50 protein-coding genes (2 of these 50 cut by a window edge) are annotated in these 56,684 nt (G+C 67.6%); 25 read left to right on the top strand and 25 right to left on the bottom strand.

What is annotated here, in order from left to right:
• Together ACTJJX_RS06475 and ACTJJX_RS06470 are read left to right on the top strand one after the other, a co-directional pair.
• On the top strand, window positions 1-548 hold the 3' portion of the coding sequence (locus tag ACTJJX_RS06475) for a UPF0149 family protein (protein WP_016851832.1). The gene continues 40 nt to the left of window position 1, outside the view; only the last 548 of its 588 coding nucleotides appear in the window; its start codon lies beyond the left edge, outside the window; its stop codon occupies window positions 546-548.
• Window positions 549-559: 11 nt separating this feature from the next.
• Window positions 560-967, top strand: coding sequence for a YbaN family protein (locus tag ACTJJX_RS06470; protein WP_003083036.1), 408 nt, complete (start codon window positions 560-562; stop codon window positions 965-967).
• Window positions 968-975: 8 nt separating this feature from the next.
• Here the strand turns inward: ACTJJX_RS06470 and ACTJJX_RS06465 are convergent, their stop codons facing one another.
• The 4 genes from ACTJJX_RS06465 to mexM form a co-directional block, all read right to left on the bottom strand.
• Complete coding sequence (locus ACTJJX_RS06465; RefSeq protein ID WP_003083034.1) at window positions 976-2,421, bottom strand: sensor histidine kinase; 1,446 nt, start codon at window positions 2,419-2,421, stop codon at window positions 976-978.
• Window positions 2,399-3,088 carry a heavy metal response regulator transcription factor gene (locus ACTJJX_RS06460; RefSeq protein WP_003083028.1) on the bottom strand — a complete coding sequence of 230 codons (690 nt, stop codon included), beginning with the start codon at window positions 3,086-3,088 and terminating at the stop codon, window positions 2,399-2,401. Before ACTJJX_RS06460 ends, ACTJJX_RS06465 begins: the two co-directional genes overlap by 23 nt.
• A gap of 103 nt (window positions 3,089-3,191) precedes the next feature.
• Entirely contained in the window at window positions 3,192-6,302 is a 3,111-nt protein-coding gene (gene mexN / locus ACTJJX_RS06455) for a multidrug efflux RND transporter permease subunit MexN (RefSeq protein ID WP_016851833.1), read from the bottom strand.
• On the bottom strand, window positions 6,299-7,456 hold the full coding sequence (gene mexM, locus ACTJJX_RS06450) for a multidrug efflux RND transporter periplasmic adaptor subunit MexM (protein WP_003083025.1): 1,158 nt from the start codon (window positions 7,454-7,456) through the stop codon (window positions 6,299-6,301). Before mexM ends, mexN begins: the two co-directional genes overlap by 4 nt.
• A gap of 180 nt (window positions 7,457-7,636) precedes the next feature.
• Here mexM and lapG point away from each other — a divergent pair, with 180 nt between their 5' ends.
• On the top strand, window positions 7,637-8,350 hold the full coding sequence (gene lapG / locus ACTJJX_RS06445; protein ID WP_003083022.1) for a cysteine protease LapG: 714 nt from the start codon (window positions 7,637-7,639) through the stop codon (window positions 8,348-8,350).
• Complete coding sequence (gene lapD / locus ACTJJX_RS06440; protein WP_003122949.1) at window positions 8,351-10,303, top strand: cyclic di-GMP receptor LapD; 1,953 nt, start codon at window positions 8,351-8,353, stop codon at window positions 10,301-10,303.
• A 106-nt stretch (window positions 10,304-10,409) separates the two neighbouring features.
• On the opposite strand, the gene lasI is transcribed toward lapD, so the two are convergent.
• The gene (lasI, locus tag ACTJJX_RS06435) at window positions 10,410-11,015 is read right to left on the bottom strand and encodes an acyl-homoserine-lactone synthase LasI (RefSeq protein ID WP_003083017.1); all 606 of its coding nucleotides are present in this window, start codon (window positions 11,013-11,015) and stop codon (window positions 10,410-10,412) included.
• A 131-nt stretch (window positions 11,016-11,146) separates the two neighbouring features.
• Between lasI and rsaL the strand changes: the two genes are divergently transcribed.
• The gene (gene rsaL / locus ACTJJX_RS06430) at window positions 11,147-11,389 is read left to right on the top strand and encodes a quorum-sensing transcriptional regulator RsaL (RefSeq protein ID WP_003083010.1); all 243 of its coding nucleotides are present in this window, start codon (window positions 11,147-11,149) and stop codon (window positions 11,387-11,389) included.
• On the opposite strand, the gene lasR is transcribed toward rsaL, so the two are convergent.
• From lasR to ACTJJX_RS06415, 3 genes are all read right to left on the bottom strand, one after another.
• A complete protein-coding gene (gene lasR / locus ACTJJX_RS06425) occupies window positions 11,379-12,098 on the bottom strand; it encodes a transcriptional regulator LasR (protein ID WP_003082999.1) in 720 nt (239 codons plus the stop codon). The two genes, rsaL and lasR, sit on opposite strands and share 11 nt — an antisense overlap.
• A gap of 450 nt (window positions 12,099-12,548) precedes the next feature.
• The gene (locus ACTJJX_RS06420; RefSeq protein ID WP_003116553.1) at window positions 12,549-15,257 is read right to left on the bottom strand and encodes a cation-transporting P-type ATPase; all 2,709 of its coding nucleotides are present in this window, start codon (window positions 15,255-15,257) and stop codon (window positions 12,549-12,551) included.
• Window positions 15,258-15,401: 144 nt separating this feature from the next.
• Window positions 15,402-15,833 carry an acetyltransferase gene (locus ACTJJX_RS06415; protein WP_003082981.1) on the bottom strand — a complete coding sequence of 144 codons (432 nt, stop codon included), beginning with the start codon at window positions 15,831-15,833 and terminating at the stop codon, window positions 15,402-15,404.
• Between the two features lie 259 nt (window positions 15,834-16,092).
• Here ACTJJX_RS06415 and ACTJJX_RS06410 point away from each other — a divergent pair, with 259 nt between their 5' ends.
• Window positions 16,093-17,682 carry a hypothetical protein gene (locus ACTJJX_RS06410; RefSeq protein ID WP_016851835.1) on the top strand — a complete coding sequence of 530 codons (1,590 nt, stop codon included), beginning with the start codon at window positions 16,093-16,095 and terminating at the stop codon, window positions 17,680-17,682.
• On the opposite strand, the gene ACTJJX_RS06405 is transcribed toward ACTJJX_RS06410, so the two are convergent.
• Window positions 17,648-19,264, bottom strand: coding sequence for an ATP-binding cassette domain-containing protein (locus ACTJJX_RS06405; RefSeq protein WP_073662566.1), 1,617 nt, complete (start codon window positions 19,262-19,264; stop codon window positions 17,648-17,650). The genes ACTJJX_RS06410 and ACTJJX_RS06405 overlap by 35 nt on opposite strands.
• A gap of 196 nt (window positions 19,265-19,460) precedes the next feature.
• On the opposite strand from ACTJJX_RS06405, the gene ACTJJX_RS06400 reads away from it, so the two are divergent.
• Entirely contained in the window at window positions 19,461-19,796 is a 336-nt protein-coding gene (locus ACTJJX_RS06400; RefSeq protein WP_016253637.1) for a hypothetical protein, read from the top strand.
• Here ACTJJX_RS06400 and ACTJJX_RS06395 read toward each other — a convergent pair.
• A complete protein-coding gene (locus ACTJJX_RS06395; RefSeq protein WP_003082973.1) occupies window positions 19,754-20,365 on the bottom strand; it encodes a tRNA-uridine aminocarboxypropyltransferase in 612 nt (203 codons plus the stop codon). The genes ACTJJX_RS06400 and ACTJJX_RS06395 overlap by 43 nt on opposite strands.
• 295 nt (window positions 20,366-20,660) lie before the next feature.
• Here ACTJJX_RS06395 and bdlA point away from each other — a divergent pair, with 295 nt between their 5' ends.
• A complete protein-coding gene (bdlA, locus tag ACTJJX_RS06390) occupies window positions 20,661-21,914 on the top strand; it encodes a biofilm dispersion protein BdlA (RefSeq protein WP_003082971.1) in 1,254 nt (417 codons plus the stop codon).
• Window positions 21,915-21,917: 3 nt separating this feature from the next.
• Here the strand turns inward: bdlA and ACTJJX_RS06385 are convergent, their stop codons facing one another.
• Entirely contained in the window at window positions 21,918-22,811 is an 894-nt protein-coding gene (locus tag ACTJJX_RS06385; protein WP_003082969.1) for a LysR family transcriptional regulator, read from the bottom strand.
• 206 nt (window positions 22,812-23,017) lie between these two features.
• On the opposite strand from ACTJJX_RS06385, the gene speB reads away from it, so the two are divergent.
• From speB to ACTJJX_RS06350, 7 genes are all read left to right on the top strand, one after another.
• On the top strand, window positions 23,018-23,977 hold the full coding sequence (gene speB, locus ACTJJX_RS06380; RefSeq protein ID WP_003082966.1) for an agmatinase: 960 nt from the start codon (window positions 23,018-23,020) through the stop codon (window positions 23,975-23,977).
• A 14-nt stretch (window positions 23,978-23,991) separates the two neighbouring features.
• Window positions 23,992-24,411, top strand: a complete 420-nt coding sequence (locus ACTJJX_RS06375) for a YybH family protein (protein WP_003112430.1) — start codon at window positions 23,992-23,994, stop codon at window positions 24,409-24,411.
• 18 nt (window positions 24,412-24,429) lie between these two features.
• Window positions 24,430-25,941 (top strand): purine-cytosine permease family protein, encoded by a 1,512-nt coding sequence (locus ACTJJX_RS06370; RefSeq protein WP_016851837.1) that lies wholly within the window; start codon window positions 24,430-24,432, stop codon window positions 25,939-25,941.
• Window positions 25,942-26,034: 93 nt separating this feature from the next.
• A complete protein-coding gene (locus ACTJJX_RS06365; protein ID WP_003100479.1) occupies window positions 26,035-27,426 on the top strand; it encodes a sodium:solute symporter in 1,392 nt (463 codons plus the stop codon).
• Between the two features lie 75 nt (window positions 27,427-27,501).
• Entirely contained in the window at window positions 27,502-29,103 is a 1,602-nt protein-coding gene (locus ACTJJX_RS06360; RefSeq protein ID WP_003122953.1) for a 5-guanidino-2-oxopentanoate decarboxylase, read from the top strand.
• Window positions 29,104-29,116: 13 nt separating this feature from the next.
• Window positions 29,117-30,499, top strand: coding sequence for an FAD-binding oxidoreductase (locus ACTJJX_RS06355; RefSeq protein ID WP_016851838.1), 1,383 nt, complete (start codon window positions 29,117-29,119; stop codon window positions 30,497-30,499).
• Window positions 30,500-30,543: 44 nt separating this feature from the next.
• The gene (locus ACTJJX_RS06350; RefSeq protein WP_003118669.1) at window positions 30,544-31,272 is read left to right on the top strand and encodes an MBL fold metallo-hydrolase; all 729 of its coding nucleotides are present in this window, start codon (window positions 30,544-30,546) and stop codon (window positions 31,270-31,272) included.
• 59 nt (window positions 31,273-31,331) lie between these two features.
• Here the strand turns inward: ACTJJX_RS06350 and ACTJJX_RS06345 are convergent, their stop codons facing one another.
• Window positions 31,332-31,466 carry a PA1414 family protein gene (locus ACTJJX_RS06345; RefSeq protein ID WP_003087006.1) on the bottom strand — a complete coding sequence of 45 codons (135 nt, stop codon included), beginning with the start codon at window positions 31,464-31,466 and terminating at the stop codon, window positions 31,332-31,334.
• Window positions 31,467-31,620: 154 nt separating this feature from the next.
• Window positions 31,621-32,493 (bottom strand): putrescine utilization regulator PtrR, encoded by an 873-nt coding sequence (gene ptrR / locus ACTJJX_RS06340; RefSeq protein WP_003082949.1) that lies wholly within the window; start codon window positions 32,491-32,493, stop codon window positions 31,621-31,623.
• Window positions 32,494-32,597: 104 nt separating this feature from the next.
• On the opposite strand from ptrR, the gene ACTJJX_RS06335 reads away from it, so the two are divergent.
• A complete protein-coding gene (locus ACTJJX_RS06335; protein ID WP_003105421.1) occupies window positions 32,598-33,791 on the top strand; it encodes an MFS transporter in 1,194 nt (397 codons plus the stop codon).
• On the opposite strand, the gene ACTJJX_RS06330 is transcribed toward ACTJJX_RS06335, so the two are convergent.
• The 3 genes from ACTJJX_RS06330 to aphA form a co-directional block, all read right to left on the bottom strand.
• A complete protein-coding gene (locus tag ACTJJX_RS06330) occupies window positions 33,751-34,662 on the bottom strand; it encodes a DMT family transporter (RefSeq protein WP_003105419.1) in 912 nt (303 codons plus the stop codon). The two genes, ACTJJX_RS06335 and ACTJJX_RS06330, sit on opposite strands and share 41 nt — an antisense overlap.
• A 216-nt stretch (window positions 34,663-34,878) precedes the next feature.
• Window positions 34,879-35,970 (bottom strand): extracellular solute-binding protein, encoded by a 1,092-nt coding sequence (locus tag ACTJJX_RS06325; RefSeq protein ID WP_003082943.1) that lies wholly within the window; start codon window positions 35,968-35,970, stop codon window positions 34,879-34,881.
• 10 nt (window positions 35,971-35,980) lie between these two features.
• Window positions 35,981-37,021 (bottom strand): acetylpolyamine amidohydrolase AphA, encoded by a 1,041-nt coding sequence (gene aphA, locus ACTJJX_RS06320; protein ID WP_003082940.1) that lies wholly within the window; start codon window positions 37,019-37,021, stop codon window positions 35,981-35,983.
• A gap of 209 nt (window positions 37,022-37,230) precedes the next feature.
• Here aphA and ACTJJX_RS06315 point away from each other — a divergent pair, with 209 nt between their 5' ends.
• The 3 genes from ACTJJX_RS06315 to ACTJJX_RS06305 all read left to right on the top strand — a co-directional run bounded on the left by ACTJJX_RS06315 (window position 37,231) and on the right by ACTJJX_RS06305 (window position 41,456).
• The gene (locus ACTJJX_RS06315) at window positions 37,231-39,654 is read left to right on the top strand and encodes a DUF3772 domain-containing protein (RefSeq protein ID WP_320535529.1); all 2,424 of its coding nucleotides are present in this window, start codon (window positions 37,231-37,233) and stop codon (window positions 39,652-39,654) included.
• A 66-nt stretch (window positions 39,655-39,720) separates the two neighbouring features.
• A complete protein-coding gene (locus tag ACTJJX_RS06310) occupies window positions 39,721-40,662 on the top strand; it encodes a class I SAM-dependent methyltransferase (protein WP_003082935.1) in 942 nt (313 codons plus the stop codon).
• Between the two features lie 35 nt (window positions 40,663-40,697).
• Window positions 40,698-41,456 carry a nucleotidyltransferase domain-containing protein gene (locus tag ACTJJX_RS06305; protein ID WP_016851839.1) on the top strand — a complete coding sequence of 253 codons (759 nt, stop codon included), beginning with the start codon at window positions 40,698-40,700 and terminating at the stop codon, window positions 41,454-41,456.
• Window positions 41,457-41,475: 19 nt separating this feature from the next.
• Here ACTJJX_RS06305 and ACTJJX_RS06300 read toward each other — a convergent pair whose 3' ends face one another.
• Entirely contained in the window at window positions 41,476-43,431 is a 1,956-nt protein-coding gene (locus ACTJJX_RS06300; protein WP_016851840.1) for a UvrD-helicase domain-containing protein, read from the bottom strand.
• A gap of 170 nt (window positions 43,432-43,601) precedes the next feature.
• Between ACTJJX_RS06300 and ACTJJX_RS06295 the strand changes: the two genes are divergently transcribed.
• A complete protein-coding gene (locus ACTJJX_RS06295; protein WP_003082927.1) occupies window positions 43,602-43,829 on the top strand; it encodes a hypothetical protein in 228 nt (75 codons plus the stop codon).
• Between the two features lie 130 nt (window positions 43,830-43,959).
• Here ACTJJX_RS06295 and ACTJJX_RS06290 read toward each other — a convergent pair whose 3' ends face one another.
• Window positions 43,960-44,592, bottom strand: a complete 633-nt coding sequence (locus ACTJJX_RS06290; protein ID WP_003112419.1) for a TetR family transcriptional regulator — start codon at window positions 44,590-44,592, stop codon at window positions 43,960-43,962.
• Window positions 44,593-44,684: 92 nt separating this feature from the next.
• Between ACTJJX_RS06290 and ACTJJX_RS06285 the strand changes: the two genes are divergently transcribed.
• Window positions 44,685-45,350 (top strand): O-methyltransferase, encoded by a 666-nt coding sequence (locus ACTJJX_RS06285; protein WP_003082920.1) that lies wholly within the window; start codon window positions 44,685-44,687, stop codon window positions 45,348-45,350.
• 77 nt (window positions 45,351-45,427) lie between these two features.
• The gene (locus ACTJJX_RS06280) at window positions 45,428-45,835 is read left to right on the top strand and encodes an ester cyclase (RefSeq protein WP_003118664.1); all 408 of its coding nucleotides are present in this window, start codon (window positions 45,428-45,430) and stop codon (window positions 45,833-45,835) included.
• 27 nt (window positions 45,836-45,862) lie between these two features.
• Here the strand turns inward: ACTJJX_RS06280 and ACTJJX_RS06275 are convergent, their stop codons facing one another.
• Window positions 45,863-49,153 carry an acetyl-CoA carboxylase family protein gene (locus tag ACTJJX_RS06275; protein ID WP_003162342.1) on the bottom strand — a complete coding sequence of 1,097 codons (3,291 nt, stop codon included), beginning with the start codon at window positions 49,151-49,153 and terminating at the stop codon, window positions 45,863-45,865.
• A 204-nt stretch (window positions 49,154-49,357) separates the two neighbouring features.
• On the opposite strand from ACTJJX_RS06275, the gene ACTJJX_RS06270 reads away from it, so the two are divergent.
• Window positions 49,358-50,278 (top strand): LysR family transcriptional regulator, encoded by a 921-nt coding sequence (locus tag ACTJJX_RS06270; protein WP_016851841.1) that lies wholly within the window; start codon window positions 49,358-49,360, stop codon window positions 50,276-50,278.
• Window positions 50,279-50,293: 15 nt separating this feature from the next.
• Here ACTJJX_RS06270 and ACTJJX_RS06265 read toward each other — a convergent pair whose 3' ends face one another.
• Window positions 50,294-50,635 (bottom strand): hypothetical protein, encoded by a 342-nt coding sequence (locus tag ACTJJX_RS06265; protein ID WP_003082903.1) that lies wholly within the window; start codon window positions 50,633-50,635, stop codon window positions 50,294-50,296.
• A gap of 80 nt (window positions 50,636-50,715) precedes the next feature.
• Complete coding sequence (locus ACTJJX_RS06260) at window positions 50,716-51,348, bottom strand: response regulator (RefSeq protein ID WP_003086978.1); 633 nt, start codon at window positions 51,346-51,348, stop codon at window positions 50,716-50,718.
• A gap of 145 nt (window positions 51,349-51,493) precedes the next feature.
• Here ACTJJX_RS06260 and ACTJJX_RS06255 point away from each other — a divergent pair, with 145 nt between their 5' ends.
• A complete protein-coding gene (locus ACTJJX_RS06255; protein WP_003122964.1) occupies window positions 51,494-53,116 on the top strand; it encodes a two-component system sensor histidine kinase in 1,623 nt (540 codons plus the stop codon).
• Between the two features lie 26 nt (window positions 53,117-53,142).
• Here the strand turns inward: ACTJJX_RS06255 and ACTJJX_RS06250 are convergent, their stop codons facing one another.
• On the bottom strand, window positions 53,143-53,559 hold the full coding sequence (locus ACTJJX_RS06250; protein WP_003082897.1) for a hypothetical protein: 417 nt from the start codon (window positions 53,557-53,559) through the stop codon (window positions 53,143-53,145).
• Window positions 53,560-53,574: 15 nt separating this feature from the next.
• Window positions 53,575-53,829 (bottom strand): hypothetical protein, encoded by a 255-nt coding sequence (locus ACTJJX_RS06245; protein WP_010792040.1) that lies wholly within the window; start codon window positions 53,827-53,829, stop codon window positions 53,575-53,577.
• A 504-nt stretch (window positions 53,830-54,333) separates the two neighbouring features.
• Between ACTJJX_RS06245 and cysC the strand changes: the two genes are divergently transcribed.
• Window positions 54,334-54,924, top strand: a complete 591-nt coding sequence (gene cysC, locus ACTJJX_RS06240; RefSeq protein WP_016851842.1) for an adenylyl-sulfate kinase — start codon at window positions 54,334-54,336, stop codon at window positions 54,922-54,924.
• 56 nt (window positions 54,925-54,980) lie between these two features.
• On the opposite strand, the gene ACTJJX_RS06235 is transcribed toward cysC, so the two are convergent.
• On the bottom strand, window positions 54,981-56,225 hold the full coding sequence (locus ACTJJX_RS06235) for a sulfotransferase family protein (protein ID WP_016851843.1): 1,245 nt from the start codon (window positions 56,223-56,225) through the stop codon (window positions 54,981-54,983).
• Window positions 56,226-56,684, bottom strand: partial view of a glycosyltransferase family 4 protein gene (locus tag ACTJJX_RS06230; protein WP_016851844.1) — the 3' end only. It continues 1,314 nt past the right edge of the window; only the last 459 of its 1,773 coding nucleotides appear in the window; the start codon falls outside the window, past its right edge; its stop codon occupies window positions 56,226-56,228.

Genomic DNA, 56,684 nt, shown 5'->3' with positions numbered 1-56,684 from the left:
TCGATGCCGATGACCTGCACGAAGAAGCGCTGGACTACGTGGCGACCCACGGCTACCTGACCGCCCTCTCCATCTGCCCGGAGCAGGTGCCGGAGCGGGAGTGGATCGACGCCCTGTTCGCCGAACCGCCGCACTACCGCAGCGATGAGGAGCGCCAGGAGATCGAGACTTCCCTCGAGCAGCTCAAGGCGCACATCACCCGCGTGCTGGCCAGCGACGAAGACCTCGAGCTGCCCTGCGACCTCGACCTCGGCGACGCGCCGGACGACTCCGACCTGCGCGGCTGGTGCATCGGCTTCATGGAAGGCGTGTTCCTTCGCGAGGAAGTCTGGTTCGAGCAGGCCGAGGAGGAAGTCAGCGAGCTGCTGCTGCCGATCATGGTCGGCTCCGGCCTGTTCGACGAGCAGCCCGAGTTCGACGAGATCGCCCGCGACCGCCACCTGGTGGACGACATGGTCGCGCAGATTCCCGACCTGCTGACCAACCTGTTCCTGCTCTGCCAGGCGCCGGAAGAAAAGCCCGCCCTGCTCAAGCCGCGCACGCACTAAGGAGCGCCGCGGTGGCGCAGCGGGAAATTCGCCCGAGCGCTCGCGTCTGGGTGCGCTATAGCCTCCAGGCCGTGGGTTTCCTAAGCGTAGCCCTGGGCGTGATCGGCATCTTCCTGCCGGTGCTGCCGACCACGCCTTTCCTGCTCCTCGCGGCGGCCTGCTTCATGCGTAGCTCGCCGCGCTTCTACCACTGGCTGGTCGGCCATCCACGGCTCGGCCCGTGGATCCGCGACTATCTCGACGGCGAAGGCATCCCGCTCAAGGGCAAGGTCTACGCCATCGGCCTGATGTGGGCCAGCATCGCCCTTTCCTGCTACCTGGTCCGACGCCCCTGGGCCCAGGGCTTCATGCTGACCAGCGCGGTACTGGTCAGCATCTATATCCTCCGCCAGAAGACCCGCCCGCCGCACGACGCCTGAGGGCCCGCTCAGGACAGCGCCGGATCGCCCTCGCCCAGCGGCAAGCGGTCGCCGGGCCCGCGCCGCTCGGGGCTCAGCACGGTGAAGCCGAAGGTGTTCCAGCCGTCCGCGCTGTCGACGAACACCGAACCGCCGTGCATGCTCGCCACCGCCTTGACGATGGACAGGCCGAGGCCGTGGTTGGCCTCGCTGTTGCTGCGCGCCGCGTCGACCCGATAGAAGCGCTCGAACAGGTGCCTGCGGTGCTCGTCGGCGATCGGCACGCCGGGGTTGCTCACCGCCACCCGCACTTCGTCGCCACGCCGCTCGACGCCGACCCGCAGCGTGCCGCCGGCGGCGGTGTGCTGAGCGGCGTTGTACAGCAGGTTGGTCACCGCCCGCTGGAACAGGGCGCGCTCGACCAGCGCGCGGGCCTCGCCGCGCACCTCGATGCCAACCCCAGCCTCGTCGAAGATCACCTCGAGGAAATCCACCGTAGTCGCGATCTCGCCGGCCAGCGAGGTTTCCTCGCGCTCGCAGGCCAGGCGTCCCTGGTCGGCGCGGGCGAGGAACAGCATGTCGTTGACGATCGCCCGCAGCCGCTCCAGCTCCTCCAGGTTGGATTGCAGGACCTCTTCGTAATGTTCGCCGCTGCGTTCGCGGGACAACGCCACCTGGGTCTGGCCGATCAGGTTGGTCAATGGCGTGCGCAGCTCGTGGGCGACGTCGGCATTGAACGACTCCAGGCGCACGTAGGCCTGCTCCAGGCGGTCCAGGGCGCCGTTGAACGCTCCCACCAGTTCGCGCAGCTCGGCCGGCAGCGGCGAGAGCTGCAAGCGCTGCGACAACTGCCGCGGGCTGATCCGCCGGGCCTCCTCGGAGAGCCGATGCACTGGCCACAGGCCCAGGCGGGCGATCCAGTGGCCAAGCAACGAGGCCAGCAGCACACCGAGGGCGGACAGGCCGAGCAGCCATTTCAGGGTGGAGGTCCGCGCCTCATGGAACGCCGCGCTGTCGATGGCGGTGACGTAGGTCAGCCGCGGCCGCCCCTCGCGCGCCGGCAACACGCCGACCCGCGCGGTCAGCGCGTACCGGTGCTCCGGCAACTCCAGTTCGTAGCGGCCGGCGCCATCGGCGATCAGCCGCTGCACCGGTTCGCTGAAGCGCCCGTAGTGATAGCGCGGGTCGTCGCTGTCGATCCAGAAACGAATCAGCTCGTACTCCTGGCTCAGGTTGTCCAGCTTGCCCTGCAGGTGCGGCCAGCGCTCGGCCAGGTCGGGATGGTCGAGCATCCGCGAGACCATGTTGAAGCGCACGTCCACCTCGCCCTGCTGCAGGCGCTCGGTCTGGCGGTCGAGGATGCAATAGAGCATGGTGCCGATGAGGGCGAAGATCACCACCGCGGCGCCGGCGAACATTCCCGCCAGGCGGGTCGACAAGGACATGCCCACCTCAGCCCGACTCCGCCAGCGCACGGTTCTCCAGGACGTAGCCCATGCCCCGGATGGTATGCAGCAGCTTGTTCTCGAACGGACCGTCGAGCTTGGCGCGCAGGCGCTTGATCGCCACCTCCACGACATTGGTGTCGGTATCGAAGTTGATGTCCCAGACCAGTTCGGCGATCGCCGTCTTCGATAGGATCTCGCCGCTGCGCTGGGCCAGCACGCAGAGCAGCGCGTACTCCTTGGCAGTCAGCTCCAGGCGAGTGTTGCCGCGGAAGACCTTGCGGCTGAGCAGGTCGATGGACAGGTCAGCGATGCGCATCTGCGAATGGCTTTCGTGGTTGCCGCCGCGCCGGGTCAGGGCCTGCAGGCGGGCGACCAGTTCGAGGAAGGAGAACGGCTTGATCAGGTAGTCGTCGGCGCCCTCGCGCAGCCCGCGCACCCGGTCTTCCACGCGCTCGCGCGCGGTGAGCATGATCACCGGGGTCTGCCGCCGCTCGCGCAACGCCCGCAGAACGCCGTAGCCGTCGACGCCCGGCAGCATCACGTCGAGCACGATCACGTCGTACTCGCCATGGAGCGCCAGGTGGCGACCGTCGATGCCGTTGTCCGCCAGGTCCACGGTGAACCCCTGTTCACTGAGGCCACGGTTCAGGTAGTCCGCCGTCTTCGCCTCGTCCTCGACAATCAGTACCCGCATCTATCGCCCGATCCTCTGTTCGCCTTCGCATCCCGGGCGGGACGCATGCCTGCCTGCATCCTAGCCACGCGCCGCCGTCCAGGAAAGCCGTGTCCGTTACGCCTCATGTCGCCGTCGCCCCAGCGGTTCCGCCGTCCGAGGTCGTCGCCCCGCGCCGGTGGAACAGCCGCTCCAGGGCCAGGTATACCACCGGCGTGCTGAACAGGGTCAGCACCTGGCTCACCAGCAGCCCGCCGACCACCGCGATGCCCAGAGGCTGGCGCAGCTCGGAACCGGTGCCGAAGCCGATCATCAGGGGTATCGCGCCCAGCAGCGCGGCCAGGGTGGTCATCATGATCGGCCGGAAACGGGTCAGGCAGGCCTGGTAGATCGCCTGCTCCGCGCTCATGCCCTGCTCGCGCTGGGCGACGATGGCGAAGTCGACCATGAGGATGCCGTTCTTCTTGACGATGCCGATCAGCAGCACGATGCCGATCAGCGCCATGATCGAGAAGTCCTGGCCCCAGGCCCAGAGCAGGAACACCGCGCCGATCCCCGCCGAGGGCAGGGTCGAAAGGATCGTCAGCGGATGCACGAAACTCTCGTAGAGCACCCCGAGGATGATGTACACCGCAATCAGCGCGGCGAGGATCAGCAGCGGTTGCGAGGCCAGCGAACTCTGGAAGGCCTGCGCCGCGCCCTGGAACACGCCGATAATGGTCGAGGGCATGCCGATCTCCTCCTGGGCGCGCTGCACCGCCTGCACCGCCTCGCCGAGGGACACCCCGGCAGCCAGGTTGAAGGACAGGTTGACCGCCGGGAACATGCCGTTGTGGTTGATCTGCAGCGGCCCGGAGCGCGGCGCCGCGACCTTGGCGATGGCCGACAGCGGGACCATCTCGCCGCTCAGCGGCGAGCGCAGGTAGAACCAGTCCAGGCTTTCCGCGCGGCCGCGCTGGCGCGCATCGAGTTCGAGGACCACCTTGTACTGGTTGACCTCGGTCTGGTACTCGCCGACCTGGCGCTGGCCGAAGGCGTCGTAGAGGGTCTGGCTGACATCCTCGGCGCTGAGGCCGAAACGCGCCGCGGCCACCCGGTCGATGTCCAGCGCGGTGACGCTGGCGCCGACCTGCAGGTCGTTGGACACATCCATCAGCCCCGGCACCTGCTTCAGGCGCTCGGTGAGGCGTTGCGCCCAGAGCGCCAGCTGGGTGCTGTCGCTGCTGCGCAGGGCGTACTGGTACTGGGTCCGCGAGGGTCCGGAACTGAGGTTGATGTCCTGCGCCGCGCGCAGGTAGAGCATGATTCCCGGCACCTTCGCCAGTTGCGGGCGCAGCCGGTCGATGAACTCGCCGACCGAGACATCGCGCTCGCCACGGTCCTTGAGGACGATCCAGAAACGTCCGTTGGCCAGGCTCTGGCTACCGCCGGTGACGCCCACCGCATGGTTGTAGCTCTGCACCGCCGGGTCGCTGGCGATGATCTCGGCCAGTTGCCGGTGCTTGGCGACCATGTCGTCGTAGGAGATATCCTCGGCAGCCTGGCTCGTGCCGAAGACGAAGGCGGTGTCCTGCAAGGGGAAGAAACCCTTGGGAATCCCGACGTAGCCGGCCACCGCCACCAGCACGGTAAAGGCGAAGCCGACCAGCATCAGCCGCTGGTGCCCGAGCGCCCAGCGCAGGCCGCGCTCGTATCCGCCGGTCAGCCATTCGGCGAAGCCCTTTCTCGGCGCGTCGGCATGCCGCAATGCCGGCATGAAGCGCGAAGCCAGCATCGGCGCCAGGGTCAGCGAAGCGAGCACCGAGATCAGGATCGCCACCGTCACGCTGACCGCGAATTCGCGGAACAGCCGGCCGACGATCCCGCCCATGAACAGCAGGGGAATGAACGCGGCGATCAGCGAGAAGCTGATGGAAATCACGGTAAAGCCGATCTCCGCCGCGCCCTTGAGCGCCGCCTCGACCTTCGAGGCGCCCGCTTCCAGGTGTCGGTGGATGTTCTCCACGACCACGATGGCGTCGTCGACGATGAAGCCGACGGCGATGATCAGCGCCACCAGGGTCAGGTTGTTGAGGGTGAAGCCGAGCACGTACATCGCCGCGAAGCTGGCGCTCAGGGACACCGCCAGCACCGTGGCGACGATCAGGGTCGCCGACAGCTGGCGGAGGAACAGGCCCATCACCAGCACCACCAGGCCAATGGTCAGCAGCAGGGTCAGTTCGACCTCGTGCAGCGACGAGCGGATGGTCCGGGTGCGATCGTTGAGCACGTCTACCTCGATGGTCGCCGGGAGCATCTCGCGCAGGCGCGGCAATGCGGCCTGGATCGCGTCGGCGGTATCGACGATGTTCGCCCCAGGCTGGCGGAGGATCACCAGTGCCACCCCGGGCACACCGTTCGGCCAGGCCTGCACGTAGTCGTCCTCGGGCGCCGAGACGATCCGCGCCACGTCCTTGAGGAACACCGGCGCGCCCTGGCGGTAGGCGACCACCAGGTCGTCATAGTCGCTGGCGTTGAACAACTGGTCGTTGGCCGCGAGGGTCGACACCCGCCCCTCGCCGTAGAGCGCGCCCTTGGCCAGGTTGACGCTGGCCGACTGCAACGACTGGCGCAGGTCGGCCAGGGTCAGCTGGTAGGCGGCGAGCTTTTCCGGCTGGGCCTGGATGCGGATCGCCGGGCGCTGCTGGCCGACCACGAAGATCTGCCCCACGCCGTTCACCTGGCTGAGCTGGCGGGCGAGGATGGTCTCGGCGTAATCGCTGAGTTCGATCAGCGGCATCATCTCCGAGTTGACCCGCAGGATCATGATCGGGCTGTCCGCCGGGTTGACCTTGCGCCAGGTCGGCAGGTTCGGCATGTCCACCGGCAGCCGCCCGGCCGCGGCGTTGATCGCCGCCTGGACCTCCTGGGCGGCGACGTCGATGCTCTTGTCGAGGCTGAACTGCAGGGTCAGGGTGGTGGTGCCCAGGGCGCTGCTGGAAGTCATCTCGGTGACCCCGGGAATCGCGCTGAACTGCACTTCCAAGGGGGTGGCCACCGACGAGGCCATGGTTTCCGGGCTACCGCCGGGCAGCAAGGCGTTGATCTGGATGGTCGGGAAGTCCGCCTCCGGCAACGGCGCCACACCGAGCCGGAGGAACGCCAGCAGCCCCAGCAGCAGCGAGGCCAGGGTCAGCAGCGCGGTGGCGATCGGGTGCCGTACGCACCAGCCGGAAATCCCGGCGCGCGGCGTCACGGCTGCCGCTCCGCCGCCTGAGCCAGGCTCGGGCGCGGCTCCTGGATATCGACCAGGGCGCCGGGCATCAGCCGCGAGTGGCCGTCCACCACCACCTGGTCACCGCTGGCCAGGCCTTCCACCACACTGAGGCCGTCGATGTCCTGGAGCACCCGCACTGGCACCGCCTCGACCCGGTCGGCGGCGACCCGGTAGACGAAATTGCCCTCCAGGCCGCGGCGCACCGCTTTGCTCGACAGCACCAACTGGTCGCGCCGGACCCCGGTGTGCAGGCTCACCGCGACGAACTGCCCGGGCCAGAGCCGGGCCTGGCGGTTATCGAAGGAGGCGCGCACGCGGATGGTACCGGTGGAACTGTCGATCTGGTTGTCGATGGTCAGCAACCGGCCCTCGCCCAGCGCGCTCCCGCCGTCGCGGCTGTAGGCGCGCACCGCCGCCTCGCCGCCGAGCAGCGCCTGCAACTGGGGCAACTGTTCCTGTTGCAGGGAGAAGACTACGGAGATCGGTGCGATCTGGGTCACGCTGAACAGGCCGAGACTGTCGCCGACCCGCACCAGGTTGCCGACATCGACGTTGCGGATACCGACCTTGCCGGATACCGGCGAGGTGATCCGGGTGTAGGACAGGCGCACCCGCTCGGCGTTGATGGTGGCATCGTTGGCCTTCAGGGTCGCGCGCAACTGGTCGACCGTCGCCTGCTGCTGGTCCAGCAGTTGGCGCGACACCGCACGCTCGGCATACAGGCTGCGGTAGCGTTGCAGGTCCTGCTCGGCGGATTTCAGCTGGGCCTGGTTGCTCGCCCTGGAGGCCTGAGCCTGCTCCAGCGCGGCGACGACGGCGCGGTCATCGATGGTCGCCAGCAACTCGCCCGCCTCGACCATCTGCCCTTCGCTCACCAGCAGGCGGGTCAACTGGCCGTCGATCTGGGTGCGGATCACCACGTTGTGCAACGAAGTCACCGTGCCGATGCCGCTGACCTGTTGCTCGACGTCGCGCCGCTCCACCCGCGCCACGTTCACCGGGACCCTGGCCGGCGCGGGCGCCGCCTTCGCCCCGGCGTCGCCGCCGAGCCATGCCCAACCGCCGAAGGCGACCAGGCCCGCCGCCAGCACGCCCACCAGGACCCGTCCCCCACCACTGCGCAACGCCTGCATCTGTCCACCTTTCCCAGTGGCCGGCCTCGCGCGGCCGACTTCGTTCTTCTTTATAAGCAGCGCAGCGGGACCCCACCCTGACCCCTGAATGACAATCCTGTCAGTTTCGCCGGACACCCCGCGCTGGCAGGCCGCCCGGCGCTCTCGTAGACTTCGCTGAGTCCTTCCGGAGCCCGCTCGATGTCCCCAACCCCCGGCGCCCGCCGGCCCTGCCCCAGGGCCTACGCCCCCTGGCTGCTGTCGCTGGCGGCGACATTGCTGCTGGCAGTCGGCGCGGCGCTGGCGCAGTGGGACCTGGAGTCGATACTGAGCCGTGCCGAGCAGCGCTACGGCGAGCTGGGCGCGGCGAAATCACGCCTGGGCGACTGGGGCCGCCTGCTCGAACAGGGCGGCACGCTCGACGAAGCGGCCAAGCTGCGCGCGGTCAACGACTTCTTCAACCGGTCGCTGCGTTTCACCGACGACATCGAGATCTGGCAACAGGAAGACTATTGGGCGACTCCGGTCGAGGCGCTGGTCAAGGGCGCCGCCGACTGCGAGGACTACGCCATCGCCAAGTACGTGACCCTGCGTCGCCTCGGCGTCGCCAGCGACAAGCTGCGCATCACCTACGTCAAGGCCCTGCGCCTGAACCAGGCGCACATGGTGCTGACCTGGTACGCCAGCCCGGGCGCCGACCCACTGGTGCTGGACAACCTGATCGGCGAGATCCGCCCCGCTTCGCAACGTGACGACCTGTTGCCGGTGTACGCCTTCAATGCCGAGGGCCTCTGGCTGCCCGGCGCCGACGGCGGACGCCGGACCGGCGACAGCAAGAAGCTGTCGCGCTGGCAGGACCTGCTGACCAAGATGCGCGCCGAAGGCCTCGACCTCGACGCACCCAAGGAGGATTGAATGTCACTGCTCAAGCAATTGTTCCTCGCCATCTGCCTGTTCCTCGTCGTCGCCTTCAGCGGCAGCTTCGTCAGCAGCGTGGAGAACTCCCGCGAGCAGTTGCGCGGCCAGTTGCGCTCCCACGCCCAGGACGCCGCCACCGCCCTCGGCCTGTCCCTGACGCCACACGTGGACGACCCGGCGATGGTGCAACTGATGGTCAGCTCGATCTTCGACAGCGGCTACTTCGCCAGCATCCGGGTGATCGACATCAAGAGCGGCAAGCCGCTGGTCGAGCGCGTGCAGGCGCATGCCGAGCGTACGGTGCCCGGCTGGTTCGAACGCCTGGTGGATCTCCAGCCCCAGGGTGGCGACGCGCTGATCATGCGCGGCTGGGAACAGGCGGCGCGGGTCGAGGTGGTCAGCCATCCGCAATTCGCCCTGGCGCGCCTGTGGGACAGCGCCCTGGGCAGCCTCTACTGGTTGCTGGCCTGCGGCGCGGCGAGCCTGCTGCTTGGCGGCTGGCTGCTGCGCCGCCAACTGCGCCCGCTCGACCAGATGGTGCGCCAGGCCCATGCCATCAGCCGGCGGGAATTCCTCAGCCTGCCCAGGCTGCCGCGCACGCCGGAGCTGCGCCGCGTGGTGCAGGCGATGAACCAGATGGTGGAGAAACTTCGCACGCTGTTCGCCGAGGAGGCCGCGCGTAGCGACAAGCTACGCGCCCAGGCCTACCAGGACAGTCTCACCGGCCTGCCCAACCGGCGCCTGTTCGACGCCCGCCTCAACGAACAGCTGGGTGCCGGCGAGCACGAGCATGCCGGGCAGCTCCTGCTGCTGCGCCTGAACGACCTGAACGGGCTCAACCAGCGTCTCGGCGGGCAACGCACGGATGAATTGATCCAGGCGGTCGCCCGCTTGCTGGTCGACTCCTGCGGCCAGCAAGGGCGCACCGACTGGCTGCTGGCCCGCAGCCGCGGCGGCGAGTTCGCCGTGCTGGCTCCCGGTTGCTCCCGCGAGCAGGCCGAACGCCTGGCCGAGGAACTCTGCGAAGGCCTGGAGAACCTTGCTCGCACCGGTGCCAGCGATCTCACGCCGGTCGCCTATCTCGGTATCAGCGCGTTCGCCGAAGGCGACTCGCCCGCGGATCTCCTGGCCCGTGCCGACCAGGCCCTGGCCCAGGCCGAAAGCCAGCCCGCCCAGCCCTGGGCGAGCCAGGACGGCACCGCGCTCGCGGCGCTCAACGATAGCCAGGACTGGCACGACTGGATCGACCAGGCCCTGACGGAGCGCCGCCTGCTGCTCTATTTCCAGCCGGTGGTGGACTGCCTGGACACCCAGCGCGTCCTCCACCACAAGGTCCTCGCGCGTCTGCTCGACCCGCAGGCCACGGCCATCGCCGCCGGGCGCTTCCTGCCCTGGATAGAACGTTTCGGCTGGGCCGCGCGCCTGGACCTGGCGATGCTCGAACAGAGCCTGGAGCACCTGCGGCGCCATCCACGGCCGCTGGCGCTGAGCCTGTCGGCCGCCAGTGTCCGCAATGCGCAGACGTTTGCCCCGCTACTGGCCCTGCTCAAGGCGCATCCGCAGGAGGCGCGCCAGCTGACCCTGGAACTGGACGAGCGGCACCTGCCAGCCGCGGCCGAACTGGAACGCCTCAGCCAGGTCCTGCGCGAACTGGGCTGCGGTCTCGGCCTGCAGCATTTCGGCGGCCGCTTCAGCCTGATCGGCAACCTTACCCATCTGGGGCTGGCCTACCTCAAGCTGGACGGCTGCTACCTGCACGCCGTCGACCGGGAAGGCGACAAGCGGTTGTTCATCGAAGCGGTCTATCGCACCACCCACAGCATCGATCTACCGTTGATCGCGGAACAGGTGGAAACCCTCGGTGAACTCGAAGTACTGCGGGAAATGGGTTTGCGTGGCGCCATGGGACGCCTGTTCGGCAGCCCGGCGCCCTGGTCCGGGGATGCCTGATAGCGAGTCCGGAGCGGGTCGGACTCGCTTTACAGCGGATTCGGCATCGACGCCAGGCGCTCCCTCTCCGACAGAGAACGCGCCGGCGCGAGCCGACAGGTCCCCGTCATGAAACCGCCAGTCGCTGTTCCACCAGCACTCCCCCGTAAAGCGCGATCTGGGTCTTGGCATTGAGTTCGATGCGCAAGGCCACCGCGCGCTCGATGCCGATCTTCAGGTGCGGACCGAAGCGCGATACGTCCAGGCCGGCACGGATCATCATCTTCTCCACGCCTACGGTGGTTACCGTCACCAGCGTCTGGATGTCGTTCTGCAGGCTGTAGCGGGCCAGCGCGCGCATCGCCTCCAGCGTACAGTCGGAAAAGCCCAGCGAGCCTTTCTGTCCAGAGTTGATGGCGAAACGGCTGAGTTCCCAGATGTGCGGCGAGCAAGGCGCTTCCTTGCCGTGGAGAAGCTCCGGGAAGGTGTTCTTCAGCATGTAGGGGCCAGTGGTATCGAGAATTCGCCAGCAACCGAAAACCTGGGCTTCAGGAGTATCTTCCTGGATCAACATGTAATAAGGACTGAGTGCGTCATAACCATCGATTTCCATCTCGTCGATGACACTAACGTCCCAGCCTTTGCGCTCCTTGAACACTTGAGCACGCAACTTGTGCATCTCGCCCAGCAGTTTTTTATCGAACTCTTCGCGCCGACCAATTTGTACGATCATCTTCACTTCCTCCAAATAGGAAGCTGAAGAATTTATGCAAATTTCATAATTTTATAACTAGCAAATGAGATAGATTTCGGTGAACCCGGACCCTTGCTAGGCTCGAAGAAACGTCCGAAAAGATCAGAGCAATGGCTTCACACGAGAGAACACAGCCCCAAAACATGGCCTTCCGGGCAAAGGCCACCCGCACCGCCCGACGGGAAAGCCAGGAAACTTTCTGGAGCCGCTTCGGGATAAGCCAATCCTGCGGCAGTCGTTTCGAGAATGGCGAGAACCTGCCCTTCCCTATATATCTGCTTTTGCATTTCTATATAGAAGGGCAAATTACCGATCGCCAGCTCGCCGACCTGAGAGGCAAGATCAGAGAGTAATAAGACCCAAATTAACGGCCATAATGGCCGCTACGCGGCGGGAGGTCACACCGAACTTCCGCCGAATATTTCCCATATGGAAGTTCACATTGGCTTCCGAGCAGTTGCAGATAACCGATATCTCCCAACTGGTCTTGCCGATGGCGCACCACTGCAACACTTCCTTCTCCCGGCTGGTCAGAACCACCGGTTTGCTGACCGGATGTTCGAAGGCCAGTCCGGCACCGCTCTGCAGTGCGTAGTCCTTGAGCATCCACAGGGTCGGCAGGACCGACTCCATGAAACGGTTGGCCTCGGCCCGGTTTTCCGCTTCCACGCTGAGGCTCAGCGCGCCGAGTTCGCCGCGAGCACCATGCAGCGGCATGGTCAGCCCATACACCAGGCCGGCGGCCGAGGCTTCCTCGAAGAACTCGTGCTGCTTTCGCGTCTGGTAGATGGACGGTTCCCAGAAAATCGGCAGTACGCTCTGGGTACAGTGACTGACCGTCGGGTCGACCCGCGCGTAGCCAGCCCGGTCGTAATGCTCGCGCCAGGCGGCCGGGTAGTTGCCGACGATGAAGGCGTTCTCGTAGTCCTGGCTGTCCTTAGGCAACAGGCCGAACAGGATCTTCGAGAATCCAAGGTCGCTCGCCATCTTCTGCAGGATGGCGCTCCACTCCAATTTTCCACTTGAGCGTTCCAGCTCAAGAAAACCGTCAACCAAGGCCATAGCGCTACGTTCTTCTTAAACTATTAACCAATCAGCCAAATATGGATTCGGCACCCGATATCCGGCACGTTGTACGGCAGTCCGAGAATCCCGGCTTCCTGCCGAGGCGCATGCGCCCGTGCCCGACGACCCCTGAAGATGTCCAGTCAGCCCACTCTATAGAGTTGGCGTTGTGCCGGAAAGGCACATTTCAGTCCCACTTAACAATAGACCGCAGCGTTTGATGCACCTAGTACGATACCCGTCCTAGAGGGTAAGCAAACGTTTAAATGTGATCTAGATCACATTTTATGCGAACTGAATACCCAGTCACACCTGGTCCCCGGGTTCACTGTCGGCCCATCGCCACGCGTGCGACCGCTCTCGGCCGGGCGATCCGAGGCGCAGACGTCTGTGCGCGGCGCACGCGCAAAGGCACAGCGCCGCGGCCAAGGGGGCGACCTCGCGGCGTCAGGCCTGCCGGGCACGGACCCGGCGACATAGCCACTTTTCCAGTTCGGCGACGCAGAACAGGCCGAGCCCGGCCAGCAGCACCCGCGCCCACTCGCCCGGGGCCAGGCCGACCGAGCCGAACAGCGCCTGCAACGGCGGCGCGTAGGTATAGAGCAGTTGCAGCACCACGCAGGCGGCGATCGCCAGCAAGACCTGGCGGTTGCCGAACAGGCCCTCGCGGCTGAGCACCGAATCGTAGATATGCCGGCTATTGAGCAGGTAGAACATCTCGCACACCACCACGCTGTTCACCGCCATGGTCCGCGCGCTCTCCAGCCCGGTGCCATGCTCCAGCTCCCAGAGGAACAGGCCCAGGGCGCCCGCCATCATCAGCAGCGAGACCAGCAGCACCCGCCAGACGAAGAACAGCGACAACAGGGGCTCCGCCGGCGGACGCGGCGGACGCTGCATCAGGCCGCGCTCGGCCGGATCGAAGGCCAGCGCCAGGCCCAGGGTGCTGGAGGTGACCATGTTGATCCAGAGGATCTGCGCCGGCGTCATCGGCAGGGTCAACTGGAACAGGATCGCGGCGATCACGATCAGCGCCTCGCCACCGTTGGTCGGCAGCATGAAGAGGATGAATTTCTTCAGGTTGTCGTAGACCGCCCTTCCCTCGCGCACGGCATTGGCGATGGTGGCGAAATTGTCGTCGGCGAGGACCACCTCGGCCGCCTCCTTGGCCGCCTCGGTGCCCTTGTTGCCCATCGCTACGCCGACGTCGGCGCGCTTCAGCGCCGGCGCATCGTTGACCCCGTCGCCGGTCATCGCCACCACCTCGCCGCTGGCCTGCAGGGCCTGCACCAGGCGCAGCTTGTGCTCAGGGCTGGCGCGGGCGAACACATCGACGCCCGGCAGCACTTCGCGCAGGCGCTGGTCGTCGAGCAACTCGATCTCCGCGCCGGTCAGCGCCGGCCGGTCGATGCCGATCCCGAGCATGGCGCCGATCGCCCGCGCGGTGTCGACGTGGTCGCCGGTGATCATCTTCACCGCGATACCCGCCGCCTGGCATTCGGCGACCGCGGCCACGGCTTCCTCGCGCGGAGGGTCGATGATGCCCACCAGGGCCAGCAGGGTGAAGCCATGTTCCACGTCGGCGAAATCCAGCGTGCGCTGCTCCGCCGGCATCGCCCGTCGGGCGATGGCCAGCAGGCGCAGGCCGCGAGCGGCGGTGTCGGTGGCCAGGCGCCGCCAGTAGTCCGGGTCCAGCGGCCGCACCGAGTCGCCCACCCGTTCAGCCTCGCACATGTCGAGGATGCGCTCCGGCGCGCCCTTCAGGTAGACCATCGCCTGGCCTGCGTGGTCGTGGTGCAGGGTGGCCATGAAGCGATGCTCGGACTCGAACGGAATCGCATCGCTGCGTGGCCGTTCCGCCGCCAGCGCCTGCGGATCGAGGCCCAGCTTGAGGCCGAGGCTGAGCAGCGCGCCTTCGGTGGGGTCGCCCTCCAGTTGCCATGCCTCGCCCTCCTGGTGCAGGCGCGCCTCGTTGCACAACAGCGCCGCGCGACCGATCTCCTGCAGATCGTCGCGTCCGGCGGGATCGAGGCCTTCGCCGTTGTGGCTGAAACCACCCAGCGGGGCGTAACCGGCGCCGCTGACCTCGATTACCTGGTCGGCGGTGACGATACGCTGCACGGTCATCTCGTTGCGGGTCAGGGTGCCGGTCTTGTCCGAGCAGATCACCGTCACCGAACCCAGCGTCTCCACCGCCGGCAGGCGGCTGACGATGGCGTTGCGCCGGGCCATGCGCTGTACGCCGAGGGCGAGGATCACCGTCATGATCGCCGGCAGTCCCTCGGGAATCGCCGAGGCGGTCAGCGCCACCACCAGCATGAACATGTCCACCATCGGCTGGCCCTGCCAGAGGGTGCCGAGGACGAAAGTGGCGCCGGCCAGCAGCAGGATCGCCAGGGCCAGCCAGCGACTGAAGCTGGCGATCTGTCGCAGCAGCGGAGTGGCCAGGGTGCGGACTTCGCGCAACAGCGTACCGATCCGGCCCAGTTCGGTATCCCCGGCGGTGGCGACCACCACTCCGCGCGCCTGGCCGCTGGTCACCAGGGTGCCGGAATAGGCCATGCAACGGCGGTCGCCGAGCAGCGCGTCGATGGCCACCGCGACGCAGCCCTTCTCCACCGGCACCGACTCGCCGGTCAGGGCCGACTCGTCGACATGGAAGTTCTTCGTTTCGAACAGCCGCAGGTCGGCCGGCACCCGGTCGCCGGAGGCCAGCAGCACCACGTCGCCCGGTACCAGGCGTTCGGCGTCCAGCGCCTGGCGCTGGCCGTCGCGCAGGACCAGGGCATGCAGCGAAAGCATGTCGCGGATGGCGTCCAGCGCGTTGGCCGCCTTGCCCTCCTGGACGAAACCGATCAGCGCGTTGACCACCACCGCCAGGAGGATTACCGCACTGTCCACCCAGAAGCCGAGCAGCGCGGTGACCAGCGAGGCGAACAGCATCATGTACAGCAGGACGTTGTGGAACTGCCGCAGCAAGCGCAGCAGCGGCCCCTGGCGTTTCGGCGCGGGCAATCGGTTGTAGCCGTGCGCCGCCAGGCGGCGGGCGGCTTCGTCCGCGTCCAGGCCGGCGGCGGAGCTGTGCAATCGTTCCAGCACCCGTTGCGGCGGGCTGGCATGGGCGTCGCGGGAAGACAGGGGTGGGATGCCGTTCATGGGATTCCTGCGCCTCGTTCTGATGAACAGAACTATCGGGCAGGCCTGCGCCGCAACGTTTGACCTGTCTCAAACGGATGCTTGCAGTTGAAAGCATCTGGCCGGGGAAAACTTTTCCGGATGTTGCGCGGCNGCCGCGTCCTCCTACAGGCTCATGTGCAGCAGCGGGAACGGCCGCCCCGCCGAGTCGGTCGCGGAGCGGCCGGTCTGGCGGAACCCATAGTGTCGATAGAAGCCGCAGGCCTGCGGGTTCTGCTCGTTGACATCGACGCTCAGGCGCGGCCAGGTCGCCCGCGCATGATCGAGCAGGCGTCGGCCGATACCCCGGCCGCGCAGCCCGGGTTCGACGAAGAGCATCTCGACATGCGCCTGGTTCAGGCCGATGAAGCCCTGGGCCACGCCGTCGTCGTCGACCAGCACCCAGACCTCGACGGCCGGCAGGTACAGGTCGCGGACCTGTGGGTAAAGCTCGACGATGTCCGCTTCACTGAGAAAGTCGTGGGTCGCGCGGACGGAACGTTCCCACAGGTCGACCAATGCCGTGTTGTCGGCGTCGACGCGCTTGCGAATGTGCATGCTGGATTCCTTTATCCGAAAGATTCCAGGTAGAACGAAAGGCAGCCGCGACCGCCAGGCCGGGCGCCACGCTGAGGTTCGTCGCCTGGATGCCCGTGGCGCGAATCAACGCATGGACGGTGCACAGCGGCGGCGGCGAGGGAGGAAGGGAGCGCCATCCTAGAAGAAAACGACCGGTCGGAACAGCCGCTCTTCCCATGCTTTTCCCGAAACGACGAATGAACGACACTGCGCCCGACTCTTTTTCCCGGTATCGCCCATGCCCAACTCCCCGCTTCCTTCCGGCCGCAGGCTGCCCGCTTGCGCCTTCGCCGACATCGGCGAGCCCTACGCCGTGTTCCAGGCTCCCGGCGGCGCGCTCCTTGCGGTGGCCAGCGCCTTTCATGGGCAACACCCGGGCCGACAGCTCGACGTCTACGAACAGAGCCTGCGCCTGTACCGCGGCGGCGACCTCGAATGCATCGCCGTCCTGCCGGACCTGGGCTTTCCGCTCAACGCCATCGCCTGGCACCCGAGCCGGCCCGTACTGGTGATCGGCGGCGGACGCTACGACGGCGGCGCCTTCTTCGAAGGCGGTCTGCTGGCCTGGGACTACGCGAGCGGCAAGACCCAATCGCTGCTCGCCGACAACCGCGAAGTGCTCGCCTGCGACTTCGAGGACGACGGCCGGCGCCTGACCTTCACCGTCGCCCCCAGCGACGACCTGGAGGACCGACCGTTGTTCCGCCAGCGCCATTCGCTAGCCTTTCCGGTCGACGCCCCACTGGTGCTGGACGACCTGCCCGGCACCCGCCTGCCCTTCGACTGGGCCCTCTACCCTGCCTCGACACAACGCGAAGCAGCGCTGCCGATCCTGGAAAACCTCGCCCTGGGCAAAGATCGGCGGTTCCTGCATCGTCCACCGGTGTGGGACCTGTGCTTTCTCGACGGCCAACGCCTGGCCATCGCCCGCGCCAACCCCCGGCTCGAGCTCTGGAATCTGGCCGACGACAGCCTGCGCAGCTTCGAACTGGCCGAACGGGGCCAGTGCCTGCAGGTCTTCCATAACGCCACGGACGACAGCCTGCTGGTCAATCTGCAACTCGGGTATGCCGCCCAGCGACTGTTCAAGGTGCCGCTGACACCGGGACAACCGCTGCTCCTGAGCGACTGCCGCCATCTGCTGGCGCAATCCGCCCAAGGCGGTTTTCTCGCCCGCCAGACCGCCCTCGAGGGCAAAGACCTGGAAGACCTCGTGCTCGACCCGGCCGGCCGGATCATCCACAGGCGCCGTCTCGGACACTACGACCTGTTCAACCACCATCTGCGCATCGACCGTGGCGAAGCCTTCTTCTACCTGGCCGGCAATCCGCCGGAGCAGCACCAGGACAAGGGCCTGTTCCGCCTCGACCCGCAGACCTTCAAGACCCGCGAAGTGCTACGCCTGGAGCGCCACCCGGAGCACTTCAACAACCTGCACGGCTGCCTGCTGGGCAATCGCCTGCTGCTCAACGCCAAGGTCTACAACTCGCCGCATCACGCCTACGGTACCCAGCGCCTGACCTGCTACGACCTGGAGAGCCGCGGCACGCTCTGGGGCGCGACCCTGTCCGCCCAGGTCAGCGCCTTCGCGCCGTTGCCCGGCGGACAATGGATCGCACTGGCGCTGGTCGATGGTCAGGTCGAGGTACGCGACCTCGCCAGCGGCGAATGTCGCTGGCGCTACCGCACGGCAGACGCCATACCGCTGTGCCTGGCAGTCAGCGACAAACTCCTCGCCATCGGTTTCAGCCACGGCGGAGTCAGCCTCCTGCAGGTCGCGGCGGATGGCCAGCTCATCGGTCCTCCAGGCGCCAACCCGCGGCAGTAGCCCGCAGTTCGCCATCCAGCGCCAGTCGCCGGAGAAACACCGGGTCGTGGGACACCACCAGCAAGGCCCCACGGTACTGCCCGAGCATGCTTTCCAGGGCCTGGCGCGCAGCCAGGTCGAGGTGGTTGTCCGGTTCGTCGAGCAGTAGCAGCTGCGCCGGCCGGTCGGCGTAGAGCACCAGGGCCAGGGCCGCCTTCAGGCGTTCGCCGCCGCTCAGCGTCGCGCACGGCTGGGCGAGCCGTTCAGCCGGCAAGCCGAGTTGCGCCAGGCGCGTGCGCAGCCAGCTTTCGCCGCGACTGCGATTGACCTCCAGCAACTGCTCCAGCACGCCTCGCCCGTGGTCCAGCACGCTCAGCCGCTGGTCGAGATAGGCGGCGCCCACCGTCACCGCGCAGGTCCCCGCCAGCGGCGCCCGTTGCCCGGCCAGCAGCCGCAGCAGGGTCGACTTGCCGCTGCAGTTCGGGCCGACCAGTGCCAGCCGTCGCGGACCGCTCAGGAGCAGGTCGATTTCGCGCAACGGCCCGCGCAAATGCGGCAGGACCGCGCCCTTCAACTCGACGATCCGGCGCTGTGCCGCCAGTTCGGCATCGGGCGAATCGAGCAGCAGCGGCGACGCCTCCTCGACCTCCCGGGCAGCCTCGCGCACCTCGCGGTCGAGACGCTCGCGCTCCGCCTGGTGGGCGTTGCGCAGCTTGCCGGCGCTGACCTCGCTACGTTCCCTGAACCCACCGAGCAGGATCTTCGCCTGGTTCGCCGTCTTGCCTTCGCGCCGGCCGCTGGCCTGGCGCCGCTCCTGGCGCTGCTGCTGTTCGCGCATGGCCAGGGTCTGCCGCTTGCGCTCCAGACGACGCTGGTCCAGGCGACGTTCGGCGGCCTCGCGCGCCTCCTCCCGGCTCTGCGCGTAGAAGGAATAGCCGCCGCCATAGCTGCGCAGGCCGAGGGTCGACAGCTCGACGATCCGCTGCATGCCCTCCAGCAGTTCGCGGTCATGGCTGACCAGCAGCAGGCCGCCGTCCCATGCCGCCAGGCGCGCCCGCAGCAAAGCGCGTGCCGGCCCGTCGAGAGGGTTGCTCGGTTCGTCGAGGATGAGAAAGTCGGCGTCGTCGAGGAATGCGCCGAGCAGCGCTACGCGCATGCATTCGCCGCCGCTCAGGCGTTCGCTCGGGGTGTCCGCGCGGAGATGGCCGAGCCCCTCGGCGGCCAGGGCGTCGGCCAGGCGTTGGCGGATGTCCCAGCGCTCGCCCAGGCATTCGTAGTCGGCGGCGTCGAGGCTACCCGCCTCGATCCGCGCCAGCGCCTCCAGCCATGGGCGGACGCCGGCCAGATCGGCGACGGTCGGGTAGTCGGCCGGTTCGAGCTGCTGCGCCAGGTAGCGCACGCGCCCCTGGCGCCGGACGCTGCCGCTGGACGGCTGCAAGTGTCCGGCGAGCAGGCGCGCGAGCAGCGACTTGCCGACGCCGTTGCGTCCCACCAGCCCGGTGTGCCGGGTGTCGAAGGTTTCGTCGAGATCGGAAAACAGAAGGCTGCCGTCCGGCAGCTGGAAAGAGACGCCATCGAGCGTCAGGGTCGACGTATTCGTCATGGATACCCCCTTGATGCCATGCATTCCCCCGGGCCCTCGGGCCAGGGACGGAAAACCGGCCGTGCAGACACGGCAGCATCAATTGCGCATCGGACGAACACCTCGTACGGAAGGAAAGACCGCGGCAGTCTACTCCGCCCATGCGGCCCTGCCAATCGGGCATACTTTTCGTTTCCGACAGACACGACCGACCGACATGGCCAGACTGCGCATCGCCGAACTCTTCGAACAGGAACCCTCGCGCTGGGGCGGCCGTGGCGACCCCTACCTCTGGCAGGAAATGGCCGGGCAACTGGCGGACGCGTCCTGGCCGGCTTCCGCAGCGGCCCTGGAACACCTGCTCGGCGAGACCTTCGAGCGCCTCAGCGGCCATCCGCTGGAATACGATGCCTTGATCTACCTCGCGCGCCACGCCCACGGCGGCATGTCCAGCGGCATGGTCAGCCCGGAGTTCTGGCGCGAAACGGCAATCCCGGAACTGCTCGACCGCTATCGGCGGCGGCGCTCCTGGCTGAGATGGTTGCGCCGATAGGTGTCCTCGCCCATCGCCGCGATCTGCCCCTCGATCAGGGCATCGAAGGGTTTCAGCAAGGCTTCGTGGGTACGCGGCGCCTCCAGTTCGTCGAGCGCCGCAGCGATTGCTTCGATGGTCGACAGCGCGCCCTCTCCCGGCGCCTTGCGCAGGCGATAACGCGACGCCATGCCTTCGGCCAGGCTCACCCGCGGCAGGGCCGCCAGGGCCGGGTTCAGGTGCAGGAGCTTGCGCGCCTTGCGCCAGGTGCCGTCCGGCACCACCAGCAGGAGGGGCTCGCCGGCGGCCTCGGCGGCCATCTCTGCCAGCGCACGCGCCTGCTCGCCGGGAAACAGCAGGCAGGCCCGGTAGCCCGGTACCCGCCAGGTCTCCTCGGCGAAACGCTCGCCAACCCGCAGCTCCGCATTGCACAAGCCGAGGACGGCCAATCCTGCGGTATTCAACGCGTGCCCGACCTCGCTGGGGTGCTGCAGGACCAGCACCCGCGTACGCGACGGCAAGGAGGGAATCAGCGCGCAGAGGCAATGGCTGGCGGGGCGAGCGCAACGCTCGCAGCGGATACGTGGCATGGGACGACTCCTGGAAGGGGCCCAGTGTGCCACAGGCGGAGGGGCTTCCTCTCACTCGCAAAAACGTCATATTTCCGACGAATGGCGGTAATTTGTTTCACCCATTAAGAATAGCGACGAATTTTTGTCGTTCGATGAAAAAATACAATCGTCCCACCCTCTCAACTCCCGCCCATCGGCGCCGAAGACAGGGATGAGCCCCTCTCTCTATCCAAGGATTTTTCTCATGTTCACTCGCAAGTACCGACAGATGAACGCCGACTTGCAACAGCAACTCGCCGCCGAGCGCCTGCACATGGCGGCCCTGGACCGCTCCATGGCGCGCGTGGAGTTCGATCCGGACGGCAATATCACCGATGCCAATGAGAATTTCCTGACCCTGCTGGGCTACCGCCGCGACGAGATCCTCGGCAAACCGCATCGCCAGCTTTGCGACGGCGCCTACGCGCAATCGGAAGACTACCGGCGCTTCTGGGAACGCCTGCGGCGCGGCGAACACTTTTCCGGCCGCTGCAAGCGCATTACCCGCGAGGGCCGGCCACTCTGGCTGGAAGCCACCTACAACCCCGTACGCGACGGGCAGGGTCGACTGCTCAAGGTGGTCAAGTACGCCAGCGACATCGATGCCATCGTCCACCAGGAACACGAGATGCAGAGCAAGCTGGATGCCCTGTCCCGCTCGATGGCGATGATCGAGTTCGACCTCGACGGCAATGTCCTCGCGGCCAACGACAACTTCCTCGCCACCATGGGCTATGGCCGAGCCGAGCTGGCCAGCGCCAACCACCGTCAGTTCTGCGAACCGGGCTACCGCGACGGCCCGCAGTACGCCGACCTCTGGCGCCGCCTGAACCGCGGCGAGTACGTTACCGGGCAGTTCCGCCGGGTCCACCGCAACGGCCAGCCGGTCTGGCTGGAAGCCAGCTACAACCCGGTCTACGACGCCGACGGCAAGCTCTACAAGGTGGTCAAGTTCGCCAGCGATGTCAGCGACCGCATGCGCCGCTACCAGGCCGAGGCGGACAACGCCCACCAGGCCCATACCCTGTCCACCGAGACCCGCACGGTCGCCGAACACGGCGCGCTGATCATCCAGAGCGCGGTGGAGGAAATGCTCAAGATCGCGAATACCCTGGATGCTTCCTCGCTGAACATCGGCGAACTGTCACAGCACTCGCAACAGATCACCTCGATCGTCAACACCATCCGCGAGATCGCCGAGCAGACCAACCTGCTCGCCCTCAATGCCGCCATCGAGGCCGCCCGCGCCGGCGACCAGGGTCGCGGCTTCGCCGTGGTGGCCGACGAGGTGCGGCAACTGGCGGAACGCACCAGCAAGTCGACCAAGGAGATCGCCGACATGATCGGTCGCATCCAGACCGGCACCCGCAGCGTCATCGACGACATGCAGCACAGCCAGGAACAGGCGCGGCGCGGCGTGGAGCTGGCCAACGAGGCCGGCGCGGCGATCCTTGGCATCCGCGAGAGCACGCACAAGGTGGTAGAAGCGGTGCAGCAGTTCTCGCGCACCCTCAACGCCGATCTCTAGGGCTCAGGCCAGGCTCATCTGCGTCCGCAACTGGTCGCGGAAGGCCTGGATCAGCGGCTCGCGCGAGCGGCCGCGACGGAGGATCAGGGAGAATGGCGCCTGGTAGCCGAAGGTCGCCGGCAGCAGGGCGCGCAGGCGCCCCTGCTCGACCCACGGGTGGGCGTAGTGCTCCGGCAGGTAACCGATGTAGCCGCCGGAAAGGATCAGGATCAGTTGCGCCTCCATGCTCTCCACCGTTCCCGCGCTGTGCTTGAATCCGTGCCGGGCCAGCTCGGCCTGGCTCCAGTAGCCGCGGCCGACCATGCGTTGCTGGGTGATCAGATCGGCGGGAATTCTCCGCCCGTCGAACAGCGGATGCCGGTCGCTGCAGTACAGCCAGTGCTGTTCGCGGTACAGCGGCTGGTAGACCAGTCCGTTCATGCGACTGGAAAAGGCGCCGATAGCCAGGTCCTGGCGGTTCTCCAGCACGCTCAGTTGCAGTTCGTAGGGGCTCTGCACCAGCAGGTGCAGGTGAACCGCCGGGTGTTCGCGGCTGAAGGCGCCGATCACCTCGGCCAGCGGCAGCGCCGGGTCGCTCACCGTGGAATCGAGCACGCCGAGGTTCAGGGTGCCGCGCAGCTCGCCCTTCAACGCCAGAGCGTAGCGTTCGAAGCCTTCCAGTTCGCCGAGGATGCGCAAGGTTTCCTGGTGGAACAGCTCGCCCTTGCTGGTCAGGCTGAAGCCACCGCGGCCACGGTGGCAGAGCACGATGCCGAGCTGGTTCTCCAGTTGGCTCATGTAGGTGCTGATCGCCGAGGTCGACAGGTTCAACTCCTGCTGGGCGGCGGCGAAGCCCTGGTGGCGCACCACCGCGGCGAAGATGCGCAACAGGCGCAGGTCGGGCAAGGCGTTGGACACGGCGACTCCGGTTTGCGGGCGAGGATTTCGGACAGCAGGCCGAGGCAAAGGCCGCCGTCCGGGCTCGGCGGCGAAGTCTAGCCGCTTCGCCGTTAGTTTAGAAATCTCTGAACTGATTATTTGTAGCCAGCGATTTGACTCGCTACCGGCTGTGAAGAGAATCCGTCCGACCCCTAAAACAACCACAACGACCGTGAGGCCACCCCGTGGACAAGAATCTCCACCAGCCCCTGGGCGGCAATGAAATGCCCCGCTTCGGCGGCATCGCCACCATGATGCGCCTGCCCCATGTCCAGTCCCCCGCCGAACTCGACGCCCTTGATGCCGCCTTCGTCGGCGTGCCCCTCGACATCGGCACCTCCCTGCGCTCCGGTACCCGCTTCGGCCCCCGCGAGATCCGCGCCGAATCGGTGATGATCCGTCCCTACAACATGGCTACCGGCGCCGCCCCCTTCGACTCGCTGAACGTGGCGGACATCGGCGACGTCGCGATCAACACCTTCAACCTGCTGGAAGCCGTGCGCATCATCGAGCAGGAATACGACCGCATCCTCGGTCACGGCATCCTCCCGCTGACCCTCGGCGGCGACCACACCATCACCCTGCCGATCCTCCGCGCGATCAAGAAGAAGCACGGCAAGGTCGGCCTGGTCCACGTCGACGCCCACGCCGACGTCAACGACCACATGTTCGGCGAGAAGATCGCCCACGGCACCACCTTCCGCCGCGCGGTGGAAGAAGACCTGCTGGATTGCGACCGTGTTGTGCAGATCGGCCTGCGCGCCCAGGGCTACACCGCCGAGGACTTCAACTGGAGCCGCAAGCAGGGCTTCCGCGTGGTGCAGGCCGAGGAGTGCTGGCACAAGTCGCTGGAGCCGCTGATGGCCGAGGTCCGCGAGAAGGTCGGCGGCGGCCCCGTCTACCTGAGCTTCGACATCGACGGCATCGACCCGGCCTGGGCGCCCGGCACCGGCACCCCGGAAATCGGCGGCCTGACCACCATCCAGGCGATGGAAATCATCCGCGGCTGCCAGGGCCTGGACCTGATCGGCTGCGACCTGGTCGAAGTCTCGCCGCCCTACGACACCACCGGCAACACTTCGTTGCTGGGCGCCAACCTGCTCTATGAAATGCTCTGCGTCCTCCCGGGCGTGGTGCGTCGCTGAGCCGTAGCGCGACCATGACCGACGACCGCGTCGAACAGGTGCTGGAGGCCGCCCGCCGACTGGTGGCGGCCTTCGCCCGCAACGATGCCGAGGCCTATTTCGCCGCCTTCAGCGAGGACGCCAGCTTCATCTTCCACAACTGGCCTCAGCCGCTGCGCTCGCGCGCGGCCTACCGCAAGTTGTGGGAGCGCTGGCGACGCGAGGACGGCTTCGAAGTGCTGGCGTGCGAATCCAGCAATACCTGCGTCAGCCTGCAAGGCGACCTGGCGATCTTCAGCCACGATGTCGCCACCCGGCTGCGCCTCCAGGGAACGGAAAGCCTGAACCGGGAACGGGAAACCATCCTGTTCCGCCTAGAACAACAAGAAGGCCGTTGGCTGGCCTGCCATGAGCACTTGTCGGCGATGCCGGAGTACCTGCCATCGACTAGCTAGCTCTCCCGGGAGAACGTCATGGATAACAACAATAACCAACACGCAATCACACGCATCGAAACCTTCGGGGTCGAACAGATTCCCGACCACGAACGCAACGCCACGCCGGTCGATCTGTTCCGCATGATCTTCGGCGGCGCCAATACCTTCGCCACCGCCGTGCTCGGCAGCTTTCCGGTGCTCTTCGGGCTGTCCTTCCAGGCCGGGCTGTGGGCGATCCTGCTGGGCGTCACGCTGGGCGCGCTGATCCTCGCCCCGATGGGCCTGTTCGGCCCGCTCAACGGCACCAACAACGCGGTCTCCTCCGGCGCGCACTTCGGCGTGCACGGGCGCATCGTCGGCTCCTTCCTCTCACTGCTGACCGCCATCGCCTTCTTCTCGCTCTCGGTGTGGAGTTCCGGCGATGCCCTGGTCGGCGGCGCCCGGCGCCTGGTCGGCCTGGAAGAGAGCGAACTGAACCTGGGCCTGGCCTACGGCCTGTTCGCCGTGCTGGTGCTGACCGTATGCATCTACGGCTTCCGCTTCATGCTGCTGGTCAACAGGATCGCCGTGTGGGCCGCCAGCCTGCTGTTCCTGCTCGGCCTGTTCGCCTTCGCCGGCCCCTTCGACGCCGCCTACGCCGGCAGCGTGCAACTCGGCCAGCCGGGCTTCTGGGCCGCCTTCATCGGCGCCACCCTGCTGGCCATGAGTAACCCGATCTCCTTCGGCGCCTTCCTGGGCGACTGGGCCCGCTACATCCCGCGCCAGACCTCGCAGGCACGGATCATGCTGGCGGTGATCGGCGCGCAGCTGGCGACCCTGGTTCCCTTCCTGTTCGGCCTCGCCACCGCGACCATCGTCGCCGTCCGCGCGCCGGACTACATCGCTGCCAACAACTACGTCGGCGGCCTGCTGGCCATCGCTCCCGGCTGGTTCTTCCTGCCGGTATGCCTGATCGCGGTGATCGGCGGCATGTCCACCGGCACCACTTCGCTGTACGGCACCGGGCTGGACATGTCCAGCGTGTTCCCGCGCCTGCTCTCGCGGGTGCAGGCCACGGTGCTGATCGGGGTCGCCTCGATCGGCTTCATCTTCGTCGGCCGCTTCGCCTTCAACCTGGTGCAGAGCGTCTCTACCTTCGCCGTGCTGATCGTCACCTGCACCACCCCGTGGATGGTGATCATGCTGATCGGCCTGCTGACCCGTCGCGGCTTCTACCGCCCGGACGACCTGCAGGTGTTCACCCGCGGCCAGCGCGGCGGCGCCTACTGGTTCGAGCACGGCTGGAACTGGCGCGGAATGGGTGCCTGGATTCCCAGCGCGGCAGCCGGCCTGGCCTTCGTCAACCTGCCGGGGCAATTCGTCGGTCCGCTCGGCGAACTGGCCGGCGGCATCGACCTCAGCCTGCCGGTCGCCCTCAGCCTGGCCGCCCTGCTCTACCTGGCACTGCTGCGCCTGTTCCCGGAACCGCCTTGCGTCTATGGCCCGCGAGGACCGCGCTGGGTGCGCGCGCACGGCACGCGGAGGGCACCGGCGATAGCCACCGCCTGAGGTGGGGTACACACACGGCGGGACGCCAGCGTCCCGCGCTTCCGGCGCCTCGCCGGATACAACAATGACAATGAGAAACTTGGGAGACCTGATATGGCCCTCGACATATTCGTCGTTCTGATCTACGCCGCGGGCATGATCGCGCTGGGCTGGTACGGCATGCGCCGCGCCAAGACCCGCGACGACTACCTGGTGGCCGGCCGCAACCTCGGCCCCGGCTTCTACCTGGGAACCATGGCCGCCACCGTCCTCGGCGGCGCCTCCACCATCGGCACCGTGCGCCTGGGCTACGTCCATGGCATCTCCGGCTTCTGGCTGTGCGGCGCGATCGGCCTCGGCATCGTCGGCCTCAGCCTGTTCCTGGCCAAGCCGCTGCTGAAGCTGAAGATCTACACCGTCACCCAGGTCCTGGAGCGTCGCTACAACCCCGCCGCGCGCCACGCCAGCGCCCTGATCATGCTGGTCTACGCACTGATGATCGGTGCCACCTCGACCATCGCCATCGGCACCGTCATGCAGGTCCTGTTCGGCCTGCCGTTCTGGGTCTCGATCCTGATCGGCGGCGGCGTCGTGGTGCTCTACTCCACCATCGGCGGCATGTGGTCGCTGACCCTGACCGACATCGTGCAGTTCCTGATCATGACCGTCGGCCTGGTGTTCCTGCTGATGCCGCTGTCGATCAACGACGCCGGCGGCTGGGACGCCCTGGTAGCCAAGCTGCCGGCCAGCTACTTCGACTTCACCGCGATCGGCTGGGACACCATCGTCACCTACTTCCTGATCTACTTCTTCGGCATCTTCATCGGCCAGGACATCTGGCAGCGGGTGTTCACCGCCCGCAGCGAGACCGTGGCCAAGGTCGCCGGCTCCGCCGCCGGTATCTACTGCGTGCTCTACGGCATGGCCGGGGCGCTGATCGGGATGGCCGCCAAGGTCCTGCTGCCGGACCTGGAGAACGTCAACAACGCCTTCGCCAGTGTGGTCGAGCACAGCCTGCCGAACGGCATCCGCGGCCTGGTCATCGCCGCCGCCCTGGCGGCGCTGATGTCCACCGCCAGCGCCGGCCTGCTGGCGGCGTCCACCACCGTCACCCAGGACCTGCTGCCGCGCCTGCGCCGCGGCCGCGGCCAGTCCGACAACGGCGACGTGCACGAGAACCGCATCGCGACCCTGCTGCTGGGCCTGGTAGTGCTCGGCATCGCCCTGGTGGTCAGCGACGTGATCAGCGCCCTGACCGTGGCCTACAACCTGCTGGTAGGCGGCATGCTGATCCCGCTGATCGGCGCGATCTACTGGAAGCGCGCCACCACCGCCGGCGCCATCACCAGCATGACCCTGGGCTTCCTTACCGTGCTGGTGTTCATGATCAAGGACGGCCTCGACGCCAATACGCCGATCTACTACAGCCTGGCGGTCGGCCTGCTCAGCTTCGTCCTGGTCAGCCTGTTCTCGCGGCGCCCGACGGGTGTCGCCAGCGCCGCCTGAACCAGGCACAACCCCGACAGGCGAGGGACTTTCCCTCGCCTTTTCCATTCCCGAGAACATGAAAAAGGAACGGCCATGACCACCTGCGGCGAATTCCTCGTCAAGCAACTCGAAGCCTGGGGCGTCGAGACCGTCTTCGGCATCCCCGGCGTGCATACCGTAGAGCTCTATCGCGGCCTGCCCGGCAGCCGTATCCGCCATGTCACCCCGCGCCACGAGCAGGGCGCCGGCTTCATGGCGGACGGCTACGCACGGGTCACCGGCAAGCCCGGCGTGTGCTTCATCATCACCGGCCCGGGGATGACCAACATCCTCACCGCCATGGCCCAGGCCTACGCCGACTCGATTCCGATGCTGGTGATCTCCAGCGTCAACGAACGCGCGCGCCTGGCCCACGGCAACGGCTACCTGCACGAGCTGCCGAACCAGCGCAACCTGGTAGGCAACGTCTGCGCCTTCAGCCATACCCTGATGAGCGCCGAGGAGCTGCCGGCGGTGCTCGCCCGCGCCTTCGCCGTGTTCGACAGCGAGCGGCCGCGGCCGGTGCACATCGAGCTGCCGCTCGACGTCATCACCGCTCCCGCCGAACACCTGGCCCTGCGCCCACGCACCGTCGCCAGCCGCCCGGCGCCGGCCCTCGCGCCCTTGCGCGAGGCCGCAGCGCGCCTGCGCAACGCGAAGAAGCCACTGCTGCTGCTCGGCGGCGGCTGCGTCGAGGCCGCCGCCGAAGCGCGTGCCCTGGCCGCCGCGCTGGACGCGCCGACCGCCCTGACGATCAACGCCAAGGGCCTGCTACCGGCCGACCACCCGCTGCTGCTGGGCAGCAACCAGTCCTGCGTGCCGGTACGCGAGCTGGCCGCCGAGGCCGACGTGGTGCTGGCCATCGGCACCGAGCTGGGCGAAACCGACTACGACGTGGTGTTCGACGGCGGCTTCGCCCTCGATGGCGAGTTGATCCGCATCGACATCGACCCGCAGCAACTGATGCGCAACTACACGCCGAGCCTGGCCATCCACAGCGACGCCCGGCTGGCCATGCGCGTGCTGCTGGCCGAACTGCCGGGCGGCGAGGCCTCGCCGGACAGCCCCGGGGCCCGGCGCGCCGCCGCCGTGCGCCAGCGCCTGGCCGAAGACTTCGCCGGCTGGTCGCACTATCGCCAGCTGTTCGCCGCGATCCTCGCCGAGTGGCCGGACGCCCGCTTCGTCGGCGACTCGACCCAGACCGTCTACAGCGGCAACCACCTGGTCGATCTCGACGAGCCGCGCCGCTGGTTCAACGCCTCCACCGGCTACGGCACCCTCGGCTATGGCCTGCCCGCCGCCATCGGCGCCAAGCTCGGTGAGCCGGGACGCCCGGTGGTCAGCCTGATGGGCGATGGCGGCCTGCAGTTCACCCTGCCGGAACTGGCCAGCGCGGTGGAAGCCAAGGTCGGCATCGTCGTGCTGCTGTGGAACAACCACGGCTATGGCGAGATCAAGCGCTACATGGAGCGGCGCGAGATCACTCCGCTCGGGGTCGATATCTACACCCCGGACTTCCTCGCCATCGCCCGCGGCTTCGGCTGCGCCGCCGAACGCGCGCGCGATCTCGAGCACCTGCGCGAACTGCTGCGCGGCGCCCCGGCGGACCGTCCGCTGATCGTCGAGGTGCTGCAAGCCGCGCCCTTCCATCCCTGACCCGGAGCCCGCCATGGACGATTCCGAACTCTACCGCTCCCTCTGCGAGATCCTCGGCGCCCGTGGCGTGCGCGACAGTGCCGCGCTCGCCGGGCAGGACCCCGGCTACCATCCGCAGAACCTCGCCGGAAGCTTCCTGGTCCTGCCGGAAAGCACCGACCAGGTCGCCGCCGTGGTGCGTCTGTGCCGCCAGGCGGGACGCGCCCTGGTACCCCAGGGCGGACTCACCGGCCTGGTCGGCGGCGGCGCCGCGCAAGCCGGCGACGTGCTGCTCTCGCTGCGCAGGCTGAACCGCATACATCGGCTGGATGCGGCCAGCCAGACCCTCGACCTCGACGCCGGCGTCACCCTCGAACAGGCCCAGGCGCTGGCCGCCGATGCCGGACTCGACCCCGGCATCGATCTCGCCGCGCGCGGCAGCGCCAGCATCGGCGGGCTGGTCGCGACCAACGCCGGCGGCATCCGCGCCTTCCGCTTCGGCACCATGCGCCAGCGCGTGCTCGGCCTGGAAGCGGTACTCGCCGACGGCAGCGTCTACAGCGACCTGCGCGGGCTGCTGAAGAACACCACCGGCTACGACCTCAAGCAGTTGTTCGTCGGCGCCGAAGGCACCCTCGGCATCGTCACCCGTGCGGTACTGCGCCTGGAGCCGTTGCAGCGTCCCGGCGCCACCGCCCTGCTCGGCCTGCCCGACGTCGACGCGGCGATCACCATCGCCGCGCGCCTGCGCCGCGAGCACGCCGAACGCCTGTTCGCCTGCGAGATCCTCTGGCACGACTACCTGCAATGCACCGCCGCCCCCATGGGCGACAGCGCGCCGAGCCTGGCGCCCTGCCCTCTCTACCTGCTGGTGGAGCTGGCCGAGGACCGCCACCTGGATGCCGGCGAGGCGCTCACCGCCCTGCTGGAAGACTGCTTCGAGGACGGGCTGGTGGAAGACGCCCTGCTCGCCGCCAACGAAACCCAGCGCCTGGCCATCTGGCGCCTGCGCGAAGACTCCGACGCGGCCATCCACGCCGGCGTCGACAGCCTGTCCTTCGACGTATCGCTGCCGGTGCCGGCCCTGGCCGGCTACGTCAAGCGCATCCGGCGGCGCCTGGACGACCTGGTGAAGGGCATGCAGGTCTTCCTCTTCGGCCATTTCCTCGACGGCAACCTGCACGTCATGCTCGCCGCCGACGTCCCGCTGCTGCCGCTGCACCAGGCGGTGGAGGAAATCCTCTACGGCGAGTTGGGCGAATGCGCTGGCGTGATCTCCGCCGAGCACGGCATCGGCCTGGAGAAGAAGGAAGCCCTGGGACGCTACGCCGATCCGCTGAAGCTCGCGCTGATGGCGCAGATCAAGGAACTGCTCGACCCCAACGGACTGTTCAACCCGGGCAAGGTCATACCCTGAACGCCTATCCTTCTGGGATAGCCTTTCCACCGACAGAGACCGCGATGAGAATCGTCAGCCGCGACCGCTGGTTCGAAACCCGGCACTTCTACAACGGTATCAGCCTGATCCACGAGCCCTACGTGCGCCCCTTCTATCGCTGCAACATGTGGCATGTCCAGGGCCGCGAGCGCGACGTGCTGGTGGACAGCGGCTCCGGTCTGGTCAGCCTGCGCGAGCAACTGCCCTGGCTCACCGAACGACCGCTGCTGGCGGTGGCCAGCCACACCCACTTCGACCATATCGCCGGCCACCACGAATTCGCCGAGCGCCTGGCGCATCCGGCCGAGGCGGAGATCCTCGCCGCGCCGGACGGCGACAACACCCTGGCGCGCGCCTATGTTGGCGACGAGATGTTCGAGGCGCATCCGGAGTGCCCGCTGTGCTACGCCGAATACCGGGTGCGAGCAGCGCCGGCGACCCGACTGATCGACGAAGGCGACGTGCTCGATCTCGGCGACCGCGTGCTGCAGGTGCTGCACACGCCCGGGCACTCGCCGGGCGGCATCAGCCTGTGGGAAGCGGCGACACAGACGCTGTTTTCCGGCGACATCGTCTACGACGGTCCGCTGGTCGAGGACGCCTATCATTCCAACCTCGACGACTATGCCTCCAGCCTCGCGCGCCTGCGCGAGCTACCGGTGCGCACCGTGCATGGCGGGCATTTCGCGAGCTTTTCCGGGGAGCGTTTGAGGGAAATGATCGTCGCCTGGTTCAGGAACCACGATCGATAGACCAAAACCGGGACTCTGGCCAGCGCCGCAGGCGGAGGCCAGAGCGTCGGGGAACCGGCTCAGCGACGTTGCCGCGCGGCGAGGCGCCGGCGTTGCTCGTCGTTTTCCACCGGGATGGGTTGCATGCGCGGGGGCTCGATCAGGCCAAGGGCGACACCGAGTTGCCACGCCAGGTTTTGCAGCCAGAGTTTCATGACAGGCCCCTTGTCCAAGGGAAGGAGAATCGGGCGACCTGACAAGTCAGGTCGCCCTAGGAAAGAGTAGACCGGCGTCCCACTCTCCGCACGTTCCACTCCGTCCTTGGAAACAACTTTACTGCGGGAAACCGGCCCCGGACCCTGACCTGAATCAAGCCAACGCCGATTCCCGCCCTTGCAGGAGACCGATCCAGGCCTTCAGGTTGGCGCCGACCATGCCCTTGCGCCAGACCAGCCAGGTATTCGCCCGGGCGAACGGTTCGGCCAGCGCATGCACCGCCACCGACTCCCGCCCCGGCAGGCTTTGCAGCATCGACACCGGCATCAGCGCCACCCCGCCGCCGGCCACCACGCAGGCCAGCATGCTGTGGTAGGACTCGATCTCCATCACCCGGCCCATGCTCACTCGCGCGCTGGCGAACCAGGACTCCAGCAGCAGGCGATAGGAGCAGCGCGGGCGGAAGGCGATCACCGCGCTGCCGGCCACGTCCTCGGGACCGCGCACCGGCGGGTGGCCATTCTCGGTGACCAGCACCATGCGCTCCTCGAACATCGGCAGGCCCTCCAGACCGTCGAAGTCCAGCGGGCCGTCCACCAGCACGGCATCCAGGCGCCCGCCCAGCAGCGACTCGACCAGCTCGCCGCTGGGCGCGGTCTGCAATTGCAGGTTCACCGCCGGATAGCGCCGGTGGTATTCCGCCAGGCGCGGCGGCAGGTGGATCGCCGCGGTGCTGTACATCGAGCCGAGGGCGAAGTCGCCCACCGGTTCGCCCCCCTGCACCGCCGCGCGCGCCTCCTCCTGCAGGGCGAACAGCCGCGCGGCGTAGTCCAGCAGGACCTTGCCGGCCGGCGACAGTTGCAGGCGCTGGCGTTCGCGGAGGAACAGGTCGACGCCAAGCTGTTCCTCCAGTTGCCGCAGGCGCGTCGACAGGTTCGACGGCACCCGGTGCAGGCGCTCGGCGGCGCGGGCGATGGAGCCTTCCTCGGCGACCGCCTGGAAGATCCTCAACTGGCCGAACTCCACGGTTAATTCTCCAAAACAGAACAAGTAATTCACGATTATTCATTTTTACAGAATTTCCGCAAGACCTAACCTGCTGCCATTCATCCCCCGGCAGGAATCCGCACATGTCCCGTGATTTTCTTCGTTCGCCGCTGGTCGGCCTGCTCGCCTGCCTGCTGGCGCTGGTGGTCGCCATGGGGGTCGGACGCTTCTCCCTGACCCCGCAACTGCCGCACCTGATCCGCGAAGGCCAGCTCGACCTGACCGGCGCCGGCCTGCTGGCCGCCGCCAACTACCTCGGCTACCTGGTCGGCGCGCTGGACGCGCTGTTCGCCCGCGAAGCGCGGCAGGCGCGCTTGCGCCTGCTGGTCGGGCTATGGGCCTGCTTCGGCCTGACCCTGGCCTCGGTCTGGGCCGAGGGCTTCTGGCCGCACGCGCTGCTGCGCTTCGGTCTTGGCGTGGCCAGCGCCTGGGTACTGATCATGGTCACCGCCCTCAGCCAGCGCCTCGCCGCGGAAAGCGGTCGGGCCCGGCTGGGCGCGCTGGTGTTCGCCGGCCCCGGCATCGGGGTGATGGTCACCGGCCTGCTGGCGGCATTGGGCAACGCCCTGGGCCAGGACTCGGTGTTCATCTGGAAGCTCTTCGCCGACCTCGCGCTGGTCCTGATCCTCATGCTCCTGCCGCTGCTGCCGCGCCCGGCCGCACGCAGCGCCGGCCACGACGCGCCTGCCACGGCAAGCGAGAACGCCGGCCTCGGCCGCCTGACCTGGGCCTACGGACTGGTCGGCCTCGGCTACATCATCCCGGCCACCTTTCTCTCGCAGATGGCCGCGGCGCGTTTCCACGGGCAATGGCAGGCCGACCTGTTCTGGCCCTGCTTCGGCCTGGCCTCGGCCACCGGGGTGGTGCTGATCAGCCTGCGCCGGCAGCGCCCGGACGGCACCCGCCGCTGGCTGGTCGGCGCGCTCTGGCTACAGGCCCTCGGCGTGCTCGCCTGCCTGCTGCCAGGGATCGGCGGGCTGGCCCTGGGGGTAGTGCTGACCGGCCTGCCGTTCCTCGCCGGCATGCAACTGGTGATGCAATACGCCCGCGAACTGGCGCCGCATACGCCGCAGCGCAACGCCGGCCAACTGACCACCGGTTTCGCCCTCGGCCAGTTGCTCGGCCCGCTGCTGGCGGCGCTCAGCACGCATTTCGCCGGCGGCCTGCAACCGGCGCTGGCGCTCGCCGGGCTCGGCCTGGTCTTCGCCGGCCTGCTGTTGCGCCGGCCGCACTCGCTCAGCGTCGCAGCAGGCGTCGCAGCCACTGCTCGCCGCTGACCAGGGTGATGCCGGCGAGGACCAGCGCCGCGCCGGCGACGAAGTTCAGGCTGAGCGGCTCGCCCAGCAGCAATACGCCGAAGGTGACGCCGAACAGGGGGGTCATGAAGGAGAAGATCGCCAGGTTGTTCGCCAGGTAGCGACGCAGCAACCAGAACCAGCAGAAGTAGCTGGCGAACGACACCACCACGCCCTGGAACAGCACGCTGGCGGTGCTCACCGGGGTCCAGCGGACCTCGCCGAGCTGGCCGCTGAAAAGAGCGATCAGCAATAACCCGGCGCATGCCACGAACAATTGGTAGAACAGCGTCAGGCTTGGCGGTGCCTCGGACAGCCGGGTGCCGCGCACTGCCACCGTGGTCGCGCCCCAGGACATCCCGGCGAGCAGGCCGAAGGCGTCACCGAGCAGCATCCGCCCATCCATTTCCGCCCACGACAGGCCTCCGCCGAAGGCCACCGCGATGCCGCTGAAGCACACCGCCACGCCCAGCCACTGCAAGGGCCGCAGGCGTTCGCTGGGAAGCAGGAAGTGCAGCCCGAGGGCAGAGAAGATCGGCGCGGTATAGAGGAACACCGACATGTGCGAAGCCGTGGTGTATTGCAGGCCGAGGGCGATGAACAGGAACTCCAGGGCGAACAGCGTGCCGGTCAGCAGGCCGGCGCCCAGGGTGCCCTGGCGCAAGCCCTCCCAGCCGCCGCGCCAGCACATCAGCAGGCCGACCAGGGCGGCGGCGATGCCGGAACGGATGGCCGCCTGCATCACCGGCGCGATGTCCGTCGCCGCCCACTTGATGGTCACCTGCTGGATGCCCCAGATCACGCAGAGCAACAGCATCGTCTGGAAGGCGAAGGCATCGGCGGACTTACGCATGGCGGACTCACAGGCAGGCATGGAAGGAAGCGGCCGCCAGCGGCGACCGTCGGGCAGCGCCATTATGGACAAGCCGGCGCGCCCGGTCGAAGCCTGGAAGCGACCTCCAGCGGGCCGTGGGCGGCGGTTCCGGCCCGCTCGCCTGGCCTGCGGGGCGTGACGCATAGCGCCTGTGGCGCTATGCGTCCTGCGAACCCGCCATCTGGCCGCGGCCGCTCATTTGCCGGTCTTGATCTTGCTCCAGGTCCGCGTGCGCAGTCGCTCCAGCTTCGGCGGCAGCATCTCCACCGAATACAGCCTGGCCTGCACTTCTTCCGGCGGGTAGACGTTCGGGTTGTCGCGCAACTCCGCCGAGATCAAGCCGTCCGCCGCCTTGTTCGGGTTGGCGTAGGCCACGTAGTCGGAGATCGGCGCCACCACCTCCGGGCGCAGCAGATAGTCGAGGAAGGCGTGCGCCTGCTCGACGTTCTTCGCGTCGCGCGGAATCGCCAGCACGTCGAACCAGGCCGCGGCGCCCTCCTTCGGGATGCGGTACTCGATGCGTATGCCGTTCTTCGCTTCCCTGGCCCGGTTGGCCGCCTGCATCGCTCCGCCGGACCAGGCGATGGCCACGCAGACGTTGCCGTTGGCCAGGTCGCTGACGAACTTCGAGGAACTGAAGTAGGTGATGTACGGGCGCAGCTTCGCCAGGTGCTCCTCGGCTCGGCGGTAGTCTTCCGGCTGGTGGCTGTTGGGCGACAGGCCGAGATAGTGCAGCACCTCGGGGATCACCTCGGTGGGCGAGTCGAGGAAGGCCACGCCGCACTGTTGCAGCTTCGCCAGGTTCTCCGGCTTGAACACCAGGTCCCAGGAGTCCAGCGGCGCATCGTCGCCGAGCACCGCGCGGACCTTGTCGAGGTTGTAGGCGATGCCGTTGGTGCCCCACATGTAGGGCATCACGTAGCGGTTGCCGGGGTCCTTGCCGGCGAGCACCTTGAGCAGGGCCGGGTTGAGGTTCTTCCAGTTCGGCAGCTTGCTCTTGTCCAGCGGCTGGAACACCTCGGCCTTCAGGTAGTTGGGCAGGAAGCTGTCGCTGGGCACCACCAGGTCGTAGCCGGAATGCCCGGACAGCAGCTTGGCCTCGAGCACCTCGTTGCTGTCGTAGACGTCGTACTTCGGCGCGATGCCGGTCTGCGCCTGGAAGTTCTTCAGGGTGTCCGGGGCGATGTAGTCGAACCAGTTGTAGATCCGTACTTCCGGCGCGGCCTGGACCAGCCCGGCGGAAACGGCCAGCGCGAGGCCGGCCAGCAGCTTGCGAGTCGATTGCATGCTTCGCTCCTCAGCGGGCCGCGCCTTCGTAGCCCTGCAGCACGTTGACCGCGTTGATGCCGATGGCTTCCACCGCATAGCCGCCTTCCATGATGAACAGGGTCGGCAGGCCCAGCCGGGCGATGCGCTCGCCCATCCGCAGGTAGTCCGGCGAATCCAGCTTGAACTGGGAGATCGGGTCTTCCTTGTAGGTGTCCACGCCAAGGGAAATCACCAGGGCATCCGGGGCGTAGCCGGCGATCCGCACGCAGGCGTCGTCGAGCGCCGCCGACCAGAGGTCCCAGCCGCTGCCATGGGCCAGCGGATAGTTGTGGTTGCAGCCCTCGCCGGCGCCTTCGCCGCGCTCGTCCGCGTAGCCGAGGAAGTACGGGTATTCGACCCGCGGATCGCCATGGATCGAGGCGAACAGAACATCGTCGCGGCGGTAGAAAATGTCCTGGGTGCCGTTGCCATGGTGATAGTCGACATCGAGGATCGCCACGCGCCGGGCACCCTGGTCGAGGAACGCCTGGGTGGCGATGGCGGCATTGTTGAGGAAGCAGTAGCCGCCCATGAAGTCGCCACCGGCGTGATGGCCCGGCGGACGGCAGAGGGCGAAGGCGCTGCGGGCGCCCTGGCGCATATGCTCCTGGGCGGTCAGCGCGACCTGGGCGGAGCTGTAGATGGCCTGCCAGGTGCCGGCGGTGATCGGCGCCTCGGTGTCGAAGCTGTAGTAGCCCAGCTCGCCCATCAGCGCCGTGGGGATCGGCCCGTCGCGGCGCAGGCGGCGGCCGGGGAAGGTGGTGGACACCAGGTCGCCGCTGTGGCCTTCGGCGGTCCAGCGGGCCCAGGCGCCCTGGAGGAAGTCCAGGTAGGCGGCGTCGTGGATGCGCAGCAGCGGCTCGCGGCCGAAATCCTTCGGCGCGATCACCTCGCCAAGGTTCTGCGACTTCACCCGGGCCAGCACGGTGTCGGCCCGGCTGGGCATTTCGAAACAGGGTTGCAGCTTGCCGTCGACCAGTTCCGACTGGCCGAAGTGCAGACGATGATCGTCGCTGTAGACGCTCAGCATGGAGAGACCTCGCAGGTTTCTTGTTCTTGGTGGAGGGATTCTGCCCAGCGCGCGGTCGCGGCAAAACGGCGGCGGCGGCCAAAAAGGGATCGATATGGCCAGAATTCATGTCCCTTTAGCGCCGCCTGGCGATTATCGACGCGGGGAATTACTCGGCGCCCGCGCCGGTCCATACTGCTTGAGCCAGTCAGGATCGAAAGGGGGATTCGATGAGGCGCGCCAGCCTGCATATGTTGCTCTGCCAGTTCGCCATGGCCCTGGGCCTGCTCCTGAGCCTGGGCAGCGAGGCCTGGGCCGCCAGGCCGGCTCCGCAGGCGGCCGTCGACCTGGAAGCGCCGGCCGCCCTGGCCGAGGACGCCAGCCTCGACCAGCTCAACGCGCAACTCGACCTGATCCGCCAGCGCGTTACCGCCGACGCCAGCGACGACCTCCTCGCCGAGTTGCGCCAGAGCGCGCTGCAAGTCCAGCGCCAGGCCGACGCCCTGCTCGCGCTACGGGTGGCCGACATCGAGCGGCTCGACGATCAGTTGAAAGTGATCGGCCCGCCGCAGCCCGACGAGGCGGAAAGCCTCGCCGCCCAGCGCCAGGCCCTGACCCGGCAGAAGAACGCCCTGCTCGATGACGAACGCCAGGCCACCCAGCTCGGCCAGTCGTCCCGCGACCTGGCGGCACAGATCGTCAACCTGCGCCGCAGCCTGTTCAACTCGCAGATCAGCAGCCGCGCGGCGACACCGTTCAGCCCGAGCTTCTGGTCGACCCTGATCCGTCCCACCGACGACGACCTGCGCCGGCTGGACAAGCTGAAGGCGGAGGCCCTGGTCGCCTTCGACAGCGCCATCGCGCCCGGACACCGCTGGGCCTTCGCCGGAACCCTGCTGGCCACCGTGCTGGTCTGGAGCTTCGGCCGCCGCCTGCTGGAGCGCATGCTTACCTGGGCGATGATCCGCTGGCTGCCGGAAGGCCGCCTGCGGCGCAGCGCCCTGGCCCTGGCGGTCGGGCTGGCGACCATCCTGACCATCGTCGGCGCGGTGTCGCTGATGCGCTGGGGCCTGGAAAGCAACGCCAGCCTGAGCCCCGACATGGCCAGCCTGACCGATCAACTGGTGAGCCTGGCGACCTTCTGCGCCTTCATCGCCGGCCTCGGCCGCGCCCTGCTGATGCTGCCGCGACCATCCTGGCGGCTGCCGGCGATCCCGGACAGGATCGCCAGCGCCCTCGGCCCGTTCCCGGCGATCCTCGCGGTGGCGCTGATGCTGGTGGCCACCGAGGAACGGATCAACAGCGTCACCGGCACCAGCCTGGCCCTGACCGTCGCCCTCAACGGCCTGACCGCGCTGGTCACCGCGCTGATCTTCGCCGCCGCCCTGCTGCGCTACCACCATGTGCGGCGCAAGCACGACCTGGAGCGGCCAGGCGGGATCGCCGGGCTGATCCCCTTCGTCGCCTCGGTATGGATCGCGGCGATCCTCCTCGCCCTGTTCACCGGCTACCTGTCGCTGGCCTACTTCCTCACCGGCAAGCTGCTGTGGATCAGCGTAATCGCGGCCACCACCTACCTGCTGATCGCTTTCTTCGGCGACATCTGCGAAACCCTGCTCTCGCCCAAGCATCCCAGCGGCCTGGCGCTGGCCAATGCGCTCGGCCTGTCGCCGCGCCACCAGGCCCAGGCCAGCACGGTGCTGGCCGGGGTCGGCCGCACCCTGCTGCTGCTCACCGCGCTGCTGCTGGCCTTCCTTCCGGTCGGCTCGAGCCCCAGCGAACTGCTGCAGGGCTTCGCCCAACTGGGCGAAAGCAGCAAGACCCTGGGCAACCTGAACATCGTCCCGCAGGACATCCTGGTCGCCCTGCTGCTGTTCGTCGGCGGCCTGTTCGCCCTGCGCATCGTCAAGCGCTGGCTGAGCGAGCGGTTGCTGCCGGAAACCAACATGGACGCCGGCATGCGCGCCTCGCTGGTGACCCTGGTCGGCTACCTCGGCTTCGTGCTCCTGGCGATGCTGGTGATGTCCACCCTGCGCATCAACCTGACCAGCCTGACCTGGGTGGTCAGCGCCCTCTCGGTAGGCATCGGCTTCGGCCTGCAGGCCATCGTGCAGAACTTCATTTCCGGCCTGATCCTGCTGACCGAGCGGCCGGTGAAGGTCGGCGACTGGGTCAGCCTGGGCGGGGTCGAGGGCGATATCCGGCGGATCAACGTGCGCGCCACCGAGATCCAGATGGGCGACCGCTCCACGGTGATCGAGCCGAACTCGCAGTTCATCTCCCAGACCGTGCGCAACGTGACCATGGGCAATGCCCTCGGGGTGGTCGGGGTGAACCTGACCCTGCCGCTGGACACCGACGCGATGAAGGTCCGCGAACTGCTCCTGCAGGCCTTCGCCGAACACCCGGCGATCCTCGACGCACCGGCGCCCTCGGTGACGTTCAAGGATCTCGCCAGCAACGGCCTGGTGCTCAACGCCAGCGGCTTCGTCAACAGCCCGCGTTCGGTGGCCGGCGCGCGCAGCGACCTGCTCTTCACCATCCTCGACCGCTTGCGCAGCGAAGGCATCGCGCTGTCCTCGCCGCAGAGCCTGCTGATGATCCAGGATGGCGGCCCGGCCAGCGCCGCGCCTGCGCCCGCGACGCCCGATTGAAGCGAAGGGGCGGACTGGCCGTCACGCAACGGGTAGAATCCGCCCCTTTTTCAACGCCGAACCGCCATGAATCGCGAAGCCCTCGATACCCTCCTCCAGCACCTGCTCGCCGCGCTGTCCCCGGCGCCGGCGGAGACCCGCCGTCTGTTCCATGGTCGCGGCCGCTGCTGGCCGGGCCTGGAACAATTGACCGCGGACTGGCTGCAGGGCGTCCTGCTGGTGACTCTGTTCAAGGAGCCGCAGCCGGAGGAACTGCAGGCCTTGCGCCGGACCCTGGGGCAACTGACCACGGCGCCGGCCTGGGCTGCGAGCCAGGGCCGGCACCTGGTCCTGCAGCACCGCTACCGCCCAGACAGCGCCTGCGAATGGCTTTCGGGCGAGCCGCTGGAAACCTGGGACATCGTGGAAAACGGACTGCGCTTCCGCCTCGACCTGGGGCGCAACCAGAACACCGGGCTGTTCCTCGACATGCGCCTGGGCCGCCGCTGGGTGCAGGAGCAGGCCGCCGGCCGCCGCGTGCTCAACCTGTTCGCCTACACCTGCGGCTTCTCGGTGGCGGCCATTGCCGGCGGCGCCAGCCAGGTGGTCAACCTGGACATGGCCCGCGGCCCGCTCAACCGCGGCCGCGACAATCACCGCCTGAACGGCCACGACCTCGGCCGGGTGAGCTTCCTCGGCCACGAACTGTTCAAGTCCTGGGGCAAGCTGCGCAAGCTCGGCCCGTACGACCTGGTGATCGTCGATCCGCCGAGCTTCCAGAAAGGCAGCTTCGTCCTGACCCAGGACTACCGCAGGATTCTCCGCCGCCTGCCGGAACTGCTGGTGCCCGGCGGCACCCTGCTGGCCTGTATCAACGACCCGGCCATCGGCCCCGACTTCCTCCTCGAGGAAACCGCCCGCGAGGCGCCGTCGCTGCACTTCGTCGAACGCCTGGAGAATCCGCCGGAGTTCCCCGATGTCGACCCCGCGGCGGGCCTCAAGGCGCTGCTGTTCCGCAACGCAGGCTGATCGACGCGCGGGCGGCGTGTCGCTAGGCTGTCGGCATGGACATGCCCGATGGCTTCATTCCCCTGCCGCCACGCGTCGAACCGCAGGCGGCCTTTCGCCCCCTGCTCGACGACCTGCGCCGGACCCTGGCCCGGCCTCCGTTCGAGCGGGCCGTGCACAGCGTCTACCTGTACGGCAGCGTCGCCCGCGGCGAGGCCATCACGGGGCGCTCCGACCTCGACCTGACCCTGGTCCTGCGCGACCCGCCCAGCCCCGAACTGACCGCGCAACTGGAAACCGCGCGCCTGGCATTGCAGGCGCGCCACCCGGAAGTCAGCAAGATCGATTTCGATATCGGCCACCTGGACCAGGCCCGCGATCCGGCCAACCGCGATAGCTGGGGCTATTGGCTCAAGCACCGCTGCCGCTGCCTGTGGGGCGAAGACCTGGCCAGCGACCTGCCGCCCTTGCGTCCGGCGAAAGCCATCGCCCTGGCCCTCAACGGCGACTATGCGCAGGTGCTGGAAGACTATGCGCGACGCCTGGAAAGCGCGTCCTCGGAGGAGGAGCGCCGCCGCCTGCAACGAGAAGCGGCGAAGAAGCTGATCCGCTCCAGCGACATCCTTCGCGGGGAGACGGAGAGCGTCTGGCCGGAGACCCTGGAGCATTACCTGGCGCTGTTTCGCGCGCGGTACCCCGGACAGGCGCCGGCCCTGGAATATTTCAAGGCCGTGCTGGACGGCCAGGTCACCGACCCGGCGGTGTTCATCGAGCGCCTGCGCGCATTCAGCGCCTGGATGCAGCGCCAGGCGTAGCCCGCCGAGACAGTCGTCCTCAGCGTCGGGCCAACAGGGCCGTGGCGCCCTGGGCCTTGCGCGTGTACCAGAGCACCCGGCTGACGCCACGGGTGATCGCCACGTAGGCCAGGCGCAGGCTTTCGTCCTCCATGGCCTGGTCGTAACTGTTGCGGAAGAAGCCCGATGCCGCGTACAGCGCGTTGCGCAACGGATGCTTCTCGCCCGGCAGGCAGTCGTCGACGACGATCGCCACTTCGGCCTGGAGGCCCTTGGCGCGATGGATGGTCATGCCCTTCACCGGCAGCGCGCGATCCAACTCCGCCTGGATCGCCTGCAACGGCTCGTTGCGCCGGCTCAGCAACAGCACCGCGGTGCGCTCGCTGCTTTCGCGAGCGGCGGCGTGCTCGCACTGGGCGCGGATTTCCGCCAGCAGCTTCGGCAGTTGCGCACGCAGGTCGAAACGCTGCACCAGCTTCACGCCATGGTCGCCCGGCTGGATCGGGCGGAACGCGCGGCAGGTCTTGTCCTGCTTGAAACGCACCCCGGCCAGCACCTTCTCGCCGTCGCGAATGATCGGTTCGACGGAGCGGTAGTTGGTTTCCAGCACCAGCAGCGCGCTCTTGCGTCCCCGCCCACGCGAAGGGAAATGCCGGTCGAAGTCGATGAACAGCTCCGGCGAACTGCCGCGCCAGCCGTAGATCGACTGCCAGTCGTCGCCGATGGCCATCAGGCTCGGCGCGGTGCCCTGGGTTGCCAGGCGACGGTGCAACGCCTGTAGCCAGAGGACGATCTGCGGCGAGACATCCTGGAACTCGTCGATCAGCAGATGGGTGAACGGCGCCAGCGCCGTTTCCGCCAGGGCCCCGCCGGCCATCCGCTCGCCGAGCTGCTGGAACGCGGCGTCGAAGGTCATCAGGCCCTCCTCGCGCAACAGCGCCTGGAACCTCGCCCAGAACAGTGCCATGGCTTCGACGAAGATCTTCTCGCGCAACCCGCATTCCAGCTTGCCGCTGTCCAGGCGTTCGACGCGCAGGCCCAGGCTCTCGGCGAACCCGGCCTGGGCATGGAAGGCTTCGTACAGCGGCAGCGCCTGGAACTCGCCGGCCAGCTTGAACGGCTCCAGCGGCGCCTTCGGCTGCCGCCGCGCGCCCTCTTCCGGCTCCGCCGGCGGCGGCAGTTCCAGCAGTTTGTGGGTCTTGGCGCGGAACGCCGGGCTTGCCGCGTAGCACTGCTGGTAGGCCTGCTTCAGCAGGCGCTGCTGGGCCGGACGCAGGCGTCCGGCGGCAAGGGGGTTGTCCGGCTCGGCGGCGGGGTCGCGGTCGTCCAGTTGTTCGAACCAGCGCGGATTGCCGAGCACCTCGCGGGCCAGGCTGCCGAGCGCCGAATGGAAAGTGCGCACGCACTGCCGCGCCTGGGCCGCGTCGAACGGGTACTGCCAGTGCGCGAGCAGCCGCAGCAATTGTTCGCGCAACTGCGCACAGGAGGCGTTGGTGAAGGAAATCACTGTCAGCCGCTGCGGCTCGACGCCCAGGTGGCAGAGCATGAACACCACCCGCAGGACCAGGGTGGTCGACTTGCCCGAGCCGGCACCGGCGAAGATCCGCGCCAGCGGCTGGCGGCAGAGGATCATCGCCCACTGTTCCTCGGACGGCGGGCTGACCACACCGAGCGTCACGGCCTGCGCCACCTGCTCGCGCATGGCGCGCTCCTGGGATTCGTCGACCTTCAGTGCGGCAGCCGGATAGATTCCCTGCGGCGCGCCCTGCGAGGCGGCAGCGGGCTTGCGCGGGGTCCCCCGAACGGCGCCCTTCGCAGGCTTGCCGGCGGCCTTGGCCGGAGCCTTCGCGGCGTTCTTCCTGGAGCGGGCCTTGGCCGGCTGCAACAAGGCTTCGCGAGCCTCGCGCTCGGCCTGCAGGTAGGCGGTGGTACGCGGGAAACAACGCGCCAGGGCGCTGGAGAGCATCGACTTGTAGCGCCGTACGGCAGACAGCATCGGGGACCGGTCCAGACAAAGCATGTGGCTGAATCATAAGTGTTTTCCGCCCTCGGCCGACAGTCGGACGCGGACCGCCCATCGCGCCAGGGCAACCCTTGCGCGACCGCGCCGGTCTACCCTTCGGGCCCTGCCGGCCTGCCAACTCAGCGAAAACAAGGAGCCTACCCATGAGCGATTGGGCAATCACCTACAGCAAGGACGAAGCCACCGAGCGCCAAGTCCTGCCGTTCCCCCACAAGCCGAGCCCCGAAGAGGTCGCCGAGCACCTGCTGGAATGGGCCGAGGCCAACCTCAAGCCGGGCCACTACAGCACCGGCAAGCTGGAAAGCGACGAGCCGGCGGAACTGCTGCTGCGCCGCTTCGGCATCGTCGTCACCGGCATCGCCGAAGCCTGATCCCTCCCGCGACCGGCAGACGCCGGTCGCTTCCGCCGATAAACGCCTGCTCCGCCAAGCCTACGAACGCGCCAGCCGCGTACCTGGGCCGCTGGGCCAAGCGACGGTTTTGCTCCGGCCACACAGCATCTCAGCGCTCGCCAAGGGCGGCGAGATAGGCGCAGAGCATATCGGCCAGGGCCTCAGCGTAACGCTCGATCTCCGCCTCGCTGCGCGGCTGTTCGGAGAACTGCTTGCCGACCGCGCCGAGGGTGGTGGTGAGCAAGTCGCCGGCCAGGCTGCGCTCGGCCTCGGCGACCTCCGGCAAGGCCTCCCGGAGAAACGCCTGGAACACCCGCGCGCCCTCCGCCTTCACCTCCCGCGCCTCGTCGGCGTCGCGATACAGCGGCGCCGCGTCGCTCAGCGCCACGCGTATCGCCGCCTCTTCGCACTCCGAGCGCACGAATGCCAGCACCAGCCGGCGCAAGCGCTCCAGCGGCGGCCGGGTGGTGTCCTCGAGGATCTCGCCGAGCAGACGCGTGGTGCGCCGCCACTCGTCGCTTTGCAGGCGGAAGAGGATCGCCGCCTTGTTCGGGAAATACTGGTACAGCGAACCGATGCTCACCCCGGCGCGCTCCGCCACCCGCGCGGTGGTGAAACGTTGCGCGCCTTCGCTGGCCAGAACCTGAACAGCCGCCTCCAGGATGCTCGCCACCAACTCACTGGAACGGGCCTGCTGCGGCTGCTTGCGCGAGGAAATACGCGGGTTTCGCTTGTCGCTCATGGAAGGCTCCGGAATGCGAATGGCGGAATGCGATGAATCCGTCGCATTCTAGGTCCACGCACTTACGCGCTCAAACATTCCCGGAGCCATCCATGAATACCCTCACCAACGCCCCGCTCGCCGATCTCCTGCAACGCCTGTTCGCCGAAGCCGAAGCCAGCGCACCGGGCGACAGTCCCGCCCTCGCCGACCTCTCGGAGGCCGAACTGAAGCGCCTCATGGGCAGCAAGACCGAATACCGCGAGTTCTACGGTCGCCTGAAGGACCTGGCGCTGCCCGTCTCCCGCGAAACCGGCTGCCTGCTCTACATGCTGGCGCGCAGCAGCTCGGCGCGCAGCATCGTCGAGTTCGGCACGTCCTTCGGCCTGTCCACCCTGCACCTCGCCGCAGCGCTGCGGGACAACGGCGGTGGCCGCCTGATCGGCAGCGAGTTCGAACCCTCCAAGGCCGAGCGGGCACGGCGCAACCTGGCCGCCGGGGGGCTGCTCGACCTGGTGGAACTGCGCGAGGGCGACGCCCTGCAAACCCTCGCCAAGGACCTGCCGGACAGCATCGACCTGGTCCTGCTGGACGGCGCCAAGGCGCTCTACCCGGAGGTCCTCGCCCTGCTGGAAAGCCGCCTGCGCCCCGGCGCGCTGGTGATCGCCGACAACGCCGAGCATAGTCCCGAGTACCTGGCCCATGTCCGCTCGCCGGCCAACGGCTACCTGTCGACGCCCTTCGCCGAGGATGTCGAGCTGTCCATGCGCCTGGGCTGAAGCCTAGCGACTGACGGCGTCTCGCGGGTTTGCTAGGGTCTGGCTCACGCCGCCCGGACAGCTCGAAGGAGACCCGCATGACCCGTGACCGACTCGCCGAGCGCTACCGCGCCTACATCGACTGCCTGAACCGCCAGGACTGGGCGCGCCTGGGCGACTTCGTCCATGACCGGGTGCGCTACAACGACGTGCAGATCGGACTCGACGGCTACCTGCGGATGCTCGAAGGCGACTTCCTGGCAATCCCCGACCTGCGCTTCGAGATCGAACGCCTGCTCGTCGATCCGCCGGGCGTCGCCTGCCGCCTGCACTTCGACTGCACACCCAGCGGCCGGCTGTTCGGCATCCCGGTCAACGGCCAGCGGGTACGCTTCGCCGAGAACGTCTTCTACGAATTCGAAGACGAGCGCATCGCCGGCGTCTGGTCGGTGATCGACAAGGCGGCGGTCGCCGCGCAGGTTCAGGCGACGCCGCCGTCGTCCTGAGGCGCCAGGGCACTGCGGGCCGACCATCTACCAGGTATCCACGAACGGCCGCTTGCGCCCCGCCCTCGGCACCGGTTCTCCGGCGACGGCCAGGCCGCGCAGGAGCCAGGCGCGGGTCTCCGCCGGGTCGATCACCGCGTCGATCTCCAGGTAGCTGGCCATGTTCAGCGCCTTGCCGTTGCGGTAGGCCTTGTCCACCATGCCGCGGAACAGCGCCTCGCGCCGCTGGGGATCTTCCTCGGCCGCCAGCTCCTTGGCGAAGCCCAGCCGCACCGCGCCTTCCAGGCCCATGGCGCCGAACTCGCCGCTGGGCCAGGCGACGGTGAACAGCGGCGAATGGAAGCTGCCCGCCGCCATGGCCTGGGCTCCCAGTCCGTAGCCCTTGCGCAGGACCACGGTGAAGAACGGCACCGTCAGGCTGGCGGCGCTGACGAACATCCGCGAGACGTGGCGCACCGTGGCCTGTTTTTCCGCCTCCGGGCCGACCATGAAGCCAGGGGTGTCGCAGAGCGAGACGATCGGGATGTCGAAGGCGTCGCACAACTGCATGAAGCGCGCGGCCTTGTCGCCAGCCGCGGCATCGATGGCGCCGCCGAGATGGCCAGGGTTGTTGGCGATCAGGCCGAACGCCCGGCCCTCGATGCGCAGCAGCGCGGTGACCAGGCCGGGAGCGAACTGGCGCCGCAGTTCCAGCACGCTGCCCCGGTCGGCCAGGACCTCGATCGCCTGGCGGATGTCGTAGGCACGCAGGCGGTTCTCCGGCACCAGGTGGCGCAACTCGCGCTGGTCGGCGCAACTCCAGTCGGGCAGCGGGCCCTGGAAATAGCCGAGATAGCGCCTGGCCACCGCGACCGCTTCGGCCTCGTCCTCCACCAGTACGTCGATCACTCCGTTGGGCCCCTGCACGCCCGTCGGACCGACCTCCTCGGCGGCGAAACGGCCCAGGCCGCCGCCCTCGATCATCGCCGGGCCGGCCATGCCGATGGTGGCGTCGCGGGTGGCGATGATCACATCGCAGCAGCCCAGCAACGCGGCATTGCCGGCGAAGCAGCGACCGGAGACCACTCCCACCAGCGGCACCAGCCCGGAGAGCCGGGCCATGCCGACGAAGGTATGGCAATCGAGGCCGGCGACGCCGACGAAATCGGTATCGCCCGGGCGCCCGCCGCCGCCCTCGGCGAACAGCACCAGCGGCAAGCGCCACTGTTCGGCCAGGCCGAGCAGGCGGTCGGTCTTCTTGTGGTTCATCACCCCCTGGGTGCCGGCGAACACCGTGTAGTCGTAGGCCAGTACCAGGCAACGCGCGGCCTGCACGCCGAAGCTGGCGGCCCCCACCGTACCGGTGCCGGCGACCAGGCCATCGGCGGGGCTCAGCTCCAGCAACTCCTCGGCGGAACGCCGGCGACGCTGGGCGGCCAGGGCGAAACCGCCATATTCGCTGAAGCTGCCCTCGTCCAGCAGGTCGAGCACGTTCTCCCGCGCGGTACGCTGTCCGGTCTTGCGCCGCCTGGCAAGCGCCTGCGGACGACGCTCGTCGCCCAGCGCTGCCTGGCGCTCGAGTACCTCGGCGAGATCGGCGCGGATATGCGCCAGGTCCAGCGCCTGTTCGGTCGGTGCCTGCTCGTCGTCATCCTCCGTCGGTTCAAGGAACAGCAGCGTCGCGCCCTCCTCCAGAGGCTCCCCGAGGCTCGCCGCGAGCCGCCGGACGATCCCCCCGCCGGGTGCCTTGACCTCGAACTCCATCTTCATCGCTTCCAGGATCGCGACCCGCTGGCCGGCACGCACCCGTTCGCCCTCGGCCACTTCCAGGGCCACCAGCACCCCGCTGCTCGGCGCCGACAGCGGCAGGCTGCCGAGTGGCGCCTCGACCCGCGCAGGCGCGGCGTCCTCGGCGAGCGGGCACTCGGCGCGGAGCCGCGGATGGCTCGCCGGGATAGGCGCCAGCAGTGTCTCCAGGTGGCTTTCGACGAAGCGGGTGTCGACCCGGTTGGCCTGTACCGCCGGATGCAGCAGAAGGTTGCGCAGCAGGTCCAGGTTGCTCGCCACGCCCTCCAGGCGGAATTCGCAGAGCGCCCGGTAGGCCCGGCGCAACGCGGCGGGATAATCCGCGCCGCGCACGACCAGCTTGGCCAGCAGCGAATCGTAGCTGGGGCTGACCCGATAGCCGGCATAGCCGTAGCCGTCCACCCGCAGGCCGGGACCGCTGGGCGGTTCGTAGGCGCCGATAGTGCCCACCGCCGGACGGGCGCTGCCGTCGACCGCCAGGGTCTCCAGGTTGATCCGCAGTTGCACCGCGCAGCCGCCGATCGCCGGCGGTCGCTCCAGGCCGAGGGCGGCAAGCTCCATGCCGGCGGCGAGACGCAACTGGGCGTGCAGCAGGTCGACCCCGGTGACTTCCTCGGTGACGGTGTGCTCCACCTGGATACGCGGATTGGCTTCCATGAAATAGAAGTGCCCGGGGCGCTCCTCGTCGACCAGGAACTCGAAGGTACCGATCCCCCGATAGCGCACCGCGCCGGCCATGCGCAGGGCGCAATCGATCAGCGCCTCGCGAGTGGCCTCCGGCAGGTCCGGGCTGGGCGCGATCTCCAGCAGCTTCTGCTGGCGCCGTTGCAGGCTGCAATCGCGCTCCCAGAGGTGGCTGACCGCACCGCTGCCGTCGCCGAGCACCTGCACCTCGATGTGCCGCGCCCGCGCTACCCGTTGCTCGACGTATAACTCGTCCCGGCCGAACGCCGCCTGCGCCTCGGCACGGCAGCGGCGGTAGGCATCGGCCAGTTGCGCAACCTCCTCCACCGCGCGCATGCCACGTCCGCCGCCGCCGGCAAGGGCCTTGAGCATCACCGCGGCGCCATCGCCCAGCCCTTCCAGGAACGCCTCGGCCTCTTCGACGCTGACCGCACGGTTGATCCCGGCCACCAGCGGCACCTCCAGGCGCTCGGCCAGGGCGCGCGCGGCAGCCTTGTCGCCGAGCAGGTCGAGCACTTCCGCTTGCGGCCCGACGAAGTGGATGCCCGCGCGCTGGCAGCGCCGGGCGAATTCGCCGTTCTCGGCGAGGAAACCGTAGCCCGGATGGATCGCCTCGCAGCCCTGCTCCAGGGCCAGCGCGACCAGCCGATCCATGTCGAGATAGGCCGCCACGCCACGGCCGGCCAGCGGCAGCGCGACATCGGCCTTCCGCACGTGCAGGGACGCGGCATCGTCTTCCGCGAACACCGCCACCGAGCGGATACCCAGGTCGGCGCAGGCGCGGGCGATGCGAATGGCGATCTCGCCGCGGTTGGCGATCAGCAAGGCGTTGAAGGGGGGAGCGGTCACGGCAGGTTCTCCGGGGAGCGGGTCAGGCGGCCGGCGAAAGGAGCTGGCCCGGCGGCGCGTTGGTCATCGTCGCAGGCATCTTAGGCAGCCGAAGGAAGCGGCAGAACTGAGGCTTATTCATCGACATCCATGAAGCCTATACATGGTTCTATCGGCGAGCATGCCTGCTAGGCTGGCGCCTTCCCCAGACAGGCGCGCGCAAACATGAATCAGCCACATGAATGGTCGCCCCTCAGCCGTTTCGATCTGAACCTGTTCCGGGTCTTCGAAGTGGTCTATCGAGAACGCAACCTGACCCGCGCGGCGGGCCTCCTGCATCTCAGCCAGTCGGCCGTCAGCCACGCCCTGGCGCGCCTGCGCGACCAGCTCGGCGACCCGCTGTTCGTCCGCCAGGGGCGCGGGGTTGCGCCGACGCCGCTGGCCGAGCGACTGGCGCCGGGCATCCATGACGCCCTCGCCGGCCTGCACCGCAGCATGAATCGCTGCCAGACGTTCGACCCTCGGCGCGACGCGCGGACCTTCCAACTGAACATGCCGGAGCAACTGGAGCCGCTGGTGCTCCCGGCGATCCTCGCCCACCTGCGCCAGGCCGCGCCACGCATCGAGATACGCTGCAACAGCCTGCACTGGGCGGACCTGAAGGCGGAACTGGGCGCCGGACGCATCGACCTCGCCATCGAGATCGCCCGGCCCACCGACGCCGCCCTGCGCCGCCAGCACCTGCTCGACGACAGCCTGTGCGTGATGGCCGGGCCGGGCTTCGCCGGCGACCTGAGTGCGGAGGAGTACCTGGCGGCGGACCATGTCGCGGTGACCTCGCGGCGACGCGGCATCTGCATCGAAGACCTGGCCCTCGGCCACCTCGGCCTGGCCCGCCAGGTGCGCCAGCGCTGCCAGCACTACCTGTCGGCGGCGTTGCTGGTGGCCCAGGGCGGCTACCTGCTGACCCTGACCCGAGGCTACGCCGAACTGATCAACCGCGGCCTGGGCAACCGCCTGCTGCCGATGCCGCTGGCCCTGCCAGCGGTGACTCTGAATCTCTACTGGTCGCGCCAGGCCGACGACGAAGCCGGCAGCCTCTGGCTGCGCGGCGAACTGGCGGAGCTGGCGACGCGCCTGCGCTGAGCGCGGGCGCTGCGACTAGGGCTTCGCCGCCTTGGCGCGGGCCTTCTGCAGCCACTGCCCGGCCTTCGCCGAACACTCCGTGACATAGGTCGTATCGATCGCGCAGCGCTCCCCGGTGGCCTTGAGCAGGTAGGCGGCATCGGCTACCTCGTAGTCGGTGTGCCGGCGCGGCGTACCGTTCGCCTGGGATTCGCGTTCGTCCTCGCGGATGTCGCAGTACAGCGCATTGCTGCGGGCGAACAGTTCGAGGCACTCGGCATCCTTGCCCAGCAATGGGTTGGCGCTGTCCTCGGCGGACTTGGAGCAGCCGCCGAGCAGCAGGCAGGCGCAGGCAATCGTGGCAAGCGGGCTACGCATGTGTCCGTTTCCTTGGCCATGGAGAGTGCGCCATTAAAACAGCCCCGGCGCCTCGGCGCATCCGCGGCGTGCCCATGGTGCTACTCCGCATCCCCCTGCCCCAGCAGCGCCCGGTACTTCACCGCCGCCGCGGTCCGCGACGGCACGTCCAGCGCCCGCAGCAGCGACGACACATGGATGCGCACCGTGTAGTGGGAGATGTCCAGGGCGCGGCCGATCTCCTTGTTGCTCTTGCCCTGGGCCAGCAGGCGCAGGACATCCAGTTGGCGCTCGGTGAGCCCCTCCAGGCGCGGGCTGGGCTGCAGCGGCAGGAGGCCGGAGGGTTCGTAGCGCACCAGCACTTCCCCGGCGCGGATGGCCAGAATCGCCTGGCCGAGTTCCTCGGGCGCGATGCTCTTGCCGAGGAAGCCGTCGGCCCCTGCGTTCATCACTTCGCCGATGAGCTGCGGGTCGTCGACCATCGAGACGACGATCAGGGTGGTGCGCGGGAACCGGCGGCGCAGGTCGGCGAGCATCTCGATGCGGGTCAGGCCGGGGAAACGCAGGTCGAGGATCAGCGAATCGGGCTGCTCGCCTTCGCCAGCCAGGCGCAGGACCCCGGCGAGGTCGCCGGCCTCCTCGATCCTGGCCTCGGGCAGCAGGCGCTGGAGGATACTCAGCATGCCCTCGCGAAACAGCGGATGATCATCGGCGACGATGATGCGGCCAGTCATTCTTGTAGTCTCCAGGAGTCGCAGTTTCCGCCGCGCATGCTACCTTAGCCCGCTACCGCCGCGCCCACCCTTCGTCCGTCTTCGTGACGAAGGGGGCGAAACAGAGGAAAAGGCGCGCGGCGCTCCCATGCACACGGAGGTGCACATGAAGTTCGAGAAGAATACCGAGCTGGACCAGGCCAACCTGCGACTGATCGTGGCCACCTGCGCGATCCTCTACGTGGTGCTGATCGGCCTGCTGCCCGGCCTGAAGGTCGAGACCTACCTGCCGATCGTTGCCTACTACGGCCTGTTCCTGATCGCCTCCATACTGCTGCGCCAGGCCATCGTGCGCTGGCCGGGGCACTACCCGGCGCGGCGGATCTTCTGCATGCTGCACGACTACGCCGGCACCTCGTTCGGCCTGATCGTGGGCGGCGAGGCAGCGCTGCCGCTGTACGCGGTGATGGTCTGGATCAACCTGGGCAACGGCATGCGCTACGGCTCGCGCTACCTGGCCATCGCCACCGCCCTGGCGCTGCTCGCGCTACTGGTCATCTATCGACTGACCCCGGCCTGGCAGGCTCAGCCGTTCATGGTGCTGATGCTGATGACCACCAGTACCGTCATTCCCTTCTACGCGCACCTCCTGCTGGAGCGCACGCGCAAGGCCACCGAGGAAGCGTTGCAGGCGAACCAGGAGAAATCGCGCCTGCTGGCCCAGGCCAGCCACGACCTGCGCCAGCCGATCCACTCCATCGGCCTGTTCACCGCCTGCCTGCGCGACGCCCGCCTGGGCGAAGAGGAACGGCGCCTGGTGGACAACATCGACCGCTCGCTGCTCAACGTCTCGCAACTGTTCCGCTCCATTCTCGATCTCTACACCCTCGACAACGGTCGGCTCCAACCCAAGCAGGAGAACGTCCACCTGGGCGAGTTGCTGCGCGACCTGGTCCGGCGCAACGCCGAAGCGGCGCGCTGGGCCGGGGTGGAACTGCGCCTGCGCCCTTGCCGCCTGTGGACGCGAACCGATCCGGGGCTGCTGTCCACCATGCTGCAGAACCTGCTCTCCAACAGCCTCAAGTACGCCGCCGAGCGCCCGCTGCTGATCGGCGTGCGGCGGCGAGGCGACGGCCTGGCCGTAGCCATCTACGACCAGGGCCGGGGGATCGCGGAGGAACACCTGCCGCGGGTGTTCGAGGAGTTCTACCGGGTACGCGAGACGCGCGACCGCGACGTCGAGGGAATCGGCCTGGGGCTGTCCATCGTCCGCCGCCTGGGGCAGTTGACCGGGATCGAGGTGACGCTGCGCTCGCGGGTCGGACGCGGCACCGCGGTGACCCTGCACGGCCTGCCGGCGGTCGCCGCGCAAGCCCTGCCCCGCCGCGACGATCCCCTGCAGGCCGGCCTGCTCACCGGCTTGCGGGTGTGCCTGGTGGAAGATGATCGCAACGTCCTGCGCGCCACCTCGGCGTTGCTCGAACGCTGGGGCTGCACGGTCCAGGCGGAAACCGAGGCGGACGGCTGGCGAACCGATTGCGACATCCTGGTCGTCGACTACGACCTCGGCCCCCACGCCTCCGGCGTCGAGTGCATCGAGCGGGTACGGCGGCAACGCGGAGAGGCGATACCGGCGCTGGTGATCAGCGGCCACGACATCGAGCGTATCCAGGCCAGCGTCGAAGACACCGACATCGCCCTGCTCTCCAAGCCCGTGCGCCCCACGGAATTGCGCGCCACCCTGCGCGCCCTGCGCGAGCGCCCGGTGGCCGCCAGCCACGCTTCCTGAGATAAGGCAGGTCGAGGAGCTCAGGCCTACGGCGGGCCGTACTTGATGCCGGCGCAGCCGTGGGACAGCAGCAACTCGCCGTCGTCGGCCTCGAACTGGGTGATCCGCTTGCTCTTGTCGACGGTGACGGAAATGATGCAACGATTGGGGTGGTTGACGGTATCCCAGTAGTTGGTGTTCACCATCACGTTGCCCTGCATCTCCGAGCTGGAGCCCACCACTTCATAGCGGGAATAGCTGGTGTCGGTGTACCACTGCATCACCACCTGCGAGCCGTCGGCGGTGCGCTCCATGTTCTGCGGCGTACCGAAGAAGGCTATCGCTTCCTCGGCGGAACGGCCCTTCCACTGGCTGCGGGCGTAGACCTCGGGCAGCGTGTCCATCTGGATACAGCCGCCCAGGGAAAGCGACGCCAGTAACGGCGCGATGAATATCCGGCGCATGGGTTGACTCCGTGTCTAGGGGTTCTTCGGCGGGTTGCCAGGCAGCAGGTCGAAGGTTCGCAGGCCCGGCGCGGCGTCCTGCCCGGACGCTTGCGCGCGGTTCGCCTGCTCGGCCACGGCCATTCCGCTCTGTGCGCCGACGGGTTTCCTCGACGCCGCAAGCGAACGCCCACCGGCAGAGAACGACTCGCGCGCCGGCTCGTCGCCGCTGCCGAAGCACCACCAATCGCTGGCCTCCGGGCCGGTGGCGAGTACGGATTGCCGAGTCATGGTTCCTTCCAAGTCGCGTGCGTCCTGCACAACCGGTTTCCGCGAAACGCGGGGATCAAGGGCGGAACTATAGCGTCGCGGCGAAGAAGCTCGAATAGCACAGAGGTACTATTTTCTCGGCTCGTCCGATCGGGAAGTCACCTGCGGTGAGTTCCGGTCGAAGCTGCGCCATTCCATCGACCAACTCTGCGCCCCGGAAAACGCTGGATGCGTTCCCCTGCTTTCTCGGTCTCCAACAGCACCCTCGCGACCGAACACTGCACGGCCAAGGCTGGAAGACAAGTGAAACCAGCCACTTGCTTAAATACCTAAGGGAAAGAACATCCTACTGAAAATAAAGAAATTTCTTATACGCACTTATTTGGCGCAACGTTAACTTAACTAACTGCACAAACACGCCCTGACCGCGCATTAGAAGAAGTACCGGCCCCCAACGGAATCCAAGTCCAACTTCGGGAGGCCCCCTTCCCATGCAGTTAACCAATCCTCCAGGCAGAAACAGCGATGAACCCTCGTGAACATGGAAAACGATCGATCGATAACGAGACACGCAGTGCGCTCAAGCACCAACGCCCAGCGGTCATCTGGCTGACCGGGTTGAGTGGTGCTGGAAAATCCACTATTGCGAATGCGCTGGAACTAGCGCTTTTCGAACAGAAGAAACATACGTTTCTCCTGGACGGCGACGATCTCCGCCTTGGCCTGTGCCGAAACCTTGGCTACAGCGACGAAGATCGCACCGAGAACATTCGAAGAATCGCGGAAGTGGCAAAGATCCTGCTGGAAGCCGGCCTTATCGTGATCGTGGCAACCATCTCGCCATTTTCGCGAGACAGGCGCCTCTCTCGGGAACTTATCGGCATCGAGCATTTCATCGAGGTCTTTGTCGACACGCCGCTCTCGGAATGCGAGAGAAGAGATCCCAAAAGCCTGTACAGGAAAGCACGCTCGGGCAAGATCGAAAACTTCACCGGGATCGACTCGATCTACGAAACGCCCGCACAGCCGGACATAACGATCGATACACTTTCAGAAGACCCCAACCTGGCGGTGAAGCGAATCATTTCCTACCTGGAGACGAACCAGCCAGCCTGACAAGATGATTAGGCCTGGAGGCACGAACCGTCCGCCGCACCACTTCCAGCTTGCGCTCAGGGACACCCTGTCTCGCTGCCGAACAGACGGGACAGGTTTCGCAAGGGTTTCGTGAAACGCCAGAAGCGACTGTCCAATATAGCCAACAAACGGGCGTGAGTATCATCGCGATCTACCTGCGTGCGCCGTAGCAAGTTGTCCGTTTCGGCGAGATTGCGCTGAGCGGAAGCAAGCTCTTCGCGACACGCCGACAATCGCCGAGAAAGTTCCCGCATGGCTCGTTCGTTCTGTTCGATCCGAGCACCGGCCTCAAGCAAGCGATCTCTCAGTCCATCGTTCAGTTGCCTCTGTGCGGTACAGCTCATGGCCAGGTCAGCCACCTGCTCGCTGAACCGCGTCATGCTCTCGTTGTGGGACGAAGCCGATTGCCAGAGTTGCCTGTCCAGTTCCCCCACGTACTCCAGCAACGGCATCGCTCTGCTGAATTCCCGCTCCAGGCCCTTCCACCCTTCGATGTCGAACCGGTCCACGGCAAGCTGCTGCAGTGCCTCGTGCACCTCGAGCAGCGCCTGAAAGCTTCCCGCTGCGGCAGCCAACGCGCTCGCATCATGGGATGAGTGACGCAATTCGACATCCAGGACATCACCGACGAAGCGGGCGCAAGCCGACTCGTCCACCGGCAAGGAAAGTCGATGGCCAATACGGCCCAGTTCCTGTCGCGGCAGAGCCAGCAATCGATCGTAGTCGACCACCACGGCCCCCTTGTGGAGCGCCCACTGCATCGAGCGACAGGAATGTTCGTACCAGAGCATCAGGCTCTTTTCCCGACTCAAGTGGTCACGGGCAGCAAGAGACTCCGCGACGCTAAGAGGATGGCGAGCCGCAATGACATAGTCGACCCATAGCCCCAATGCATCGAACGCGGCTTGCCAGATCGGCATCAGACGCGGCATACGCGGATCCTTGATACCCAGCAGCGCCTTGCCTGCCAGTAGCTCAGTCAAAAGCGCCATGGCCTGCTGGACTATCTCTTCGAATCGCTCGACGCCCAACACCCGGCGACTGGACAACCCGACGTCGCCCGACGAAAACCCGCACAGGGACAGGACTCTGTCATTGAAAGCCACCAGGCGGGCATCTTCCCAGTATCCCTTGGGGTTGTCCGGCCTGGGTGGGATCAGATTCTCGCCAAACTCGACCCCGAGCGCCTCGAGTCCGGCGGAAAGTACGCTCGTACCGGAGCGATGCATGCCGAGAATCACCACCACCCTGGGCTTCATGGATGAAACCTCCCTATTCATTCAGTGCTTCCTGATCTTTTGCCAAAGCGCCTTCGCCCCGAATGTGCGCAAGAAGAACACCCCCTTCGCGCATCGCTCCAGGAATCTTGAAAAACGGCCGTGCTTCTGGATATCCAGCCGGCAGCGCAATCCGTTTGCCAGTCGGTAGGAAGCCCATTGCATGGACAGCCTGGCCGCCCCCAGGGCAGGCACCGGACTATCCGTGCAAACGCCGCATGGAGTCGAAACCGGCACGCGTTCCAGCAACTCCCGCAAACGCCGCTCGAAAAGAGACAAGGTGAATGCTTCGCGGATGCGGCGTGCGGAGTTCTGCCCCATCCGCCTCAGCATTTCCGGTTCGCGCATGAGGCTCTCGAGCCTAGCGGCGTAATCCCTGGCCTCTCGTTCGGCATCGCGCCGCGGAACAAGGAAGCCGCAGTGGGCAGAGACCAGTTCTGCGTGACCGCCGACATCGGCTGC

This window comes from Pseudomonas sp. 22490, from assembly GCF_052044465.1.
Classification (GTDB): domain Bacteria; phylum Pseudomonadota; class Gammaproteobacteria; order Pseudomonadales; family Pseudomonadaceae; genus Pseudomonas; species Pseudomonas aeruginosa.
This window is presented reverse-complemented; position numbering and strand designations above follow the sequence as displayed.

Bases quoted from the DNA above. Each gene is read 5' to 3' on its own strand.
- ACTJJX_RS06460 (WP_003083028.1), bottom strand. From the start codon at position 3,088: ATGCGGGTACTGATTGTCGAGGACGAGGCGAAGACGGCGGACTACCTG.
- mexM (WP_003083025.1), bottom strand. From the start codon at position 7,456: ATGCAGGCGTTGCGCAGTGGTGGGGGACGGGTCCTGGTGGGCGTGCTG.
- lapG (WP_003083022.1), top strand. From the start codon at position 7,637: ATGTCCCCAACCCCCGGCGCCCGCCGGCCCTGCCCCAGGGCCTACGCC.
- lapD (WP_003122949.1), top strand. From the start codon at position 8,351: ATGTCACTGCTCAAGCAATTGTTCCTCGCCATCTGCCTGTTCCTCGTC.
- lasI (WP_003083017.1), bottom strand. From the start codon at position 11,015: ATGATCGTACAAATTGGTCGGCGCGAAGAGTTCGATAAAAAACTGCTG.
- rsaL (WP_003083010.1), top strand. From the start codon at position 11,147: ATGGCTTCACACGAGAGAACACAGCCCCAAAACATGGCCTTCCGGGCA.
- lasR (WP_003082999.1), bottom strand. From the start codon at position 12,098: ATGGCCTTGGTTGACGGTTTTCTTGAGCTGGAACGCTCAAGTGGAAAA.
- ACTJJX_RS06420 (WP_003116553.1), bottom strand. From the start codon at position 15,257: ATGAACGGCATCCCACCCCTGTCTTCCCGCGACGCCCATGCCAGCCCG.
- ACTJJX_RS06415 (WP_003082981.1), bottom strand. From the start codon at position 15,833: ATGCACATTCGCAAGCGCGTCGACGCCGACAACACGGCATTGGTCGAC.
- ACTJJX_RS06410 (WP_016851835.1), top strand. From the start codon at position 16,093: ATGCCCAACTCCCCGCTTCCTTCCGGCCGCAGGCTGCCCGCTTGCGCC.
- ACTJJX_RS06405 (WP_073662566.1), bottom strand. From the start codon at position 19,264: ATGACGAATACGTCGACCCTGACGCTCGATGGCGTCTCTTTCCAGCTG.
- ACTJJX_RS06400 (WP_016253637.1), top strand. From the start codon at position 19,461: ATGGCCAGACTGCGCATCGCCGAACTCTTCGAACAGGAACCCTCGCGC.
- ACTJJX_RS06395 (WP_003082973.1), bottom strand. From the start codon at position 20,365: ATGCCACGTATCCGCTGCGAGCGTTGCGCTCGCCCCGCCAGCCATTGC.
- bdlA (WP_003082971.1), top strand. From the start codon at position 20,661: ATGGCGGCCCTGGACCGCTCCATGGCGCGCGTGGAGTTCGATCCGGAC.
- ACTJJX_RS06375 (WP_003112430.1), top strand. From the start codon at position 23,992: ATGACCGACGACCGCGTCGAACAGGTGCTGGAGGCCGCCCGCCGACTG.
- ACTJJX_RS06370 (WP_016851837.1), top strand. From the start codon at position 24,430: ATGGATAACAACAATAACCAACACGCAATCACACGCATCGAAACCTTC.
- ACTJJX_RS06365 (WP_003100479.1), top strand. From the start codon at position 26,035: ATGGCCCTCGACATATTCGTCGTTCTGATCTACGCCGCGGGCATGATC.
- ACTJJX_RS06360 (WP_003122953.1), top strand. From the start codon at position 27,502: ATGACCACCTGCGGCGAATTCCTCGTCAAGCAACTCGAAGCCTGGGGC.
- ACTJJX_RS06355 (WP_016851838.1), top strand. From the start codon at position 29,117: ATGGACGATTCCGAACTCTACCGCTCCCTCTGCGAGATCCTCGGCGCC.
- ACTJJX_RS06350 (WP_003118669.1), top strand. From the start codon at position 30,544: ATGAGAATCGTCAGCCGCGACCGCTGGTTCGAAACCCGGCACTTCTAC.
- ACTJJX_RS06345 (WP_003087006.1), bottom strand. From the start codon at position 31,466: ATGAAACTCTGGCTGCAAAACCTGGCGTGGCAACTCGGTGTCGCCCTT.
- ACTJJX_RS06335 (WP_003105421.1), top strand. From the start codon at position 32,598: ATGTCCCGTGATTTTCTTCGTTCGCCGCTGGTCGGCCTGCTCGCCTGC.
- ACTJJX_RS06330 (WP_003105419.1), bottom strand. From the start codon at position 34,662: ATGCGTAAGTCCGCCGATGCCTTCGCCTTCCAGACGATGCTGTTGCTC.
- ACTJJX_RS06325 (WP_003082943.1), bottom strand. From the start codon at position 35,970: ATGCAATCGACTCGCAAGCTGCTGGCCGGCCTCGCGCTGGCCGTTTCC.
- aphA (WP_003082940.1), bottom strand. From the start codon at position 37,021: ATGCTGAGCGTCTACAGCGACGATCATCGTCTGCACTTCGGCCAGTCG.
- ACTJJX_RS06315 (WP_320535529.1), top strand. From the start codon at position 37,231: ATGAGGCGCGCCAGCCTGCATATGTTGCTCTGCCAGTTCGCCATGGCC.
- ACTJJX_RS06310 (WP_003082935.1), top strand. From the start codon at position 39,721: ATGAATCGCGAAGCCCTCGATACCCTCCTCCAGCACCTGCTCGCCGCG.
- ACTJJX_RS06305 (WP_016851839.1), top strand. From the start codon at position 40,698: ATGGACATGCCCGATGGCTTCATTCCCCTGCCGCCACGCGTCGAACCG.
- ACTJJX_RS06300 (WP_016851840.1), bottom strand. From the start codon at position 43,431: ATGCTGTCTGCCGTACGGCGCTACAAGTCGATGCTCTCCAGCGCCCTG.
- ACTJJX_RS06295 (WP_003082927.1), top strand. From the start codon at position 43,602: ATGAGCGATTGGGCAATCACCTACAGCAAGGACGAAGCCACCGAGCGC.
- ACTJJX_RS06290 (WP_003112419.1), bottom strand. From the start codon at position 44,592: ATGAGCGACAAGCGAAACCCGCGTATTTCCTCGCGCAAGCAGCCGCAG.
- ACTJJX_RS06285 (WP_003082920.1), top strand. From the start codon at position 44,685: ATGAATACCCTCACCAACGCCCCGCTCGCCGATCTCCTGCAACGCCTG.
- ACTJJX_RS06280 (WP_003118664.1), top strand. From the start codon at position 45,428: ATGACCCGTGACCGACTCGCCGAGCGCTACCGCGCCTACATCGACTGC.
- ACTJJX_RS06270 (WP_016851841.1), top strand. From the start codon at position 49,358: ATGAATCAGCCACATGAATGGTCGCCCCTCAGCCGTTTCGATCTGAAC.
- ACTJJX_RS06265 (WP_003082903.1), bottom strand. From the start codon at position 50,635: ATGCGTAGCCCGCTTGCCACGATTGCCTGCGCCTGCCTGCTGCTCGGC.
- ACTJJX_RS06260 (WP_003086978.1), bottom strand. From the start codon at position 51,348: ATGACTGGCCGCATCATCGTCGCCGATGATCATCCGCTGTTTCGCGAG.
- ACTJJX_RS06255 (WP_003122964.1), top strand. From the start codon at position 51,494: ATGAAGTTCGAGAAGAATACCGAGCTGGACCAGGCCAACCTGCGACTG.
- ACTJJX_RS06250 (WP_003082897.1), bottom strand. From the start codon at position 53,559: ATGCGCCGGATATTCATCGCGCCGTTACTGGCGTCGCTTTCCCTGGGC.
- ACTJJX_RS06245 (WP_010792040.1), bottom strand. From the start codon at position 53,829: ATGACTCGGCAATCCGTACTCGCCACCGGCCCGGAGGCCAGCGATTGG.
- cysC (WP_016851842.1), top strand. From the start codon at position 54,334: ATGAACCCTCGTGAACATGGAAAACGATCGATCGATAACGAGACACGC.
- ACTJJX_RS06235 (WP_016851843.1), bottom strand. From the start codon at position 56,225: ATGAATAGGGAGGTTTCATCCATGAAGCCCAGGGTGGTGGTGATTCTC.